This window comes from Pseudomonas sp. A014, assembly GCF_052378495.1.
GTDB lineage: Bacteria > Pseudomonadota > Gammaproteobacteria > Pseudomonadales > Pseudomonadaceae > Aquipseudomonas > Aquipseudomonas machongensis.
This window is the reverse complement of record NZ_CP199001.1, coordinates 5,698,635-5,753,634: the sequence shown is the minus strand read 5'-3', so window position 1 is coordinate 5,753,634 and position 55,000 is coordinate 5,698,635. Positions and strand designations below refer to the sequence as shown.

Below are 55,000 nucleotides of genomic sequence, written 5' to 3'. Positions count from 1 at the left end.
GGCCCATGTCGATCAGCGGCTCGACCGAGATCAGCAGCGCCACCAGCTCGACCGGCAGGCCCATGGCCGGCAGCACGATCAGCGCGGCGAAGGTCGCGCCGCCACCGACCCCGGCAACCCCCGCCGAGCTCAGGGTGACGATGGCCACCAGGGTTGCGATCCACAGCGGATCGAAGGTGTCGATGCCCACGGCCGGCGCCACCATGACCGCCAGCATTGCCGGATACAGGCCGGCGCAGCCGTTCTGGCCGATGGTTGCGCCGAACGATGCGCTGAAGCTGGCGATCGACTGCGGTACGCCCAGGCGGCGAGTCTGCGCCTCGATGTTCAGCGGAATGCTGGCGGCGCTGGAGCGGCTGGTGAAGGCAAAGGTCAGCACCGGCCAGACCTTGCGGAAGAAGCGCAGCGGGCTGACGCCAGTGATCGCCAGGATCACCCCGTGTACCACGAACATCAGCCCCAGGCCGATGTACGACACCACGACGAAGCTGCCCAGCTTGAGGATGTCATCGAGGTTCGAGCTGGCCACCACCTTGGTCATCAGCGCCAGGACGCCATAAGGCGTGAGCTTCATCACCAGGCGCACCAGGCGCATGACCCAGGCCTGCAGCACGTCGATCGCCGACAGCGCGCGCTCGCCCTTGTCCTTGTCGTCCTTGATCAGTTGCAGGGCTGCAAGGCCCACGAACACGGCGAAGATCACCACGCTGATGATCGAGGTCGGTTTGGCCCGGGCCAGGTCGCCCACCGGGTTGCTGGGGATGAACGACAGCAGCAGTTGCGGGATGTTGAGATCGGCGACCTTGCCTGCGTAGTCGCTGTTGATGGCTTGCAGGCGTGCGGTTTCCTGGACGCCTGCGACCAGGCCCTCGGCGCTGAGGCCGAACAGGTTGGTCAGGGCGATGCCGATCAGTGCGGCGATGGCTGTGGTCAGCAGCAGCGTGCCGATGCTCAGCACGCTGATTCGGCCAAGGGCCGAGGCATTGTGCAGGCGTGCCACCGCGCTGAGGATCGAGGCAAAGATCAGCGGCATGACGATCATCTGCAGCAAGCCGACATAGCCGTTGCCGACCAGGTCGAGCCAGGCGATGGTTGCCCTGAGCACCGGATGGCCAGCGCCGTACAGGCTGTGCAGCACCAGCCCGAACAGGACGCCCAGCACCAGGCCAAGCAGCACTTTTTTCGCCAGGCTCCAGTCGGTACGGCGGGTTTGCGCCAGGCCCAGCAGCAGGGCCAGGAACGCCAGCAGGTTGAGGGAAAGCGGCAGGTTCATCGAAGCTCCGTGAAGCAAAAATAGGGATCGCCTCTGTGAGCGATTGCGAACGGAAATGCTAACAGTCTGAAAAGAAACGAATTTATATCTAAAAGTAATTTAGATAGTCGCTAATGGAATAACGTGCTGTCGCAGTTGGCAATGAACATGCCGTTTCGGACTCTTTCGAGGTCGGTGCCAGACGTCTGCCTGTCATGCAGGCGGTCTAGGCTTCAGCGGCCATGTCTCTGGAGAACGCACATGATGTCTGCTCCGAAACTTCTCGCGGGCGGTCTCGCCCTGCTGCTCAGCGCCAGCACCTGGGCGGCAACCGAACTCAAGCACTGGCCCGCCGAGGCCGCGAAACAGCTCGACACGATGATCGCTGCCAATGCCCACAAGGGTAACTACGCGGTCTTCGACATGGACAACACCAGCTATCGCTACGACCTCGAGGAAGCGCTGCTGCCGTTCATGGAGAACAAAGGCCTGCTGACTCGCGACAAGCTCGACCCTTCGTTGAAGCTGATCCCGTTCAAGGATACCGCTGAGCACAAGGAGAGCCTGTTCAGCTATTACTATCGCCTGTGCGAAATCGATGACATGGTCTGCTATCCCTGGGTGGCGCAGGTGTTCTCCGGCTTCACGCTCAAGGAACTGAAGGTTCAGGTCGATGAGCTGATGGCCTCGAACAAGCCGGTCCCCAGCACCTACTTCGAAGGCGATCAGGTCAAGACCATCGAGGTGCAGCCGCCGAAGGTCTTCACCGGCCAGGCCGAGCTGTACAACAAGCTGATGGAGAACGGCATCGAGGTCTATGTGATCTCGGCCGCGTCCGAGGAGTTGGTGCGCATGGTCGCGTCCGATCCCAAGTACGGCTACAACGTCAAGCCGCAGAACGTGATCGGCGTCAGCCTGCTGCTCAAGGACCGCACCAGCGGCGAGCTGACCACGGCGCGCAAGCAGATCAGCGAAGGCCACTATGATGCCAAGGCCAACGAGGGCCTGGAGTTGACGCCCTACCTGTGGACCCCGGCCACCTGGATGGCCGGCAAGCAGGCGGCCATCCTGACCTACATAGATGAGTGGAAGCGGCCGGTGCTGGTAGGCGGCGATACGCCAACCAGCGACGGCTACATGCAGTTCCATGGGGTCGACGTGGGCAAGGGCGGTATCCACCTGTGGATAAATCGCAAGGCCAAGTACATGGAACAGCTGAACGGAATGATCGCCAAGCATGCGGCGGCGCAAGCGAAGGAAGGGCTGCCGGTGACGGCGGACAAGAACTGGGTGATCGTGACGCCGGAGCAGATTCAGTAAGCGTTGGAGCTTCTGTGCCGGCCTTTTCGCGGGTAAACCCGCTCCCACAGGGGTCTCATAGTCTTCAAGGCTGCGCTGTATCTGTGGGAGCGGCGGTTCGGCGCTCCGACTTGCCCGCGAAGAGGCCGATACTTTTCCACAGTCATAAAAAAACCGGCGCTCAAGGCGCCGGTTTTTCATTCATGCCCTGAAAGCCTCACAGCCCGTCGAGCATCGCCTTGTTACGCACAGCACCCTTGTCGGCGCTGGTCGCCAGCAGGGCGTAGGCCTTCAGTGCAGTGGTCACCTTGCGAGGGCGCACTTCGGCAGGTTTCCAGCCCTTCTTGTCCTGCTCGACACGGCGTGCAGCCAACTCTTCGTCGCTGACCAGCAGGTTGATCGAGCGGTTCGGAATGTCGATCAGCACTTTGTCACCGTCCTTGACCAGGCCGATGGCACCGCCCGAGGCCGCTTCCGGCGAAGCGTGGCCGATCGACAGGCCCGAAGTGCCGCCGGAGAAGCGGCCGTCGGTGAGCAGGGCGCAGGCCTTGCCCAGGCCCTTGGACTTCAGGTACGAGGTCGGATAGAGCATTTCTTGCATGCCTGGGCCGCCTTTCGGGCCTTCGTAGCGGATGATCACGATGTCGCCGGCCTTCACCTCGTCGGCGAGGATGCCGCGCACGGCGCTGTCCTGGCTTTCGAAGATCTTCGCGGTGCCTTCGAACACGTGGATCGACTCGTCGACGCCTGCGGTCTTGACCACGCAACCGTCCAAGGCGATGTTGCCGTACAGCACGGCCAGGCCGCCTTCCTGCGAGTAGGCGTGTTCGAAGCTGCGGATGCAGCCGTTCTCGCGGTCGTCGTCGAGGGTTTCCCAACGGGTCGACTGGCTGAACGCGGTCTGGGTCGGGATACCGGCCGGGCCTGCCTTGAAGAAGGTGTGCACGGCTTCGTCATCGGTCTGGGTGATGTCCCACTTGGCGATGGCTTCTTCCATGCTGCGGCTGTGCACGGTCGGCAGGTCGGTGTGCAGCAGGCCGCCACGAGCCAGCGAGCCGAGGATGCTGAAGATACCGCCGGCGCGGTGGACGTCCTCCATGTGGTACTTCTGGATGTTCGGCGCCACCTTGCACAGCTGCGGCACCTTGCGCGACAGGCGATCGATGTCGCGCAGGTCGAAGTCGACCTCCGCCTCCTGGGCGGCAGCCAGCAGGTGCAGGATGGTGTTGGTCGAACCGCCCATGGCGATGTCGAGCATCATGGCGTTCTCGAACGCCTTGAAGTTGGCGATGTTGCGCGGCAGTACCGACTCGTCGTTCTCGCCGTAGTAGCGCTTGCACAGCTCGACGATGGTGCGTCCGGCGGTAAGGAACAGCTGCTCGCGGTCGGCGTGGGTGGCCAGGGTGGAGCCGTTGCCCGGCAGGGCGAGACCCAGGGCTTCGGTCAGGCAGTTCATCGAGTTGGCGGTGAACATGCCGGAGCACGAACCGCAGGTCGGGCAGGCGCTGCGCTCGTACTCGGCGACCTTTTCGTCACTGGCGGTCGAGTCGGCGGCGATGACCATGGCGTCGACCAGGTCCAGGCCGTGGCTGGCCAGCTTGGTCTTGCCGGCTTCCATCGGGCCGCCGGAAACGAAGATCACTGGAATGTTCAGGCGCAGGGCAGCCATCAGCATGCCGGGGGTGATCTTGTCGCAGTTGGAGATGCAGACGATGGCGTCGGCGCAGTGGGCGTTGACCATGTACTCGACGGCGTCGGCGATGATCTCGCGGCTCGGCAGCGAGTACAGCATGCCGTCGTGGCCCATGGCGATGCCGTCGTCGACGGCGATGGTGTTGAATTCCTTGGCCACGCCACCGGCGCGCTCGATCTCGCGGGCGACCAGCTGGCCCAGGTCCTTCAGGTGCACGTGGCCCGGAACGAACTGGGTGAACGAGTTGGCGATGGCGATGATCGGTTTCTTGAAGTCTTCGTCCTTCATCCCGGTGGCGCGCCACAGTGCGCGGGCACCCGCCATGTTGCGGCCCTGGGTGGAAGTCTTGGAACGATAATCAGGCATGAAGCACTCCTGGCGGCTTAATCAGGTCTCTGGAAAGGGGAGTGAGCTTCTCTTGTCCTTTGCGCCGAAGGCCGGTTGCCGCTGGCACGGATGGGGCCGAAGACAGCGCGGGATCGCCGCGTGCTTGGCCAGAGCTCATAAACCCGCCTGGGGATGTCTGGCGATGAATAGGCCGATTCTACACCGCTGGCGCGACGAGGGAATGACGATGTGTCTGGACGGTGCTTTTCGTCATTTGGGCAGGGTGATGTAGGACATCTCCCAAATGCCCTCCTGGCGGTATTTTCTGGATCTCGCTGCACCTATCATCCCCGCGCCGCATGTGCGGCTTCACGAGCCAAGCCCTCAATGGACCTTCCCAGTTTCAGTTCATCGCGAACCTGCAATCTGGCACTGAGCGCACCGTCGCCAGGGCATCCGGAGGCTTGAGCCCGCGTGGCTGAGGTCTGCGGGCGCCTGCTTCGGCGCCTGGAGAACCTACCATGCAACAACCGACCGACACCCTCGCCGAATCCCTCGACCTGCGCCAGGCGGCCCAGGCCCGACGCGATCGACTCCTGCAGCACGCACTGTACGAAGACGGCAGCGCCGGTGCGCTGATGATCAGCGAGTACTCCAGCCTGGACAGCGGCCTGAGCGCGCGCCAGGCCATCGACATGCTGCGGCGCGAAGCCGCAGACGCCGAAACCATCTATCAATCCTATGTCCTCGATGCCCAGCGCAACCTGCTCGGCACGCTATCGCTGCGTGAACTGATCCTGGCGCCGCCCGACCAGCCGATCGAGGCCATCATGGTGCGCCAGGTGATCTGCGTGACCACGGCGACCCGTCAGGAAGAGGTTGCCCGGCTGATTGGCGATCACGACCTGCTGGCGGTACCGGTGCTCGATGAGCTGGGGCGGCTGGTGGGGATCGTCACCTGCGACGAAGCGCTGGATGTGATGGTGGAGGAGGCTACCGAAGACTTTCACAAGGGCGCATCGATCACCAATCACATCGGCAATCTCAAGGATGCAACCGTCAGCCTGATGTACCGCAAACGCGTGCTGTGGCTGGTGCTGCTGGTATTCGGCAACCTGTTTTCAGGTGCGGGAATCGCCGCGTTCGAGGACACCATTGCCGCCCATATCGCCCTGGTGTTCTTCCTGCCGTTGCTGGTAGACAGCGGCGGCAATGCCGGCGCCCAGTCGGCAACCCTGATGGTGCGCGGCCTGGCCACGGGCGAAGTGGTGCTGCGTGACTGGTTGCGCATGCTCACGCGCGAGTGCGGTGTTGCGCTTGCCCTGGGCGGGACCATGGCAGTGGCTGTCGCTTCGTTGGGGGTATTGCGCGGCGGCCCGGAAATCGCACTGATCGTGGCCAGCAGCATGTTGGTGATCGTGCTGATCGGCAGCCTCATCGGCATGAGCCTGCCATTCATGCTCAGTCGCCTGAAGCTTGACCCGGCGACGGCCAGCGGGCCGCTGGTGACCTCGATTGCCGATGCCGTGGGGGTGTTGATCTACTTTGGCATTGCGTCGATGGTGCTGGATATCTGAGGAGACGCTACGGGGCAGCAGCATTGCCGACTTCCCAGGGGCTTGCTGATTGCCGATACAAGTGTCAGCAATCATCGCAAGCCGTATGACTTGGGGCTGTAGACCAGCCCCGGCTGGGTGGGTCAGCTGTTGGGCAGCAACCGGCAGGTGATGCTCTTGATGTAGCGGGTCTCGGCGATCGCCGGGTGCACCGGGTGATCCGGCCCCTGGCCGCCGCGCTCGAGCAGTTGCAGGTTGCGGTCCAGGTGACGGGCGCTGGTCAGCAGGATGTTGTTCAGGTCGTCTTCAGGCAGGTGCATGGAGCACGAAGCGCTGACCAGGATGCCGTCCTTGTTCAGCATGCGCATGGCCTGCTCATTGAGACGACGGTAGGCAGCCTCGCCGTTCTTCAGGTCTTTCTTGCGCTTGATGAAGGCGGGTGGGTCGGCAATGATCACGTCGAAGCGCTCTTCCGCGGCCTTGAGCTCGCGCAGCGCCTCGAACACGTCGCCCTCGATGCAGGTCAGCTTCTCGGCGATGCCGTTGAGCGCGGCATTGCGCTCGACGCCATCCAGAGCGAAGCCCGAGGCATCGACGCAGAACACTTCGCTGGCGCCGAAGGCCCCGGCCTGCACGCCCCAGCCACCGATGTAGCTGAACAGGTCGAGCACGCGCTTGCCCTTGACGTAGGGCGCCAGGCGCGCACGGTTCATGCGGTGGTCGTAGAACCAGCCGGTCTTCTGGCCTTCACGCACCGGCGCTTCGAACTTCACGCCGTTCTCTTCCAGCGCGACCCAGTCGGGTACTTCGCCGTAGACAGTCTCGACATAGCGCTCCAGGCCTTCGGCGTCGCGCGCGGCGGAGTCATTCTTGAACAGGATGCCGCCGGGCTTGAGTACCTGCACCAGGGCTGCGATCACATCATCCTTGTGCGCTTCCATGGTGGCCGAGGCCAGTTGCACCACGAGAATGTCGAAGAAGCGGTCGACCACCAGGCCCGGCAGCAGGTCTGAGTCGCCGTAGACCAGGCGGTAGCAGGGCTTGTCGAACAGGCGTTCGCGCAGCGACAGGGCGACGTTCAGGCGGTGCACCAGCAGCGACTTGTCCAGCGGCAGCTTGGCGTCGCGCGACAGCAGGCGCGCGCAGATCAAATTGTTCGGGCTCACCGCCACCACGCCCAGTGGCTTGCCGTTGGCGGCCTCGAGGATCGCCTGTTGACCCGCCTTCAGGCCTTGCAGCGGAGTGGCGGCAACGTCGACCTCGTTGCTGTAGACCCACAGGTGGCCGGCGCGCAGGCGGCGGTCGGCATTGGCTTTGAGGCGAAGGCTGGGCAGGGACATGACGTCGCTCCGGAAAAAAGAGCGGGAGTATACCGCGTTGGCCCGGGGTTCGCTGGTGGGGTGGATGAAGTGTCGGCCCCCTCGCGGCTAAAGTTAACCGTCCAGGGAACGATCCAGTGGTTGGTGCCCTGCAGGAGTACAGGGTTAGAATCTCTCGTCATTTCCGAGTGTGTACCCATGTCCCAGGAACTTTCCGCCGAACAGATCCAGCAAGCCTTGCAAGGCATCACCATCCCGCCGCAGCCGCAGATCATGGTGGACCTGCAGTTCGAGCAATACATGCCCGACCCGGACCTGGAGACGATCGCCAAGCTGATAGCGCAGGATCCTGGCCTGGCCGGTGCGCTGCTCAAGCTGGTGAACTCCCCGCATTTCGGGTTGGCCAACAAAATCGGCTCGATCCAGCGCGCCGTGAACCTGTTGGGCAGCCGCTCGATCATCAACCTGATCAATGCCCAGTCGATCAAGGGCGAGATGAGCGACGAAACCATCGTTACCCTCAACCGCTTCTGGGACACTGCCCAGGACGTCGCGATGACCTGCCTGACCCTGGCCAAGCGCACCGGCATCCAGGCGGTGGACGAGGCCTACACCCTTGGCCTGTTCCATGACTGCGGCGTGCCGCTGATGCTCAAGCGCTTCCCCACGTACATGGAGGTGCTGGAAGACGCCTACGCCAAGGCCGGCGAAGAGGTACGGGTGGTCGATACCGAGAATCGTGCCTTCAACACCAACCACTCGGTGGTCGGCTACTTCACCGCCAAGTCGTGGCGCCTGCCGGAGCACATCAGCGCGGCCATCGCCAACCACCACAACGCCCTGGCGGTGTTCCGCGACGAGTCTTCGCGCAACACCCAGACCCAGCTCAAGAATCTGCTGGCGGTGCTGAAAATGGCCGAACACATCTGTGCGTCGTACCGCGTGCTGGGCAACCAGAGCGTCGACCACGAGTGGAATGTCGTCGGGCCGCTGGTGCTGGACTACATCGGGCTGTCGGAGTACGACTTCGAGAGCCTCAAGCAGAATATCCGTGAAATGAGTGGCCACTGATCCATGCCTGAGTTGCCAGAAGTCGAGACCACGCGGCGCGGGATCGCGCCATACCTGGAAGGCCAGCGGGTCAGCCGCGTGGTGGTGCGTGACCGGCGCCTGCGCTGGCCGATCCCCGAGGATCTGGATGTGCGCCTGTCGGGGCAGCGCATCGTCAGCGTCGAGCGGCGGGCCAAGTACCTGCTGATCAACGCCGAGGTTGGCACCTTGATCAGCCACCTGGGGATGTCTGGCAACCTGCGGCTGGTCGAGCTCGGCCTGCCGGCGGCCAAGCATGAGCATGTGGACATCGAGCTGGAGTCGGGGCTGATGCTGCGCTACACCGACCCGCGTCGGTTCGGCGCCATGCTCTGGAGCCAGGATCCGCTTGGTCACGAGCTGCTGGTGCGCCTGGGGCCGGAGCCGTTGACCGACCTGTTCGACGGCGAGCGGTTGTTCCAGCTGTCACGCGGGCGGTCGATGGCGGTCAAGCCGTTCATCATGGACAACGCCGTGGTGGTGGGGGTGGGCAACATCTACGCCACCGAGGCGCTGTTCGCTGCGGGCATCGATCCACGCCGCGAAGCGGGCGGGATCAGCCGGGCACGTTATCTGAAGCTGGCGACCGAGATCAAGCGCGTGCTGGCGGCGGCCATCGAGCGTGGCGGCACCACGTTGCGCGACTTTATCGGCGGCGACGGTCAGCCGGGGTACTTCCAGCAGGAGTTGTTCGCCTATGGACGTGGTGGCGAGGCTTGCAAGGTGTGCGGGACGGAGCTGCGGGACGTGAAGCTGGGGCAGCGCGCAAGCGTGTTCTGCCCGCGCTGTCAGCGCTGATATTCGTGAACACCCATTTGCCGCCAGCTTTGCTGGTCACTCCAGCACTGCGGCCTCACCGACACCACGCGGGTCGCTGGCTGCCTCGAGCGTCCCGGCCCGTTTGTCCCAGTACAACACCTGCTGGTTCCCATAGCTGCGCTGCACGTCCTTGAGCGCATACCCGCGTGAAAGCAGCGCGGCCTTCTGCTCATCGTCGAAGGTGTTGGGCTCGTGCTCGATCACATCTGGCAGGTACTGATGGTGATAGCGCGGGATCGCTGGCCATTCGCTCACCGGCCGCCCTTCGAGAAAGCCAAGCATCGATAGCAGCACCATGCTCGGGATCCGGCTACCGCCGGGCGTGCCGAAGCTGGCGAACTGTGACGGGCTTTCGATGAAGCTCGGGCTCATGCTCGACAGCGGACGCTTGCCCGCGGCCACCGCATTGGCCTGGCTGCCGGCCAGGCCGTAGCTGTTGCTGCCAGTGGGGTCGGCGGCGAAATCGTCCATCTCGTTGTTCAGCACCACGCCGCTGCCGGGTACGGTAAAGGCTGCGCCGAAGGGCAGGTTGACCGACAGTGTGGCCGATACGGCATTGCCCGCAGCGTCGATCACGCTGAAGTGGGTGGTGTGATCGCCCTCGCGCCAGGCGGGTGCGGGGGGCAGGGCACTGCTCGGCGTGGCATCGTGCACGTCGATGCTGTCGGCAAGCCCGCTCAGGTACTGGCGCGCCAGTAGGCGGTTGATGGGGTTTGTGACGTAGTCCGGGTCGCCGAGCAAGCCGCGATCGCGGTAGGCGCGGCGCAGGACTTCTACCACGTAGTGAGTGCGTTGCACGGGCTCTGCGCCCTGCCACGGCAGGCGCTGGAGCATCGCCAGGCTCTGGGCCAAGGCCACGCCGCCGGCAGACGGCGGTGGGCTGCTGATCAGTTCGCGCTGGCCTGCCAGTGGATAGCGCAGTGGCTGGCGCCAGGCCGTGCGGTAGCCTGCGAGATCGTCGAGGGTCCAGACTCCGCCAGCGCGGCGCACACCCTCGACGAGCTTGCGGCCAACCGCCCCGCGGTAGAAGCCGTCCCGCCCCTGATCCGCCATCGCCTGCAGCGTTGCGGCCAGTTCCGGCTGGCGGATCAGGGTGCCCAGGGCAGGGACCTGGTTCTCGCGCAGGAACAGCCGGGCGCTTTCCGGGTCGTCACGCAGCGCGTTCAGGCGCATGGTCGCGCGATCGCGGTAGATGCGGTCGACGGCAAAGCCTTGGTTGGCGAGGCGGATGGCTGGCGCGAGGCTGTCCCTGAGCGGCAATTTGCCGTGGGTTGCAGCGAGATCTGCCAGGGCCTGGGGCAGACCTGGGATGGCGGCTGCCAGCGCACCGTTGATCGAAAGCCCCTGCCGGACCTTGCCGTCTTCCAGGTACATGTCCGGGGTGGCGGCGCCCGGCGCGCGCTCGCGGGCATCCAGGAAGCGGTAGTGCGCAGTATCGGACTGTTCGCGCAGCAGGAAGAAACCGCCGCCGCCCAACCCCGATCCATAGGGCTCGACCACCGCCAGCGTGGCGCTGATGGCGATAGCGGCATCGAAGGCGTTGCCGCCCTGTTCCAGAACTTGTCGCGCCGCTGCCGTGGCCTCGGCATGGGGGCTGGCTATGGCAGCGCGCCCGGGCCCGTCCGCCAGGGCGGCGGTAGCCAGCAGCGCCAGTGCGGCGCCGAGCCATGCGCGGCGAATCGCGGCGACGAACGGCATCAGGCCTTGCCGGTGATCCGGCGGTACTTGGCCATCAGCTCGTCTTCTGTTTCCGGATGGGCTTCATCCAGCGGGATGCAGTCGACCGGGCAAACTTGCTGGCACTGGGGTTCGTCATAATGGCCCACGCACTGGGTGCAGAGGTTCGGGTCGATCACGTAGATCTCTTCGCCTTGCGAGATGGCGGCGTTCGGGCACTCGGGTTCGCAGACGTCGCAGTTGATGCAATCGTCGGTGATGATCAGGGACATTGGGACTCCGGCCGGGGCTCGGCGCCCGGGCATGTATCAAAGCAATGGGCACAATTGTGCCGCATTAACGCCCGCAGTGCACGCGGGCGCGAGGCTTTGTCGCGCAAGTGCCGGTTGGCGACGTGGCGTACAAAGCCAAACTCAGGCCGCTGCGATCACTTCTTGAAGCGAACGGTCAGGGCATCGGCCACCGCGGGGTGGACGAACTTGGTGATATCCCCGCCCAGCGCCGCAATTTCGCGGACCAGCGTCGAGGAAATGAACGAGTAGCGCTCCGACGGCGTGAGGAACAGGCTCTCGACGTCCGGCGCGAGTTGGCGGTTCATGTTCGCCAGCTGGAACTCGTACTCGAAGTCGGACACCGCGCGCAGGCCCCGCAGGAACACATTGGCGCCCTGCTCCTTGGCGAAGTGTGCCAGCAGAGAGGAGAAGCCGATGACTTCGACATTGGGCAGGTGCTTGGTGACCTCGCGGGCCAGCTCGACCCGTTGCTCCAACGGGAACAGGGGGTTCTTCTTGGGGCTGGCCGCCACGGCGATGATCACGTGATCGAACAACCGCGAGGCGCGCTCGACCAGGTCGCCATGGCCTTTGGTAATGGGGTCGAAAGTACCCGGGTACAACACTCGGTTCATCGCGTCATCCTGGCTGGAGTGCGTTGGGGAGTCGGATGGTAGCGCAGCGACTGCTGCCCGGCCAAGTCATGCGACCGGATGATGGCACTATAGACAGTGCGGCTATTGGCTGTCATGCACCCTCTGCGCTCAGCGGATGAACAGCTTGTATACCAGGCGCTGCAGGGCTTTTCCGTAAGGCGGGTAGATCAGCCGGGCGGCGTTGATGCGCTGTTTGGCCAGTACCGCCCTGGCCTTGCTGAAGGTCTGGAAACCTTCGCGACCATGGTAATGACCCATGCCAGAGGGGCCGATGCCGCCGAAAGGCAAGTCCTCCTGGGCGACGTGCAGCAGGGTGTCATTCAGGCATACGCCGCCGGAGTGGGTGTGCTGCAGCACACGCGCCTGTTGGCTGCGGTCGTAACCGAAGTAGTACAGCGCCAGCGGGCGTGGGCGCTGATTGATGTAGGCCAGCGCCTCATCCAGCTCGTCATAGGCAACCAGCGGCAGCACTGGGCCGAAGATCTCGTCCTGCATCACCTGCATGTCGTCGTTTACATCGAGCAGTAGATGTGGGGGCAGCCTGCGGCCCTGGCGCGGCTCGTCGGGGTACAGGTCGAGCACTTGGGCGCCTTTGTCATGGGCGTCGGCGAGCAGGCGTTCGAGGCGCTGCAACTGGCGCGAATTGATGATCGCGCTGTAGTCGGAGTTGTCTGCGATGCGTGGGAAGAGGCGCTGCACCGCCCGTCGGTAGGCCTGGGCGAAGTCGTCCAGGCGTTGACGCGGGACCAGCACGTAATCGGGAGCCACGCAGGTCTGTCCGGCATTGAGGGTCTTGCCGAAGGCAATACGCTCGGCGGCACTGGCCAGTGGCACGTCGTGGGAGACGATGGCGGGCGACTTGCCGCCCAGCTCGAGCGTGACCGGCGTCAGGTTGTGCGCTGCCGCGAGCATGACCTGGCGGCCGATGCTGGTGGCGCCGGTAAACAGCAGGTGATCGAACGGCAGACGGGCAAAGGCCTGGCCTACCTCGACCTCGCCCAGCACGACACTCACCAGGTCGGCGGGGAATACCTGCTCGAGTAACTGCTTTAGGGCTTCGCCAGCGCGCGGCGTGGCTTCGCTGAGCTTGAGCATGACCCGGTTGCCCGCTGCCAGGGCACCGGTCAACGGGCCGATAGCCAGAAACAGCGGGTAGTTCCACGGCACGATGATGCCCACCACCCCCAATGGTTGCGCCAGCACTCGCGCGCTGGCCGGCTGGAAGGCCAGGCCGACGCTGCGCCGGGCAGGTTTCATCCAGCGCCGAACATGGCGCTCGGCATGGCGCAGGCCCTGCACTGACGGCAGCAGCTCGGCCAGCAGGGTTTCATCGGCGCTGCGTCCGCTGAAGTCGGCATCGATGGCCTCGATCAGCACCTTTTGGTGTGCAACCAGGGCCTCACGCAGGCTCTTCAGCCACTGCATACGCTGCGCGGCGGGCGGCATGGGGTTGGCTGCGAAGGCCTGACGTTGTTCGGCGAACAACCGCTCGAGAACAAGGTCGGATGGCTCAAGAGGCATGGCTGTGGACGAACGCATGGCAGCTCCGCGCAGAGGGGCGAGTTGTCGAGCTTATACTCTAATCGGCCTTGATCTGTGAACGTCCGCGGGGTGCACCGCCCGTGGAATAAACCGTAAGATGGCTCGTCATCCGAAGCCCGCAGACCTGGATACCCGCATGGCCCCGCGCATGAAGACCCGTGAGCGCATCGTGCAAAGCAGCCTCGAACTGTTCAACCAGCAGGGCGAGCGCAGCGTCAGCACCAATCACATTGCCGCGTTCATGGAAATCTCTCCCGGCAACCTGTACTACCACTTCCCCAACAAGCAAGCGATTATCGCGTTGCTGTTCAGCCAGTACGAAGAGCTGGTGGACAGCTTCCTGCGCCCGCCCCAAGGCCGTGCAGCCACGGTCGAGGACAAACGCTTCTACCTCAAGGCACTGCTTGCAGCGATGTGGAACTACCGCTTCCTGCACCGCGATCTCGAGCATCTGCTGGAGAGCGATCCTGAGCTGGCCGCACGTTACCGGCGCTTCTCCCAGCGCTGCCTGCAGCAGGGCCAGGCGATCTATCGTGGCTTCGTCGAAGCGGGCATCCTGGACATGCTGCCGACCCAGATCGAGTCGCTGACCATCAATGCCTGGATCGTGCTCACCTCCTGGGTGCGTTTTCTCAGCACCACCCGCGAGCATTCCGCGCACCTGGGTGAAGAAGCCTTCAAGCGTGGGGTCTATCAGGTGTTGGTGTTGGAGCTAGGGTTCGTCACCGCTGGCTCCCGCGCTGCGGTGGATGCGCTATGCGATGAATTTCATGTTCCGTTCAACCAGGCCCTGGAACACTGATCCGGGCCTTTCGTGCCATCGATAGGAGATTGTCATGCCCCTTGCGCAACTGATCACCCCGCAGCAGCTGGCCGAGCGTCTGGACTCGCCGGGGCTGGTGATCCTCGACTGTCGCTTTGCCCTGGAAGACGTGGATTACGGCCAGCGCAGCTATGCCGAGGGGCATATCGCCGGTGCGCATTTCGCGGACCTGGAGCGCGATCTGAGCGGGCCTGTGGTCAAGGGGCAGACTGGGCGTCATCCATTGCCTGAGCCGCGCCGTCTGGTCGAGCGCTTGCGCGAGTGGGCCCTGGACAATGACAGCCAGGTGGTGTTGTACGACGACGGTCCCGGTGCCTTCGCTGCCCGCGCCTGGTGGTTGCTGGCCTGGCTGGGCAAGCGCAACGCGGTGTTCATCCTCGACGGCGGCCTCAAGGCTTGGCACGCGGCGCATCTGCCGCTGAGCCTGGATCCGCCGGTGCAGCGCGAGGGCAACTTCACGGGCGAGGCCGATGCGAAGCTGCTGATCGATGCCGAGCACCTGAACAAGCGTCTGGGCAGCGCCGACCTGACGTTGATCGATGCCCGCGCCTTGCCGCGTTTTCGCGGCGAAGTCGAGCCGATCGATCCTGTCGCTGGGCATATTCCTGGTGCGCAGTGTGCAGCGTTCACTGACAACCTGGGTGCGGATGGGCGTTTCCTGCCAGCCGAGCAGCTGAAACAGCGCTTCGCCGAGAAGCTGGCAGGGCGTGAGCCGGAGCAGCTGGTCGCCTATTGCGGATCCGGTGTGACGGCTTGCCATAACCTGTTTGCCCTGGCGCTGGCAGGATACCCGTTGGGGCGCCTGTATGCCGGGTCCTGGAGCGAGTGGATCAACGATTCCAGGCACGGTGTCGCCACTGGCGATTGAGGCAGCGAAGCGCTAGCGGCCCTCCAGCAGCCACTGCGGAATCCGGCGCTCAAGGTAGTAGCCCGGATTGCGCAGGCTGCCCTCTACAAAGCCCACATGTCCGCCGCGGCGGTGCAACTCGAAGTGCGTCTGCGGCGCCAGCTCCTGCGGTGCTGGCAGGCTGTGGTCGAACACGAACGGATCGTCCTGCGCGTGGATGATCAGTGTCGGTGTACGGTTTTCCCCCAGGTAATAGCGGCTCGAGGCGTGGCGGTAGTAGTCGTGGGCATCGCTGAAGCCATTGAGCGGTGCGGTTACTCGGCCATCGAAATCCCAGAAGGTCCTCAGGTTGCGTAGCGGCCCGAGGCGCTCCAGTGCAGCCAACCCTTCGTTGTGGCCCAAAGCCTGGAAGTGCTTCTGCTTGCTTTGCACGTAAGCCAGCATCTCGCGCATGAAGTGCGCCTGGTAGACCTTGCTGAAGCCTATGCCGATGCGATCGGCGCACTGATCCAGACGAAACGGCACCGACACTGCCACCGCTGCTTCAAGCTGGCTGGCCGAACCGCTTTCGCCCAGGTACTTCAACAGCACGTTGCCGCCCAACGAGTAGCCCACGGCATACAGCGGCGCCAGCGGTCGTTGCGCGCGCAGATGGCGGATGGTTTCGGCAAGATCTTCACTGGCGCCGGAGTGGTAGCTGCGAGCAAGCAGGTTCGGCTCGCCGGAGCAGCCCCGCCAGTTCAGCGCGACGCTGGCCCAGCCACGCGCCTGCAGCGCTTGCTGCAGGCCTTTTACGTAAGGGGAGTCGGAGGAGCCGGTCAGGCCGTGCAAGACCAGCACCAGCGGCGTGTCAGCTTGATGCGGGCCGTGCCAGTCCATGTCGAGGAAGTCGCCGTCGGCCAGCCACAGGCGCTCGCGGCTGCGCTCAAGTCTTGGAAGCCTGCGCCAGAGTGGGCCCCACAGTGTCTGCAGGTGAGGGTTTGACAGGCCGGTGGCTGGGCTGAAGGTTGCGGTGAGACTGGACATGCTCGGCGGCTCTTGGTGTGCCTGCCTAGAGTGCCACGAAACACCGCACCTGTGGTCGTGTTATCAGTCGGCTATTGGCAGTGCAGGCAGGGGCTGCTGAGCCACCTTGGGTCCGACGCAGGTCACGACACAACGGTTGCTGTCGAAGACCTGCCGAGCGACCGTCTGGATTTGTGTTGCCGTGGTTTGCGCGAGTTGTTCCTGGTAGCGCTGGAAATGATCCGCCGGCAATCCGGATGCGTTGATCTGTGCCAGCAGGTCTGCAAGCTCTTGGTCGTCGGCGAGGGTGCGCAACAGGTCACCGCACAGTTGGCTGCGTGCCAGCTTCATCTCGAACTCGCTTGGGCCTTGCTCGATGAAGCAGCGCAGCACGAGTTTGACGAGATCGATGGATGCTTGCAGATAGTGGGGCTTGATATCCCATTCGACGAGCAGCACCAGGGCGCCACGGTAGTCGTCGAAGTAACTGCGAATGGCGTAAGTGAGGGATCGCCGTTCGCGCAGTTCGGATACCAGGCGCGACTCGAAGCTGGCGCCCAGAATCTGGTTGGCCATGGTCAGCGCAGGAAACTGCTCATCGCCGGGCTGGATTTCTACCGCAAACGCCAGGCTGACCTTTACGTTGTCGGTGTCTGGGTTATTGCTTGGCTGTTCGATGTGCAAAGTCCTGGCCTGGTTGTATGGCCGGGCTTTTTCCAGGGCGGGAAGCGCAAGCTGGGTAATCGGCAGGGCCTGGCAAAGGTCGTTGACCAGTGTTTCGGCGTCCTCTCGAGACAGGTCCCCGGCCAAGGTGATTTCCAGGTTTGCGGCGCAGTAGGCTCGTTGGTGAAAGTCCACTATCTGCTGTCGGCTGATCGTCATGACACTGCTCGTAGTGCCATGACTGTCCCGCGTGTAAGGGTGGCTGTCATAAACGTTACGAAGCCTTTCCACCTTGAGCCGGTGTTCAGGTTTGGCTTCGCGACGGCGTAGATAGTTGATTAAGCGAGTGCGTATGCCTTCTAGCGCCGTGGCCTCGAAGCTCGGACGCGCACTCATGGCAACCAGCAACGCCACGGCTTCCTTGTAAAGGCCGTTGGTGAATGGGCTGCGCAGACGCAAGATGGCGTCGTCGTGCGTCACGTTGTGTTCGAGTGTGGCACCAAGCGACTTGAGTTGACTGGCTAGCTGCACGGCATCCAGTTGGTCACAACCCTGGTTGAGCATATACAGCGTCATTGCGGCCAAGCCGGGCGTGTCGCCGTCATGATAGGCCCCAGCCTTGAAGCGTAGTTGCAGGTCGACTGCAGGAGCACCTTGTACCGGAACGAAACACACCTTGCTGCCCAGCTCGGTATGCCACTGCTGTATTTCCTGAACTGGGGTGTCCAGGGCAGCCTCTGAAAGGCCTTGTGCCGAGGTCAGGCCGGACAGGTCCAGCGCAGCGCTACCAGTGGGCAAGTCGACGCAAGTCAGTACGGGAGTCTCTATTACCGTTGCCTCGGGCGCGCACATATGAGTGACGGTAAGGCGTTCACGGGTGAGGTAGGTCTTGATCGCGAGCTGGATGTCCTGCTCGGTGAGCGATGCCAGGGTCTGAAATTCATCATGCAGCTGCGTGGGGTCCAGGCCGCCGATCACTCTCCAACTGAGCGCATCTGCCTGGCCGGTGAGGTTGGCCTGGGCTTCTGCGTGCTGCGCCAGCAGGTGCAGCTTGGCATCTTCGATCTGCTGCGCGGTGAAGGGGGTCAACTGGAGGCTTTTGATGATGTCCAAAACCGCCTTTTCGGCGCTCGCTGGTGTGTTGCCGGGTGCGACATAGCCAGAGAACGTCAGCAGAGTATCGCCGCGCACCTGGTATTCATAGGACGGGCCGACGCCTATCAGGACCTGCCGTTTGCGCACCAGTTTGTCATGCAGGAGAGACGCCGCACCTCTGCCCAGCAATTCCGCGACAATTCTCAAAGCGTGCACGCTACGGGGCGACTCTGCCGTTGCCAGGCTTGGCACATTGAAGGACATCAGCAGGCCGTCGCGCAGGTTGGGCAGTGTCAGTGCCTGTTGGCGGTACGCCAATTGCTCAGGATGGCGAGGCGTCTGGGTCGGTTGCAGGGGGATGGCCTCGCATCCTGCGAAGTGCCGCTGCACCCATTCTTCGAGACGAGCCAGTTCGATGTCGCCAACGACTACCAGGGTGGCGTTGTTGGGGGCGTAATAATTCCTGTACCACGTGCGAATCGTGATAAGGCTCATGTCTTCGAGGTCTTGCGGGTCGCCGTAGTTGGGAGTGGCGTAGGGGCTGGTTTGGTGAGCAAGCTGTTTATGGCTTTCGAGGGCCTGTTGTACCGGCTGATTGTCGATTTTCAGTCGACGCTCATCGCGTACTGCGGTCTTGGCCTTTTCAAAGGCTTCGCCACCAAGGCGAGCATTGATCATGGCGTCGGCCATGATCTCCAGGCCTACCTCCAGGCGCGAGGCGGGCAGGGTCATCCTGTAGACCGTTGCATCGTTGAATGTAGAGGCGCCGCCGGTGCCGCCCAGCCAATTGATTATCCGAAGGTACTGGCCGGCTGCGAGTTTGCCGCTGCCCTCGAACACCATGTGCTCGATCACATGGGACAGATTGCTATGGCTTGGCGGTTCGTGGCTGGAACCCACGTGATAATGAAGCTGTGCACAAACAAGCGGGCTACGTTGATCACGCTGGAGGTAGACCTTCAGGCCATTCTCCAGGCGAAAGTGCTGTAGCGGCGTGCTTGGCGGGGTGATCAGGTTGGTGGGTTTGACAGTGGATGCTGGCATCGTCGAGCTGCTCCGGCGGGGTTTGAGAGCGGAGCAGCTTCAATCAGAGGGCTTGTTGACAGGTGCTATTTATATCTTGGCACTCATGGTTTCAGCCACGTTGCCACAGGGCATAGTTCACCTGACCCGTTTTCTTTTCCCGGTGCAGGCGCCAGTTGCTGGGCATCGGCAAGCTGGAGGGCGAGGCTTCGCTCTCGGTATAGATCCAGGCCTGTTCTCGCAGCCACTGATGCTCTTCCAGCAGGTTGCAGACGTCTGCCAGCAGGTCCTTGTGGAAGGGCGGGTCGAGGAACACCACATCGAACTGCTGCTTGGCCGGGCCGCCGAGATAGCGCAGGGCGTCGGTCTGCAGGATCTGCCCACGGGGGCAGCGCAGCAATTCGAGGTTGTGCTTGAGGTTGGCGATGGCTGCAGGGTTGCTGTCCAGTGCCACCGCATCGTCGGCGCCGCGCGAAAGGGCTTCGAGCACCAGTGCGCCGCTGCCGGTGAAGGCGTCCAGCACGCGGGCCCCTTCGATATGGGGGGCCAGCCAGTTGAACAGGGTCTCACGCACGCGGTCGGGTGTCGGGCGCAGGCCTTCGCCCTCGGGCACCGTCAGGCGGCGGCTGCGCCACTCGCCGGCGATGATGCGCAGATGCCCAGCTCCCTTGCTTTGGGGCTGGGCGGGGTTGGAGGGTCTTGCCATCAGTGCTCCGGTACGCCGAGCGGTTGCTCGGATGGTTTGTCTGTGGGCGGTGGCAGCGGCTTTTGCGGCACGCTCGGGCCTGCGGTGACGATCACCAGCTTGTCCACCGCCAAGTGCTTGTTCATCGCCGCCTTGACCTGCTCGACGGTCAGCGCCTGGGATTGTTGCATGAAGTCTTCGAGCCAGGTCAGCGGCAGGTTGTAGAAGCCGATGGCGCCCAGTTGGCCAACGATGCTCGCGTTGCTGGCATTGGAGAGCGGGAAGCTGCCGGCCAGCTCACGTTTGGCATCGTCCAGCTCTTGCTGGGTCGGGCCGTTCTTCAGGTAGTCGGTGAGGATGTCCTGGACCAGCTTGAGCGTGCCTTCGCTGAGTTCGGCGCGCGTCTGCAGGTTGATCATGAACGGGCCGCGCACCTGCATCGGGCTGAATACCGAGTACACACCGTAGGTGAGGCCGCGTTTTTCACGCACTTCGCTCATCAGGCGCGTGCCGAAGGCGCCGCCGCCGAGGATCTGGTTGCCCAGCGACAGTGCTGGCCAGTCAGGGTCCTGGCGAGTGATGCCCAGTTCGGCGAGCATCAGGTGGGTCTGCTTTGACGGGAAATCGATATGAGTCGCGCCCGGCTTGGGCTCTGCTGGTTCGCCAGGGCTGGCCAGTGCCGGACCCTTGGGCAGGGTGGCGGAGAGCTGCGCCGCGATGGTTTCGGCTTCACTGCGGCTGAGGTCGCCGACCAGGGCGATCACGGCATTGCCGGCAGCGTAGGCCTTGGCGTGGAAGTCGCGCAGTTGTGCCTGGCTGATACCCGGGATGCTTTCGGCGCTGCCGTCGCTGGGGTGGGCGTAGGGATGGCTGCCGTAGAGGTTGGCGAACAGCGCCTTGCCGGCCAGCTTGCCAGGGTTCTGCTTCTCGTACTCGAAGCCGGCCAGCAGCTGGTTCTTGATGCGCTTGAGGGCATCTTCGGGGAAGGTCGGCTTGCCGACCACGTCGGCGAACAGTTTCAGCGCCGGGTCGCGTTTGTCCGGGGCGCTCAGGCTGCGTAACGAGGCGATGGCCATGTCGCGGTATGAGCCGTTGCCAAAGTCGGCACCGAGCCCCTCGAAGCCTTGGGCGATCGCGGTGACGTCCTTGCCGGCCACACCCTCGTTGAGCATGGCGTTGGTCAGGGTGGCCAGCCCGGAGACGTTGCCGTCCTGGCTGCTGCCTGCGGCGAAGGTCACGCGCAGGTCGAACATCGGCAGCTCGCGGGCTTCGACGAACAGGACCCGCGCGCCTTCGGCGGTGGTCCAGTTCTGGATGTTCAGCTGGCGTCGGCTGGGGGATTTGCCGTCGAGCTCTGCCAACGACTGCAGCGTGTTGGCCGGGCGGGCGGCGTTGCTGTCGGCCTGGCCGGCGGCATTATCCGATTGCGCCGGGCGGGCCAGCAGCAGGGCCAGCGCCACGATCGCAGCCAGGATGCCGAGGCCGAACAGGGTATAGCGGGGGGCGCTGCGATCACTCATGAGCGGACTCCTCGGGCAGAACATGGGCAACGCTCAGGCGTTCGCGGGTGAAATAGGTGCGCGCGGCGTCCTGGATGTCCTGTGGAGTGACGCGCTTGAGGTCGTCCAGCTCGCTGTCGATCAGCTTCCATGAGAGGCCCACGGTTTCCAACTGACCGATGGTGGTGGCCTGGCTGCTGATCGAGTCGCGGTCGTAGACCAGGCCGGCGATGACCTGGGCACGCACGCGCTCCAGTTCTTCTGCAGTAGGTGGCGTGTTCTTGAGCTCGTCCAGCAACTGCCAGACGCCCTTCTCGACGTCGGCGAGGGTTTTCTGCTTCTGCACGTTGGGGGTGGCGGAGATCAGGAACAGGCTGTCACCCCGGGTGAAGGCGTTGTAGCTACTCGAGGCACCGGCCACCAGCTCCTGGCCGCGCTCGAGGCGTGCCGGCATGCGCGCACTGTAGCCGCCGTCGAGCAGCGCCGAGATCAAGCGCAGGGCCTGGGCGCTGCGTGGGTCCTTGGCAGTGGCCAGGCCTGGGACGTTGAAGCCGTAGATCAGGCTGGGCAGTTGGGTGCGTACGTGAAGAGTGAGCTGGCGCTGGCCGGGTTCGGCCAGTTCCAGTGGCAGTTTGGCGGGAGGAATGGCGCGTTTGGGGATGGCGGCGAAGTACTTGTCCGCCAGGCCCTTGACCTCATCGACGGTGACATCGCCCACCACCACCAGCGTGGCGTTATTCGGTGCGTACCAGGATTCGTACCAGTGGCGCAGTTCCTCGACCTTCATCCGCTCGAGGTCGGCCATCCAGCCGATGGTCGGTGTGTGGTAGCCGCTGGCCGGGTAGGCCATGGCGCGGAACAGTTCGAAAGCCTTGGCGTTGGGCTGGTCGTCGGTACGCAGGCGGCGCTCTTCCTTGATGACTTCGATTTCACGACTGAACTCGTCGGCCGGCAGGCGCAGGCTGGCCAGGCGGTCGGCCTCGAGTTCCAGGGCTACCGGCAGTCGGTCGCGGGCCAGCACCTGGTAATAAGCGGTGTAGTCATCGCTGGTGAAGGCGTTTTCCTCGGCGCCGAGGTCGCGCAGGATGCGCGAGGCTTCGCCCGGACCGACCTTGGCGCTGCCCTTGAACATCATGTGCTCAAGCGCATGCGATAGACCGGTCTGGCCTGGCGTCTCGTAGCTGGAGCCGACCTTGTACCAGATCTGCGATACCACCACTGGCGCGCGATGGTCTTCGCGCACTACGACCTTCAGGCCGTTGTCGAGGATGAATTCGTGGGTCGGTTGCGTATCGGCGGCCAGGGCCGCAAGCGGCAGGCAGAGCGTGCCGAGCAACAGGCCAGCGGCGCGGCGGGCTAGAGCATTCATACGATGGATAACCTGTACGACGGCCCGCGGGGTTTAGCGTAGGCGGGCCAGGAGGTGCTAGGATACTGATCCGGTTGCCTGGCGACCATGCCTGTCGCCGTTCTGGCCCACAGGACACTACGACAAAACGTTGCGCATGAACCAGCCGGCTTCAAGAGAGTCTGTTCTGCGTATAGAGAATTCCCGATGCCCAATGATGGTGCATCGCTACCCTGAGATAGCCGTCTTCCATGTTTGGTTCCAACGACGACAAGAAAGCGCCGGCCGAGGCCGGTGAAAAGAAAGGCCTGTTCGGCTGGTTTCGCAAGAAGCCGCAGCAACCTGTCGCCGAACAGCCGCAAGCCCCCGAGCAGCCCGTTAACGAGCCGGTAGCGCCAGCCACGCCCGTCGAGCAGGCCGTTGTCACTCCGCTCGAGCCGGTTGCCGCCGATGCGCCGGTTGTGCCAGATGAAGTGCCGCCGTCGGTAGAGGCTTCCCAGGCCATACCTGCGCAGCCCATCGAGGTCGAAATCCCGGCTCCGGTGGCTGAGGCTCCGGTGGCTGCGCCGGTCAGCAATCTGGTACTGCCTGTCGCCGAGGAACCCGTGGCGCTGGTCCCTGACCTGGAACCGAGCGAACCACCAGCCATTCCCGAGCGCCCTGTCGCGAGCCCTGAGCCTGTGGCAGCGGTTGTCGTCGAGCCGGAGCCGGTGGTTATCACGCCAGTGGCCGAGGCGCCTGCGCCTGCACGGGTGGAGCCCCAGCCTGAGCCTGCCCTTGTCGAGCCAGAACCCGTGGTTGCCGTGGTTGCCGCTGCCGAGCAGTCCAAGCCCGGCTTCTTCGCCCGCCTCAAGCAGGGCCTGTCCAAGACCAGTGCCAGCATTGGCGAAGGCATGGCCAGCCTGTTCCTGGGCAAGAAGGTCATCGACGACGACCTGCTCGACGAGATCGAGACGCGCCTGCTCACTGCCGACGTAGGCGTCGAGGCCACTTCGCTGATCGTCCAGAATCTCACACAGAAGGTCGCCCGCAAGCAGTTGGCAGACGCCGATGCACTGTACAAGTCGCTGCAGGAAGAGCTGGCCGCGCTGCTGCGTCCGGTCGAGCAGCCTCTGAAGATCGAATCCCAGAGCAAGCCCTATGTGATCCTTGTCGTCGGCGTGAACGGCGCAGGCAAGACCACTACCATCGGCAAGCTGGCCAAGAAGCTGCAACTCGAAGGCAAGAAGGTCATGCTCGCTGCCGGCGATACGTTCCGTGCGGCTGCGGTAGAGCAGTTGCAGGTCTGGGGCGAGCGCAACCAGATCCCGGTGATCGCCCAGCACACCGGCGCCGATTCGGCCTCGGTGATCTTCGATGCCGTGCAGGCCGCCAAGGCCCGTGGCGCCGACGTGCTGATCGCCGACACCGCCGGACGTCTGCACACCAAGGACAACCTGATGGAAGAGCTGAAGAAGGTCCGTCGGGTCATCGGCAAGCTCGACGCTGACGCGCCGCACGAGGTCCTGCTGGTGCTGGACGCGGGCACCGGACAGAACGCCATCAGCCAGGCCAAGTACTTCAACCAGAGCGTCGAGCTGACCGGCCTGGCCCTGACCAAGCTGGACGGCACTGCCAAGGGCGGTGTGATCTTCGCCCTGGCCAAGCAGTTCAGCCTGCCGATCCGCTTCATCGGGGTCGGTGAGGGTATCGACGATCTGCGCACCTTCGAGGCCGAACCCTTCGTCAAAGCCCTGTTTGCCGAGCGTGAGCATCCATGATCCGATTCGAGCAGGTCGCCAAGCGCTACCCCAATGGCCATGTCGGCCTGCATGAGCTGAGTTTCCGGGCACGCCGGGGCGAATTCCTGTTCGTCACCGGCCACTCCGGCGCGGGCAAGAGCACCTTGCTGCGCCTGCTGCTGGCGATGGAGCGCCCGACCAGCGGCAAGCTGCTGTTGGCCGGCCAGGACCTGGGTCAGATCAGCAATGCGCAGATCCCGTTCCTGCGCCGCCAGATCGGCGTGGTGTTCCAGAACCACCAACTGCTGTTCGATCGCACCGTGTTCAACAACATCGCGTTGCCGCTGCAGATCCTCGGGCTGTCCAAGGCGGAGATCGCCAAGCGCGTGGATTCGGCGCTGGAGCGCGTATCGCTGTCGGACAAGGGCGAGCTGTTCCCCGCTGACCTGTCGACCGGGCAGCAGCAGCGCGTGGGCATCGCCCGTGCCATCGTCCACCAGCCGGCGCTGCTGCTGGCGGACGAACCCACCGGTAACCTCGACCCGCGGCTGGCCGCAGAGATCATGGGCGTGTTCGAAGATATCAACCGCCTGGGCACCACGGTGCTGATCGCCAGCCACGACCTGGCGCTGATCGCGCGCATGCGTCACCGCATGCTGACGCTTCAGCGCGGACGACTGATCGGCGATGGGGAGGCCGGACAATGAGCACTACGCGTACGCCAAAGGTTTCCGAGCGCGTTGCGCCCAAGGCCGCCGACCCGAAGCCGGAAAAACAGCGTGGTGGCCATGATGACGATGGTCCGGATTTCCGCACCCTGTTGAACGCCTGGCTGGAAAGCCATCGCGCCAGCCTCGCCGACAGCCTTCGCCGCCTGGGCAAGCAGCCAATCGGCAGCTTCTTCACCTGTCTGGTGATGGCAGTGGCACTGAGCATGCCCATGGGCCTGTCGCTGCTGCTGAAGAACGTCGAGAAGCTTGGGGGTTCCTGGCAGCGCGCAGCGCAGATTTCGCTTTATCTCAAGCTCGATGCGGGTAGCAAGGAAGGAGAAGCGCTGCGCGATGAGATCAAGGGCATGCCCGGCGTGGCCGAGGCGACCTACGTCAGCCGCGAGCAGGCGCTGCAGGAGTTCCAGCAGCAATCCGGCCTGGGCGAGGCCTTGCGCGAGTTGCCCGACAACCCGCTGCCCGGCGTGGTGGTGGTGACCCCGACCGAAGTCGACAAGCCGGCGCTCGAAGCCTTGCGTCAGCGCCTGTCGGAGTTGCCGCGGGTCGAAGTGGCTCAGTTGGACCTGGTCTGGGTCGAGCGCCTGGCGGCGATCCTCAAGTTGGGTGACCGTTTCGTCTTCGGCCTGGCGGTCATGCTGATTTCCGCACTGCTTTTGGTAATTGGTAACACAATTCGGCTGCACATCGAGAACCGCCGTGTCGAGATCGAAGTGATCAAGCTGGTCGGCGGTACCGACAGCTACGTGCGGCGTCCCTTCCTCTACATGGGAGCCTTGTACGGCCTGGGTGCGGGCGTGTTGGCATGGGGCATCCTGGCGTTTGGCCTGAACTGGCTGAACGACGCGGTTGTCGGGCTTTCCGGGCTGTACAACAGTGACTTCGCCCTGGGCGGGGTACCGGGGTCCGATGGTCTGTCACTCTTGATTGGTGCGGTGCTCTTGGGGTATATCGGTGCTTGGATTGCGGTCGCTCGCCACCTGAACGAGCTTGCACCGCGATAATGCTTTCTTGCCAGCATTGACTTTTTTCATCCAGGAACTTCTTTCATGGTTCCGGGTCAATGATGGCAGTGCCCACAAGGCACGAGTCCAGTGAGTCGGAGGTACTTGAATGACCACTTCGTTGCAACCTGCCTATGCCCTGGTGCCCGGTGCGAACCTGGAAGCCTACGTGCACACGGTCAACAGCATTCCGCTGCTGACGGTCGAGCAGGAGCGTGAACTGGCCGAGCGTCTCTATTATGAGCAGGATCTTGAGGCCGCTCGGCAAATGGTGATGGCCCACCTGCGTTTCGTCGTACATATCGCCCGCAGCTATGCCGGCTACGGGTTGGCCCAGGCTGACCTGATCCAGGAAGGCAACGTCGGCCTGATGAAGGCGGTCAAGCGCTTCAACCCCGAGATGGGCGTGCGCCTGGTGTCCTTCGCCGTGCACTGGATCAAGGCAGAGATCCACGAGTTCATCCTGCGTAACTGGCGCATCGTCAAGGTCGCCACCACCAAGGCGCAGCGCAAGCTGTTCTTCAATCTGCGCAGCCAGAAGAAGCGTCTGGCCTGGCTGAATAACGATGAAGTGCACCGTGTCGCCGAAAGCCTGGGCGTCGAGCCTCGGGAAGTGCGCGAGATGGAAAGCCGCCTGAGCGGTCAGGACATGGCCTTCGATCCGGCAGCCGATGCGGACGACGACAGCGCCTTCCAGTCGCCTGCGCACTACCTTGAGGATCACCGCTACGATCCTGCCCTGCAGCTCGAAGATGCCGATTGGAACGACAACTCCAACAGCAACCTGCACGAGGCACTCAGTGGCCTGGACGAGCGCAGCCGCGACATTCTCTATCAGCGCTGGCTGGCCGAGGAAAAGGCCACGCTGCACGAGCTGGCAGAGAAGTACAGTGTATCGGCCGAGCGGATTCGTCAGCTCGAGAAGAACGCGATGAGCAAGGTCAAGGCACTGATCACGATCTGATCGGCGCCCTGACTGAAAAGCCGCCTGTCCCTCGCGGGGCAGGCGGCTTTTTGTTGTTCGCATGGGGCGGCAAGCGGATCAAGGCTTGCGTGCGCTCTCCAACTGCATCAGGTAACTGGTTCCCCCGAGCTGGCTCATCTGTCGTCGAATCCATCCCGCCCGGCTGGCGACATAGGTGCTCGGGCGGCTGGCGCTCCACTTGATCGGGCTGGGCAGCACTGCAGCGAGCTGGCTGGCCTGTTGGCGAGTGAGACGGCTGGCATCGACGCCGAAGTGATAGCGCGCCGCTGCCTGGGCGCCGAATACGCCTGGCCCCCATTCGGCGCTGTTGAGGTAGACCTCGAGGATCCGCTCCTTCGACCAGAACAGCTCCATCAGGCCAGTGAACCAGGCTTCGAGACCTTTGCGAAACCAGCTGCGCCCCGACCACAGGAACAGGTTCTTCGCCACTTGCTGGGAGAGCGTGCTGGCGCCGCGGATACTGCCGCCGCGCTCGTTATGTGCCAGTGCGGCCTGGATCGCGGGAATGTCGAAACCCCAGTGGTTGGCGAAGTGCTGGTCCTCGCCCGCGATAACGGCCACCTTGAGCTCGTCGGAGATCTCGTCCCAAGGCGTCCAGTCGCGCTGCAGGTCGATCGGCTCGCCACTGAACCAGGACTGCACCTTGCGTTCGACCATCAACGCAGTGCCTGGTGGTGGCACCCAGCGCAGCACGAGCACCAGCACGATGCTGCCGGCGGCGAACCAGAGCAGTGCGCGGGCGAGACGGCGGATCAGGGATGACAGCATGTCGATAGCTTGGCCGGACCGATGGAACCGGCCATTATACAGACCCCTCTCGAGGAGTCGTCCCATGCTTCGCAGCTTCCTGATGCTCGCCGCGTTCTTTGGCTTTACGGGGGTGGCCCTGGGTGCCTTTGCCGCACACGGCCTGAAGAACCGTCTTACCGCCGATTACCTGGCGATCTTCCACACCGGCGTCACTTATCAACTGGTCCATGCCCTGGCGATCCTGGCGGTCGCGCTGCTTTCGGTGCACTTGCCGGGGCGTCTGGTCGGCTGGGCGGGCGGGCTGTTCGCAGTCGGTATCCTGCTGTTCTCCGGCAGCCTTTACGTGCTGACCCTCACCGGGTTGGGCAAGCTTGGCATCATCACCCCCATCGGCGGCCTGTGCTTCCTCGCCGGCTGGCTGTGCCTGGGGCTGGCAGCCTGGCGCCTGGGCTGACCAAGCGGTCGGGAATCGCGACTAATGGCGTGTGTCGCCCTTGGGTTGCAAGGCTGATCGGGGCTAGAATGCGGGCCCCAATGAACGATGGTGGCCGTGCGCATGCGCATTCAACTGAACGGTGAACCTTACGAACTGCCTGCGGGCGAGAGCGTCGCGGCCCTGCTGGGTCGGCTGGAGCTGGTCGGGCGTCGTGTGGCGGTGGAGCTGAACCTGGACATCGTGCCGCGCAGCCAGCACGAAAGCACCCTGTTGAACGAGGGTGACCAGGTCGAAGTGGTCCACGCCATCGGTGGCGGCTGACGCTTCTGCCGTGCCCCACCCGCAAGTCCCGCAACCTTTCCAGAGGAACAACGATGAGCAACGTTCGTAGCGACAAGCCCTTCACCCTGGCCGGACGCACTTTCCAGTCGCGCCTGCTGGTCGGCACCGGCAAGTACCGTGACATGGAAGAAACCCGCCTGGCCATCGAAGCCTCGGGTGCCGAAATTGTCACCGTCGCCGTGCGCCGCACCAACCTCGGCCAGAACCCGGGCGAGCCGAACCTGCTCGATGTGCTGCCGCCGGACCGCTTTACCATTTTGCCGAACACCGCCGGTTGCTATGACGCCGTCGAAGCCGTGCGCACCTGCCGCCTGGCCCGCGAGCTGCTCGATGGCCACAACCTGGTGAAGCTGGAAGTGCTGGCCGACCAGAAGACTCTGTTCCCCAACGTGATCGAAACCCTCAAGGCTGCCGAAGTGCTGGTCAAGGACGGTTTCGACGTGATGGTCTACACCAGCGACGATCCGATCATCGCCCGTCAACTGGCCGAAGCCGGCTGTATCGCCGTGATGCCCCTGGCGGGCCTGATTGGTACCGGGCTCGGGATCTGCAACCCCTACAACCTGCAGATCATTCTCGAAGAGTCCAAGGTGCCGGTACTGGTCGACGCCGGTGTAGGTACTGCCTCCGACGCGACCATCGCCATGGAAATGGGTTGCGAAGCCGTGCTGATGAACTCCGCTATCGCGCACGCCCAGCAGCCGGTGCTGATGGCCGAAGCGATGAAGCACGCCATCGTCGCCGGTCGCATGGCCTATCTGGCCGGGCGTATGCCGAAAAAACTCTATGCCAGCGCCTCGTCGCCGCTGGATGGTCTGATCAAGTAAGAGCCCCTGATGACTGAATCGCAAGAAACGCCGATCACCGCTGAAGGCGAAGAGCGCCCGCACCGCCGCATCAAGAGCTTCGTGATGCGCGCAGGCCGCATGACCGAAGGCCAGCAACGTGGCCTTGATCAGGGTGGCCCGCTGTTTATCCTGCCCCTGGCCGACAGCCCGGTGGATTATGACCAGGTGTTCGGCCGCTCGGCGCCGCGCACCCTGGAGATCGGCTTCGGCATGGGGCACTCCCTGCTGGAGATGGCCGCTGCTTCGCCTGAGCTGGACTTCATTGGCGTGGAAGTGCACCGCCCGGGTGTTGGCGCGCTGCTCAACGGCGTGCTGACCCAAGGTCTGAAGAACCTGCGGGTGTACGACTGCGACGCCATCGAGGTGCTCAACCGCTGCGTGGCCGACAACAGCCTCGATCGCCTGATGCTGTTCTTCCCCGATCCTTGGCACAAGGCGCGCCATCACAAGCGCCGCATCGTCCAGCCCGAGTTCGCCGAGTTGGTACGGCGCAAACTCAAGGTCGGCGGTGTGTTCCACATGGCCACCGACTGGGAGCCCTATGCCGAGCACATGCTGGACGTGATGAAGGTCGCGCCGGGCTACCGCAACCAGGCGGCTGACGGCGCTTATGTGCCGCGGCCTGAAGAGCGGCCGATCACCAAGTTCGAGCGTCGCGGCGAGCGGCTCGGGCATGGCGTCTGGGATTTGAAGTTCGAGAAGCTGGACTGATCGAAAAAACGCCCTGAGAAGGGCGTTTTTCATTTGGCTGGCCTGTAAGCGTGGGGTTAACCGCGACGATCCGCCACCACGCCGATGAGCACCAGCACCACCAGCAGCACCGGCGCCAGCGCATAGTTGTTGAATTGCGCCAGCGCCTTCACCACCCAGGGCGTGGCATAGATCAGCGCCGCGCCGCTGCCGATCATCACCAGCAGCGCCATGAAAGGCACGCGCAGGGCGCCAGCGAGGCCACCCAGGCGCTGATCGACCCAGCCTTTGAGGTCGGTGCCGAACAACACCAGCAAGCACCCCACGAGCGCCAGCGAAATTTCTGACAGGTTGCTGCGGCTCCAGCGGGAAACGGTCGAGAGCAGGTCGAGTACCAGGTCCATGGGTCATCCTTAATTCAAGAAGTACTGCAGCAGGTCGTTGAGGAACAACTGGCCCCGCGGTGTCGCCGCCAGTCGATCGGGTTCGACCTGCAGTAGGCCCTTTTGTTCGGCAGCACGGCGTGCTTCTGCCAACTGTGCCAGCGGCAGGCCGGTGCGTCGGGTGAAGAGTTCGGCCTCCACGCCATCGGTCAGGCGCAGGGCATTCATCAGGAATTCGAACGGCAGCTCATCGGCGGGCAGCAGCTTCTCGCCGGCTTTGAAGGGCTTCGCCGGGTTGAGGTAGTCCTTGGGCAGGCGGGTCTTCCAGGTGCGCAGGATACGCCCGTCCGGGAACGACAGCTTGCCATGCGCCCCCGCGCCGATGCCGATGAAGTCGCCAAAGCGCCAGTAGTTGAGATTATGCCGTGCTGCGCGTCCTGGCTGAGCGTAGGCCGAAACTTCGTACTGGTGGTAGCCATGTTCGGCCATCAACGCTTGGCCGGCCTCCTGGATGTCCCAGAGGATGTCGTCCTCGGGCAGTTCGGGCGGCTGGTTCCAGAATACGGTGTTCGGTTCCAGGGTGAGCTGGTACCACGACAAGTGCGTAGGCGCGAGTGCGATGGCCTGGCGCAGGTCACCCAGCGCCTCGTCCAGCGACTGGTCCGGCAGGCCGTGCATCAGGTCCAGGTTGAAGTTGTCGAAACCTGCTGCGCGGGCCATGTCTGCAGCGCGCACGGCCTCGTCGCCGTTGTGGATGCGCCCGAGCTTTTCGAGCTTGCTCGGCTGGAAGCTTTGCACACCGATGGATAGACGGTTGATGCCGGTCTGGCGGTAGGCCTTGAACTTGTCCTGCTCGAAGGTACCGGGGTTGGCTTCGAGGGTGATCTCGATGTCCGGGGCGAACGGGATCCGTTGCTCGATGCCTTGCAGCAGGCGCCCCAGCGAGGCGGCACTGAACAGGCTTGGCGTGCCGCCGCCGAAGAAGATCGTGCTGATCGGGCGGCCCTGCACCGCGGGCAGCTCCTGGTCCAGGTCGGCGAGCAGGGCGTCGATGTAGTCGTCTTCGAGCAGCGTCGGGCCGGCCTGGTGCGAGTTGAAGTCGCAATAGGGGCACTTGCGCACGCACCAGGGGATGTGGATGTACAGCGACAGCGGCGGGCGCTCTGGAAGGATCAGGCCCGCCGGCTGCAGGGACGGCTGTTCGGTCATGCCAGGCCCAGACGCTGACGCAGCAGGGCCATGGCGCGGGCGCGATGGCTGAGCTGGTTCTTCTCGAGCGGTGCGAGGTCGGCGCTGGAGCAGTTGCGCTCCGGTACCCAGAACAGTGGGTCGTAGCCGAAGCCATGGTCGCCGCTGGCCTCGAACAGGATGCGACCGTGCCACAGGCCTTCGCAGAGAATCGGCAGAGGGTCGTCGGCATGGCGCACCAGGGCCAGGACGCAGACGAACTGCGCGCCGCGCTGCTCCTCGGGCACGTCCTTCAGGGCATCGAGCAGCTTGGCGTTGTTCGCCGCATCACCCTTGCCGTCGGCATAGCGAGCCGAGTAGATGCCCGGTGCGCCGCCCAGGAAGTCCACCGCCAGCCCCGAGTCGTCCGCCAGTGCCGGCAGACCGGAAAGGCGCGCGGCGTTGCGGGCCTTGAGAATGGCGTTCTCGACGAACGACAGGCCGGTCTCCTCCGGCTCGACCTGGCTGAATTCGCCGATCGAGCGCAGTTGCACGGAGCCGCCAAGCATGGCCTGGAGCTCTTTCAGTTTGCCGGCATTGTGGCTGGCCAATACGAGTTGCTGGAAATTCATCATTCGCCTGGGAACACTTCCTGGTTGAAGCTGAGTGTGTGGCTGAGGCCGCCGGTTTCGATGTTGAGGTCGAAGGTCAGGGTTTCAGCCTGTGCGATCTTGAACTGGGCGATGTAGTACACCGCACCTTGGTCGGTGATCTGCCTGAACGACAGCGGGCTGCTGCGGCCGGTGAGGTCCTTGACCGTGCCGCTGACCACCGCCGTGCCAGGCTTGCCGGCCTTGAGCACAGCGATGTTGAGCACGCCCTGATTCTTGCTGCGGACAAGGCCGGTGGCTGCGGCGATGTCCGGCTGCAGCATGCTCGAGGTGAAGGCGCTGTAGTGCACCGTGACGTCGCCGAAGTCCTGCTTGCGCTCGGGACGGGCGGCGTCGGCAGCCAGCACTGGCCAGGCCAGGCACAGGCTGATCAGCAAGAGAGCGAGACGACGCATGGTGCCATTCCTCCGATAGGTGGATCAGACCGCGACCTGGTGCTCCTGCAGCCCAGGACTACTGACCCGATAGATGCCGATCTCTCCCAGAAGATTAGGCCAAAGCCGACCGCCCCACCCGTTGCGGTGACGGTTGTCGACGGCCAGGCGATCGAGCACCTTGGCATTGCGCTCGTGGCACAGGTTCTCGAAGTCTTCGAAGGTGCAGAAGTGGATGTTCGGGGTGTTGTACCAGGTGTAGGGCATGAAGTCCGACACCGGCATGCGTCCTTTGGTGGCCAGGTACCAACGGCAGCGCCAGTGGCCGAAATTGGGGAAGGTGATGATGCACTGGCGGCCTACCCGCAGCATCTCGTCGAGAATGCGGTCGGGATATTCCACGGCCTGCAGGGCCTGGGTCATGACCACCACGTCGAAGCTGTTGCTGGCAAAGTTGCCCAGGCCCTTGTCCAGGTCTTGCTCGATGACGTTGACGCCCTTGTTTACGCACTCGGCGATGTTGTCGGCGTCGATCTCCAGGCCATAGCCGGTGACGTTCTTGCGATCACGCAGCGAGGCCAGCAGTTCGCCATTGCCGCAGCCCAGGTCGAGTACCCGGCTGCCGGCGGGGATCCAGTCGTGGATGATTTCCAGGTCGGCTCTCATGCGGTCCTCAGAGGGTGATGCGGTTCATGTAGTTCGCGAAACCCTGCATGTAGCGCGGGGTCGGGATGAGGAAGGCGTCGTGGCCGTAGGGCGAGTCGATGTCCAGGTAGCAGACGTTCTTGCGCGCAGCCATCAGGGCATCGACGATCTCTCGCGAGCGTGCTGGCGAGAAGCGCCAGTCGGTGGTGAACGACATGATGCAGTAATGCGCGGTGACATGCGCCAGCGTGGCGGCCAGGTCGCCATCGTGGGCGGCGGCCGGGTCGAAGTAGTCCAGCGCCTTGGTCATCAGCAGGTAGGTGTTGGCATCGAAGCGCCCCGAAAACTCCTCGCCCTGGTAGCGCAGGTAGCTCTCGACCTGGAACTCGACGCTGTGGAAGTCGTAGTTGAGCTTGTCGCTCTTGAGCTCACGGCCGAATTTCTCGCCCATCGAGTCGTCGGACAGGTAGGTGATGTGCCCGACCATGCGCGCCAGCATCAGCCCGCGCTTGGGGATCACGCCCTGGTCCTGGAACGAACCGCCGTGGAACTCGGGGTCTGTGAGGATGGCCTGGCGTGCCACTTCGTTGAAGGCGATGTTCTGTGCCGACAGCTTGGGCGCCGAGGCGATGTCCACGCAGTGGCGCACGCGATCGGGGTAGGTGATGGTCCACTGCAGCGCCTGCATGCCGCCCAGGCTACCGCCGACGATGGCGGCCCAGGTCTGGATGCCGAGGCGATCGGCCAGGCGGGCCTGGCTGTGTACCCAGTCTTCCACGGTCAGGACCGGGAAGTCCGCGCCATAGGGCTTGCCGGTAGCCGGGTTGAGGCTGCTCGGGCCGGTGCTGCCATTGCAGCCGCCGAGGTTGTTCAGGCTGACCACGAAGAAGCGGTTGGTGTCGATCGGCTTGCCCGGGCCGATGCAACTGTCCCACCAGCCCGGCTTGCGGTCGGTGGCAGCGTGGTAGCCGGCGGCGTGGTGGTGACCGGACAGTGCGTGGCAGATCAGCACGGCATTGCTGGCGCTGGCGTTGAGCTGGCCATAGGTTTCGTAGATGAGTTCGTACGAGGCCAGCGCGCGGCCACAGGCCAGGGCCAGCGGTTCATCGAACCGGGCGATCTGGGGGGTTACCAGACCGACGGAATCTTCGGGAAAGACAGTGGACATCGACCCTGCTCACGCTTGACGGAAGCGTAAGTCTAAAGAGCGCTACCCCCAGCGGCAAGCAAAGGCTGCCGCTGGATGACGCGGTGGTTCAGATCATCCGCCACAGCTGTTCCGGCATGCCGGCATAGGCAGCCAGTTGTGGCATCAGGAACGACTGGATCACCTGGATGGCGATGAAGGCGAAGATCGGCGAAATGTCCATGCCGCCGAGGTTGGGCACCAGGCGGCGGAACGGCGCCAGCACTGGCTCGCTGATCTGGTAGGCCAGTTCGGCGGCGGGGTTGTGGCTGTTCGGCGCGACCCACGAGACGATCACCATGACGATCATCGCGACCCAGAAAATCTTCAGGAACAGCGAGGTGATGCCGAGAATCGCCCACATCAGCAGGTGCAGGATGTCGCCGAAGGTGCCGTAGGTGACCATCAGCACGAAGGCCATCAGCAGCGCCTGGATCACGATCGCCAGCAGCAGCGAAGAGGTGTCCAGGCCAGCGATGCTGGGAATGACCCGGCGGATTGGCTTGAGCAGCGGTTGGGTGGCGCGCACGGCGAACTGGCTCAGCGGGTTGTAGAAGTCGGCCTTGACCAGTTGCAGCACGAAGCGCAGCAGGACGATCACCAGGTACAGGCTGACCAGGGTTTGCACCACGAAGATCGCGGCGTCGGACAGTGCATTCATCGACAGCTCCTTATTTGCCCAATTGTTCGGCCAGCTCGGCGGAGCGCGTGGCCGCAGCCTGCAGCGCCTGCTCGACGATGGCCTCGAAACCGTTGGCCTGGAACGACTTGATCGCCGCTTCGGTCGTGCCGGCCGGCGAGGTGACGCGGCGGCGCAGTTCGGCGGCATCGACATCGCTGGCAACCGCCATGTGCGCGGCGCCCAGGGCAGTCTGCAGGGTCAGTTGCGAGGCGGTTTCACGCGGCAGGCCGAACTTCTCGCCAGCAGCGGTCATGGCCTCGATCAGCAGGAAGAAATACGCCGGGCCGCTGCCGGAGACCGCGGTCACGGCGTCCAGCTGCTGCTCCTGTTCCAGCCACAGGGCGGTGCCGACCGCAGTCAGCAGTTGCTCTGCCTGCTGGCGTTGTTCGCCGGAGACCTGAGCGGTGGCGTACAAGCCGCTGGCACCTTGGCGCAGCAGCGATGGCGTGTTGGGCATGCAGCGCACCACCGGGATTTCGCCCAGCCAGCTCTGCAGGCTCTGGCAGGTGATGCCGGCAGCGATGGAGACCACCAGTTGGCCCGGCGCCAGGGTTGGTTTCAGGGTCTCGCACACGGCTTTCATGACCTGTGGCTTGACCGCCAGCACGATCACGTCCACGCCATCGATGGCCTGGGCGTTGCTTTCGAAGGTTTCGATGCCGTGCTCGGCCTTGATCCGGGCGCGGGTCTCGGCACCCGGGTCGCTGGCGCGGATCTGCGCGGCGTCCAGGCCCTGGGCGCGCAGGCCGCCGATCAGGCTGGCGGCCATGTTGCCGGCGCCGATGAAGGCAATACGAGTCTTGCTCATGTCAGGTCCTTGAAGGAGAGAGTGAGTAAAGCATGGAATCAGGGCTGGCCGTAGTCGCGGGCGCCGAACAGGGCGGTGCCGATACGGACCCAGGTCGCACCCTGGGCGATGGCCGCTTCCAGGTCGTGGCTCATGCCCATGGACAGCGTGTCCAGGCCAAGGCCCAGGTTTTCCTGTAACTGGCGCAGGCGGGCGAAGGCGGCCTCCTGGGTAGCGCGGTCGTCGCTGGGCTCGGGAATCGCCATAAGCCCGCGCAGACGCAGGTTGGGCAGTTCGGCCACGGCCTGGGCCAGTGCCGGCAGATCGGCCGGGGTGCAGCCGGATTTGCTGTCTTCGCCGCTGACGTTCACCTGCAGGCAGACGTTCAGCGCTGGCAGGCCGCTGGGGCGCTGCTCGCTCAGGCGTTGGGCGATTTTCAGGCGATCCACGCTGTGTACCCAGTCGAAGTGTTCGGCAATGGCCTTGGTCTTGTTCGATTGGATGGGGCCGATGAAGTGCCAGATCAAGGGCAGGTCGCGCAATTCATCTTGCTTGGCCAGGGCTTCCTGCAGGTAGTTCTCGCCGACGTCGCGTACGCCAGCGGCGTGGATTTCGCGAATGGCGGTGGCGGGCTTGGTCTTGCTCACGGCCAGCAGGTGTACGCTGGCGGTGTCGCGTCCAGCGGCTCGGGCCGCGTTGTCGATGCGTTCGCTGATAGCGCGAAGGTTGTCTGCTAGGGTGGACATGGATCGATGCCGGCAGCTCAGTGGTGTGCGGCATTCTACCTGCTTGATGGCCTTTGGGGAGTCTCATGGATGTGACCGACCTGTTAGCCCGAGCCGTGGCGGCGGGGGCTTCGGACCTGCACCTGGCTGCGGGCGAGGCGCCGCTGTGGCGCCTGGATGGCGAATTGCAGCGCCTGGCGTTGCCTGCCTTGCAAAGCGAAATGATCGAGAAAGGCTTGGCGCCCTGGCTCGATGCTGATCAGCGGCGCCTGTGGCTGGCGGCTGAGGAAATCGATCTGGCCCTTGATCTGCCTGGGCTTGGCCGTTTTCGTCTGAACCTGTACCGGCAGTATCGGGGGTTGGCCGCAAGCCTGCGGCTGATACCTGCACAGATGCCAACGGTCGAAGAACTCGACCTCATGGAAGTGTATCGAGTCATTGCCCAGTGCCGTGATGGCCTGGTGCTGGTGGGTGGTCCGACCGGCAGTGGCAAGTCCAGCACACTGGCTGCGTTGATCGCGCAGCTTGATCGTGAGCGCTCAAACCACATCCTCACATTGGAAGATCCGGTCGAATTCGTGCACCGCGCCGAGCGCTGCCTGATCACTCAGCGCGAGATCGGCCGCCACAGTCGCGATTTTGCCCAGGGGTTGCGCAGTGCCCTGCGCCAGGATCCGGATGTGATCATGATCGGGGAATTGCGTGACCTGGAGACCATTCGTCTGGCGCTGCGAGCGGCGCAGACCGGGCATCTGGTGCTGGCCACGGTGCATACGCGAACAGCGGCGAGCAGCATCGATCGCCTGGTGGACGTGTTCGCCGCCGAAGAGAAGCCGCTGGTGCGCGCCATGTTGGCCGAGTCGTTGCGTCTGGTGGTGGCGCAGGTGCTGATGCGTCGAGTAGGCGGTGGTCGTGTGGCGGCGCGGGAGGTATTGGTGGCGACGCCAGCGGTGCGCAACCTGATTCGCGAAGGGCGGTTGGCGCAGTTGCAGTCGGTGATGCAGACCGGCACGGCGCAGGGGATGGTGACGATGGAAGGGGCGATGCAGGCGTTGATGAAGCGGGGAGTGATCGACGGGACTGGGTGAAACTGCTGGCCTCTTCTTGGGTTTGCCCGCGAAGAAGCCAGAGAGAGAAACCTACCTCAACGCTTGGCCAGCCGCAGCGCCTCCTGCTCCTTGGGCAGCACGCGCTTGGCAACCACATAATGCTTCTGCCAGTACGGCTTCTCGAGGCTGTCGATGCTCACCCGCTTGCCGGTGCGCGGCGCGTGGATGAAGCGGTCGTTGCCCAGGTAGATGGCAACGTGATTGACCCGACGACTCTTGATGTTGAAGAAGATCAGGTCGCCGGGCTTGAGGTCATCCCGCGCCACTTTCACGCCATGCCCTTGGGCCATGGCGTTCGAGGTGCGTGGCAGATCGACGTCGGCGACATCGTTGAAGGCGTACTTGACCAGGCCGCTGCAGTCGAAGCCCTTGCCAGGCGTGCTACCGCCCCAGCGGTAGGGGGTGCCGAGCACGTTGACGGCACGGCTGAGTACTTCGCTGCTCTGCTTGGGCGACATCGCCGCCACTTTCAGCGCGTGGTTCTTCGCGGCATTGGCCGGACGCGCACGCAGGCTGACCTGCTTGGCGGGGGTGCGTTTCACGGAAACATCGGCGTTGGAGGTGTAGCCAGTGAATCCGTTGGGGAGTCGTTGCTCACGGTTGGTGGCGTGGGCGGCCAGGGGTAACAATAGGCAGAGGGTCAGCCATGTCTTGAAGAAAGGCGGCATAGTTGAAGCTCTTTATGGATGTTTATAGATGTTGGCGCGCAACTTTATAACAGCTTTTTGATCAAAATCTGATCCGTTGGTCGTGTGGCTGGGTACCATACGTCGGGGCAAAACGAAAAAGTCACATTTTTCGTTAGAAAATTTTCGGCTATCCCACGAGGGTTTTGAATGAATACGTATCAACAGGGTGCGCCGCTTCATGACACGCACAGCAAGGTCATCGGGTACCTGCTGTGGATCTTCGGCTTCACCGGCTCGCACCGTTTCTACTACGGCAAACCGATCACCGGGACGATCTGGTTCTGCACGCTGGGCTTGCTGGGTATCGGCTGGCTGATCGACCTGTTCCTGATCCCGTCCATGGACCGCGAGGCTGACCTGCGGTTCCAGCCAGGGCCGGTGAACTACAGCGTGGCGTGGGTGCTGCTGACGTTCCTGGGTATTTTCGGCATTCACAGGCTTTACCAGGGCAAGTGGATCAGCGCACTGATCTACCTGTTTACCGGCGGCCTGTTCCTGATTGGCGTGCTGTATGACTTCTGGACCCTCAACACCCAGGTTTCCGAGGTCAATGGCAAGCAGCGCTGACTCCCTCAGAAAAAAGGCCTTGTCGCAGTGCGGCAAGGCCTTTTTCGTTACTGGCGGGTCTGTCGCTGCTGCAGCAGCAGGTTGCTGAAACCTGCTCCAGCCAGCTGCTTCTGTGCCACGGTCAGTTGTTCACGGTTGCTGAACGGACCGACCAGTACGCGGTACCAGGTTTCTTCCTTCACCGTCCCCGATTCCACCTTGACCACCTGGCCGAGCAGGATGATCTGCGCACGTACCTTGTCGGCATCGGCTTCCTTGCGGAACGAACCGGCCTGGAGGAAGAACTGCGTGGTCGCTGCAGGCTTGATCACTGGTGGAGCCGGTGGCGGCGTCTGCCCCGACAGCGCAGCCTGGGCTCGGGCCGTGTCGATCTTCGCGGCTTCGGCAGGAGTGACCGGCGTGACCGGCTGGGCCGGCACGGGCGGCGTCTTCTCCGGCACCGCTTCAGGCGGCACGATCACTTCCGACTCTGGCAGCAGGGTGTAGAAATCGTACTTGGGCTTGATCGGCTGCGGCGTGGTCGGCGTGCTGCCTTTGGCCGCCTCGGCGACCTTGGCGGGCTTCTGCTGTTCAGGCTTGGCACGCTTGATGTCGTCGCCGCCGGGCTCGAGCTTCATCAGGAATACGATGAATGCGCCTACGGTCAGGCCGACCGCCAGCCAAACCCAACCCGGGATCGGCTGTTTGGCGGGTGGCTGGTGACGGCTGGCGCCGCGCTTGGGCGCGGGTTTTTTCTTGGCAGCCAACTTACATGCGCTCCAGGGTTTCCAGGCCGAGCAGCTCCAGGCCCTGCTTGAGAGTACGGCCGGTCAGCGCGGCGAGACGCAGGCGGCTCTGCTGCTGTTCGACGGTTTCGGCGGTGAGGATCGGGCAGTTCTCGTAGAAGCTGGAGAACAGGCCGGCCAGGTCGTAGAGGTAGCTGCACAGCACGTGTGGGGTGCCTTTTTCGGCGACGTTGTTCAGCGTTTCGCCGAACTGTGCCAGGCGAGCCGCCAGGTCCTGCTCGTGGGCAGCCTGCAGCACGATGTCGCCCTCGACTTCGTCGAAGCCCTTGCCCAGCTTGCGGAACACGCCGGCCACGCGGGTATAGGCGTAAAGCAGGTAGGGCGCGGTGTTGCCTTCGAAGTTGAGCATCAGTTCGAAGTTGAAGCTGTAGTCGCTGGTACGGTGCTTGGACAGGTCGGCGTACTTCACCGCGCCGATCCCGACCACTTCACCGATGTGGCGCAGTTCGTCCTCGGCCAGGCTCGGGTTCTTTTCCTTGACCAGCGCGTAGGCGCGCTCCTTGGCTTCGCTCAGCAGGTCGATCAGCTTCACGGTGCCGCCGTCGCGGGTCTTGAACGGACGGCCATCGGCGCCGTTCATGGTGCCGAAGCCCATGTGCTCCATTTTCATCGGGTGCCCGACGAAGCCGGCGCGGCGAGCCACTTCGAAAACCTGGTTGAAGTGCAGCGCCTGACGCTGGTCGACGAAGTACAAGGCGCGATCGGCCTTGAGCACATTGCTGCGGTAGCGCACCGCAGCCAGGTCGGTGGTGGCGTAGAGATAGCCGCCGTCGGCCTTTTGCACGATCACCGGCAGTGGCTCGCCTTCGGTGTTCTTGAACTCTTCCAGGAACACGCACTGCGCACCCTGGCTTTCGACCAGCAGACCCTTGGCCTTGAGGTCGGCGACCACGTTGGCGAGGTCGGCGTTGTAGGCACTTTCGCCCATCACGTCGGCCATGGTCAGCTTGACGTTGAGCAGTTCGTAGGTCTTCTGGCAGTGCGACAGCGAGATATCCTTGAAGCGCGTCCACAGCGCCATGCACTCGGGGTCGCCGGCTTGCAGCTTGACCACCAGGCCACGGGCGCGGTTGGCGAAGTCTTCCGATTCGTCGAAGCGCTTCTTCGCCGCGCGGTAGAAGTTTTCCAGGTCCGACAGCTCGTCGCTGGTGATGGGGTTTTCTTCCAGGTAGGCCAGCAGCATGCCGAACTGGGTGCCCCAGTCGCCCACGTGGTTCTGGCGGATCACCTCGTCGCCGAGGAATTCCAGCACGCGCGCGACGCTGTCGCCGATGATGGTCGAGCGCAGGTGGCCGACATGCATCTCCTTGGCCAGGTTTGGCGCCGACATGTCGATGACCACTTTTTCCGCTGCGCCGGCCTTGCGCACGCCCAGGTGGGCATCTGCAAGTGCCGCCTCCAGGCGGTTGGCCAGGGCGTCGGTGTTCTGGAAGAAGTTGAGGAAGCCGGGGCCGGCGATCTCGACCTTGCTGATGTCGGCGCTGGCAGGCAGGGCGGCGATCAGCTTGTCGGCCAGGTCGCGCGGCTTCATGCCTGCCGGCTTGGCCAGCATCATGGCGATGTTGCTGGCGAAGTCGCCGTGGGTCTTGTCGCGGGCGTTTTCCACCTGGATCGCCGGCGTCAGGCCTTCAGGCAACACACCTTCGTTGACGAGTTGGGTGAGGGCTTGCTGGATCAGCTGGCGAATGGTGTCTTTCATCGGGTTCTCTTTTCGACCGCAAGCGCGGTGCAGCGCTTCGATGCGCAGGTGGAAAAACGGAACATTATCCGTGGCCGGGGCTTGATTGCCAACCTTTACGGCTCGCGCAGGATTGCGCTGGCTTTCATGGATTCAGTAGAGATCGACCGGGTCCACATCCAGCGACCAGCGCACCTGCCGTCCCGACGGCATCTGTTCCAACACTAGCAACCAGCTACTGATCAGTCGATGCAGCGGCGCCCGGGCATTGGCCTGGATCAACAGCTGCGCGCGGAAGCGGCCGGCACGGCGCTCCATGGGGGCAGGTACCGGGCCGAGCAGCTCGATGCCGCTCAAGCCCTGCTCTGCCAGCACACCCTCGGCGGCGGCGCAGGCCTCGTCGAGAAAGGCTTCCGCCTGCCCTGGCTTGTGCGCTTCGGCGCGCAGCAGGGCCAGGTGCGAGAAGGGCGGCAGACCGGCGGCGCGCCGCTCGCTCAGGGCTTGCTCGGCGAAGGCGAAATAGCCTTGCTCGGTCAGTTGCACCAGCAGTGGATGCTCGGCCAGGTGGGTCTGCACGATCACCTTTCCAGGCTCCTCGGCCCGCCCGGCGCGGCCTGCGACCTGGACGATCAGCTGCGCCATTCGCTCGCTGGCGCGGAAATCACCCGAGAACAGTCCGCCATCGGCATCGAGAATGGCCACGAGGGTTACCCGCGGGAAGTGATGCCCCTTGGCCAGCATCTGGGTGCCGACCAGAATGCTCGGCTGGCCGCGCTGGATGGTGGTGAACAGGTGGTGCATGGCGTCCTTGCGCGACGTGCTGTCGCGGTCCACGCGCAGGACGGGGTAATCGGGGAACAGGGTCTTCAGGCGCTCTTGGGCGCGCTCGGTTCCGGCGCCGACCGGGCGCAGGTCGACGTGGGCGCACTGCGGGCATTGCAGGGGCAGGCGTTCGTCGTAACCACAGTGGTGACAGCGCAGTACGCCTGAGCGCTGATGCACGGTCATGCGTGCATCGCAGCGTGGACACTCCGACAGCCAGCCGCAGTCGTGACACAGCAGCGTCGGGGCGAAGCCGCGGCGGTTGAGGAACACCAGCACTTGCTGACCGGCTGCCAGGGTCTGGCCGATCGCCTGCTGCAGTGGGCCACTGATGCCGCTGTCCAGCGGCAGGCTGCGTACATCCAGGCGCATGAAGCGCGGCGGGCGGGCGCCGCCGGCGCGCTGGTTCATGCGCAGCAGGCCGTAGCGCCCGCTGTGGGCGTTGTGCAGGCTTTCCAGCGAAGGTGTCGCCGAGCCCAGCAGGATCGGGATGTTCTCCTGGTGCGCGCGGACCACGGCCAGGTCGCGGGCGTGATAGCGCAGCCCTTCCTGTTGTTTGTAGGAGCCGTCGTGTTCTTCGTCGATGATGATCAGGCCCGGGTTCTTCATGGGCGTGAACAGTGCCGAACGTGTGCCGATGATGATGTCGGCCTCGCCATCGCGGGCAGCGAGCCAGGCATCCAGGCGCTCGCGGTCGTTGACGGCCGAGTGCAGCAGGGCGATGCGGGCATTGAAGCGCTGCTCGAAGCGCGCCAGGGTCTGCGGGCCGAGGTTGATCTCGGGGATCAGGATCAGTGCCTGCTTGCCGGCCTCCAGGGTTTCGCGAATCAGCTGCAGGTAGACCTCGGTCTTGCCGCTGCCGGTGACACCGGCCAGCAGGAAGGCGTGGAAGCTGCCGAAGCCTGCGCGCACGGCCTGGAAGGCAGCGCTCTGCTCCTCGTTGAGCGGCAGTTCCGGCTGGGCCAGCCAGCGGTCATGGCGTGGCGCCGGCAGGTGCCGGCGCACCTCGACCTGCACCAGTTCCTTGGCCAGCAGCAGGTCGAGGCTATCTTTGTTCAGCCCGAGTTTGGCCAGCACGCTGTGGGCTACGCCATGAGGGTGCTGGGCGAGGGTCTGCAAGGCCTCTTTCTGGCGCGGTGCCCGGGCGATACGTGGGTCGTCCAGGCGCGCGCCGGGGGTCGCATGCCAGAAACGCTCCTGGCGCACTTCGGCTGCTTCGCCCTGACGCAGCAACACCGGCAATGCCCAGCTCAGGGTGTCGCCCAGGCTGTGCTGATAGTAGTGGGCGGTCCACAGGCACAGCTTGAACAGTGCCGGAGGCAGCGGCGAGACCGGGTCGAGCAGCATGCTCGCTGGCTTGAGCTTGTCGGCGGGGACTTCGCTCTGCTCGCAGACCTCCACCAGCACGCCGATCATCTCGCGACGGCCGAACGGTACGCGGATGCGCATGCCGGGTGTCAGTTGCTGGCGTGCCATGGCGGCCGGGGCCCGGTAGTCGAACAAGCGACGCAGGGGCGAGGGCAGGGCAAGGCGCAGGATGACGTCGGACACGCGGCAGGTCTTCGTAGCTGGTCGGGAATCGCACGAGCCTAGCAGACGACGGCCGGTGCAAGCGACAACTTGCGCTGGCCTGGCGGTCTGGTATTATTCGCCGCCTAATTACGTGCGGTATTCAACAATTGGTGTTGGGTGGCGGCACGCAGCTCGAGGAAGTGACCATGAAAGCCGATATTCATCCGAACTACGAAGCAGTTGCTGTCACCTGCAGCTGCGGCAACAAATTCGAAACCCGTTCGACCCTGGGCAACACCCTGGCGATCGACGTTTGCAACCTCTGCCACCCGTTCTACACCGGTAAGCAGAAAGTCCTGGACACCGGTGGTCGCGTACAGAAGTTCGCCGATCGCTTCGGTATGTTCGGTACCAAGAAGTAATCATGCGCACGGCGAGCCCTTCGGGTTTCGCATTGCTGCAAAAGAAGGCGCCCCTCGTGGGCGCCTTTTTTGTGGGCGCAATCTGGCATGTTCCCGCGCAGGCCTTCTGCCCGGTGCCCGAGGCCGTGCAGCCAGTGACGGTGCGTCAGGTCGTCGATGGCGATACCGTGCGTCTGGGGGATGGCCGCAGCGTGCGGCTGATTGGTATCAATGCGCCCGAGATCGGGCGCAAAGGTCGCACCAGCGAGCCCTATGCCGAGGCGGCCAGGCGGCGGCTGGAGGCACTGGTGCAGGCCAGTGATGGCCGGGTGGGGCTGGTGCCGGGTGTGGAACCCAGGGACAAGTACGGGCGCACCTTGGCGCACATCTATGGCCGCAATGGCGACAATCTTGAGGCACGGTTGCTCAGTGAAGGCTTGGCCTATCGCGTTGCGGTGGCACCCAACGTGCGTCTGGTTGGTTGCCAGCAACAGGCCGAACAGGCCGCACGCACAGGTAGGCTCGGGCTCTGGCGGCAGTCGCCGGTCATCGCAGCGGGGCGCCTGAGGCAATCCGGGTTCGCTGTGATCGGCGGCAGGGTGAGCGCGATCGATCGCAATCGAGGAGGCGTCTGGCTGGAGCTTGACGAGGCTGTGGTGCTGCAGGTTCCCGCTCGTCTGCAACGCGCCTTCCCCGACGGTTTCTTCGATAATCTCAAGGGGCGTCAGGTCGAGGCGCGCGGCTGGGTGCTGGACCGTTCCCGCAAGGGCGGGCTCAAGCCTGGGCAGCGACGCTGGCTGTTGCCGCTGAGCGATCCGAGCATGTTGGAGCAGGTTTCGGTGAAAAAATAGTTGTAGACATTATTGGTTTGGATTGTACACACTCAAGGCCGTAAGCCCCGCGGGTTGTAGCGTAAAGTCGTAGGCCAAGGGCCTTGACACATGTGACCGGGCAGTCTTGTCGCCTCCCGGCTCTTTGCGTATCCTCGGCGGTCCGTCAGAACAGTAAACAAGCGGAATGCCCACCATGTCAGACTTGAAAACCGCCGCTCTCGAATATCACGCTCAACCTCGCCCGGGGAAACTGAGCGTCGAACTCTCCAAGCCAACCGCCACCGCCCGTGACCTTGCCCTGGCCTACAGCCCAGGCGTCGCCGAGCCGGTACGCGAAATTGGCCGTGATCCAGAGCTGGCCTACAAATACACCGGCAAGGGTAACCTGGTCGCTGTGATCTCCGACGGTACCGCCATCCTCGGCCTGGGTGACCTCGGCCCGCTGGCCTCCAAGCCAGTCATGGAAGGCAAGGGTGTTCTGTTCAAGCGTTTCGCCGGTATCGACGTGTTCGACATCGAAGTCGAGTCGGAAAGCCCACAGGCCTTCATCGACACCGTTCGCCGCATCTCCATCACCTTCGGTGGCATCAACCTCGAAGACATCAAGGCACCTGAGTGCTTCGAGATCGAGCGTACCCTGATCGAACAGTGCGACATTCCGGTATTCCACGATGACCAGCACGGCACCGCCATCGTGACGGCCGCCGGCATGATCAACGCCCTGGAAATCGCAGGCAAGAAGCTCGAAGACGCCAAGATCGTCTGCCTGGGTGCCGGCGCTGCCGCCATCTCCTGCATGAAGCTGTTGGTCAGCATGGGCGCCAAGGTCGAGAACATCTATATGATCGACCGCAGCGGCGTCATCCACGCTGGCCGCGACGACCTGAACCAGTACAAGGCGCAGTTCGCTCACGCCACCGACAAGCGCACCCTGGCTGATGCGCTGGAAGGCGCTGACGTGTTCGTTGGCCTGTCCGGCCCGAACCTGCTGAGCCCGGAAGGCCTGAAGTCGATGGCTGCCAACCCGATCGTGTTCGCCTGCTCGAACCCGGATCCGGAAATCGCTCCAGAGCTGGCCCACGCCACCCGCAGCGATGTGATCATGGCCACCGGTCGTTCCGACTACCCGAACCAGGTCAACAACGTTCTGGGCTTCCCCTTCATCTTCCGTGGTGCCCTGGACGTTCGCGCCAAGCGCATCAACGAAGAGATGAAGATTGCCGCCGCTATCGCCCTGAAAGACCTGGCCAAGCTGCCGGTTCCGAAGGAAGTGTGCGAGGCCTACGGTGTTGAAGGTCTGGAGTTCGGCCGTGAGTACATCATTCCGAAGCCGCTGGACGCTCGCCTGATCACCGTCGTTTCCGATGCCGTGGCCAAGGCCGCCATCGAATCCGGTGTGGCGACCCTGCCGTATCCGAAGCACTACCCGCTCAAGAGCGTGGATGACGTGTTCAACGGCTGATCCCGTTGTAGCGACATGAAAAAGCCCCGGCTCGCAAGAGTCGGGGCTTTTTGTTGGCCGCTGTTCTACAGATGACCGCTCCACCTGTAGAAGCGACACAAGGCCGCTGCTACAGGTTCAGATCGCTACTCAGAACAGATCCATCGGCGCCGCCTCATCGGCCGGCAGCGGGCTGCCTGGTGCTGAGCCGTTGCCCAGCTCATCTACCGATGGTGGTGAATCCTCGGCCTTGAACAGCTCGAAGTAGGCGTTCGGCGTGCTTGGTGTCGCCGCGCGACCGCTGACCGGATCCACGCGCAGGCTGAGGATACCCTCCGGCTCTGCCGGTGCGTGTTCAGGCTTGCCCTTGAGTGCCGGGCCCATGAAGTCCATCCAGATCGGCAGTGCAACGGTGCCGCCATATTCTCGGCGACCAAGTGTTTCAGGCTGGTCGAAACCGACCCAGACCGTGGTCACGTAGTCGGCGTTGTAGCCGGAGAACCAGGCATCCTTGGATTCGTTGGTGGTACCGGTCTTGCCCGCGATGTCGCTGCGGCCCAGGGCCAGGGCGCGACGGCCAGTGCCACGCTTGATCACGTCCTGCAGCATGCTGGTCAGGATGTAGGTGGTACGGCCATCGACGATGCGCTCGGCAATGGCCGGCGTCTGCGGCGGCGGGGCGATCTGGCCCAGTGCCGAAGGTGCGGTGCCCGGCTGCGGGAGCGTGGTGATCGGCTCTTCGGGCGCGGCGATTCCGGCCTGGTCCTGATTGCCCTGGGGAACGCGCGCCGGGTTGGCGGTGAACAGTGTTTCGCCGTTGCGGCTTTCGACGCGCTCGATCAGGTAGGGGTTGATCTTGTACCCGCCGTTGGCAAAGGTGCTCCAGCCGGTGGCGATTTCCATCGGGGTGAGCGTTGCGGTACCCAGTGCCAGCGACAGGTTGCGCGGCAGGTCCTGCTTGTTGAAGCCGAACTTGGCAATGTAGTCGATGGTGCGGTCGACCCCCATCGCCTGGAGCAGGCGGATCGAGACCAGGTTGCGCGACTTGTACAGCGCCTCGCGCATGCGGATCGGGCCGAGGAAGGTGTTGGTGTCGTTTTTCGGACGCCAGACCTTGTCGAGGTATTCGTCGACGAACACGATCGGTGCGTCGTTGACCAGGCTGGCGGCGGTGTAGCCGTTGTCCAGTGCGGCGCTATAGACGAAGGGCTTGAAGCTGGAGCCTGGCTGGCGCTTGGCCTGCATGGCGCGGTTGTAGTTGCTCTGCTCGAACGAGAAGCCACCGACCAGGGCGCGGATTGCACCGCTGTTCGGGTCAAGCGTGACCAGTGCGCTCTGGGCGCCCGGCACCTGGCTGAACTTGAGCTTGCCGTCGTCCAGGCGTTGCAGGCGCACCAGGTCGCCGATCTGCGCGACATCGGCCGGCGACTGAGGCGCGCGCCCCTGGGCATTGCTGTTGATGAACGGGCGGGCCCACTTCATGGTGTCCCAGGTCACGTCTTCGTCCTGGCCGCCGCGGGTCATGACTTTCAGGCCGGTCTTGTCCACCTGGGTGACGATGGCCGGTTCCAGGCCGCCGAGGGTGCGTTGCTTGCCCAGTTCCTGCTGCCAGGCGGTGCGGGTCTTGCCCGGGAAGCGCGCTTCGGGGCCACGGTAGCCATGGCGCTCGTCGTACTGGGAGAGGCCGTTGAGGACTGCCTTGTTGGCGATTTCCTGCGTGTCGCTGGGCACGGTCGTGGTGACCCGGAAACCTTCGGTATAGGCATCGCTGCCGTAGCGGCCGACCATCTCGGCGCGGGCCATTTCGGCGACGAATGGCGCATTCACCTCAGGTGTCGGTACGTGATAGCTGGCGTTCAGCGGCTCGGCGAGGGCGGCCTGGTAGCTTGCCTCATCGATCTTGCCGAGCTTGTACATGCGGCCGAGGATCCAGTCGCGGCGCTCCTTGGCGCGCACCGGGTTGGCCAGCGGATTGAAGCGCGAAGGGGCTTTGGGCAGGCCGGCGATCATCGCCATCTGCGCCAGGCTGACATCACGGATCGACTTGCCGTAGTACACCTGCGCGGCGGCATCGATGCCGTAGGCGCGGTTGCCCAGGTAGATCTTGTTGACGTACAGCTCGAGGATCTCGTCCTTGGTCAGCTCACGTTCGATCTGCAGCGCCAGGAGGATCTCGTTGGTCTTGCGCGAGAAGCTGCGCTCGCTGGTGAGGAAGAAGTTCTTCGCCACCTGCATGGTGATGGTGCTGCCGCCGGTCTGGATATGACCAGACTTCACAAGTTGGGTCGCAGCGCGCATCAGGCTGCTCGGGTCGACCCCGTAGTGATTGAGGAAATTGTCGTCTTCGGCTGACAGAAGCGCCTGGATGAACTGTGGGGGAATTTCCGCAAAACGGATTGGCGAGCGGCGCATTTCGCCAAACTCGGCAATCAGTTTGCCGTCGCTGCTGTACACCCTCAGGGGGATCTGCAACTGGATGCTTCTGAGCGAGTCGACCGAAGGCAGGCTGGGACTAAGATACAGAAACGCACCACTCAGACCGAGCACGAGCGCGCAGATGACGGCGACGAAAGACCACCAGAAGAACTTCAGCAGACGTATCAAGGCTTTTGGGTGTCCAGGTTGAGAAGTGGAGTGCACGCAGGCCCGGCGGACGGGAAAAAACGCTGGGCATTATAAGCATTTTCGCCCCGCCGGGTCATCGGTCGGTCGGGGCAATGGGCGCAATCGCCCCGGATGGCAAGGGTTTGCCACGGTCATGATAAGGAGCAGCGATGCTTGGACGCTTTGGCAGGGATGCCGGTTCAGTATTGGGGGTGGAAATTGCCTCCGATTCCGTGAGGATTCTTGAGTTGCAGCGGCGACGAGGGCGCCATGAGGTGGCTGCCTGGGTGGTCGAGCCAATCCGGGGGGCTTTGCGGGGTGGTGGCGATACCGAGGTGCAGGCCATGGCCCTGCGTCAGGCGTGGCGCCGTTGTGGCAGCCGGTCTCGACGGGTTGCGTTGGCGGTGCCGGGCTCGCAGGTGATCTGCAAGGTGGGCCAGTTGCCCGCCGCACTGGCGGAGCCTGAACGAGAAGCGCACCTGCTTGCCGATGCCGAGCGCCTTTTCCCTTTCCCGATTGACGATCTGGCCCTGGACTTTCAGGTGCTGGGCATTTCCCAGCAGGCACCCCACATGCTCGATGTGCTGGTCGGGGCCGCTCGCCAGAGCGTTCTGGCGCCGCTGTTGCAACCGTTCGAGGCGGCAGGCCTGGAGGTGGTTGTCGTCGAGGTGGACAGTCTGGCGCTGCGTCGCTTGCAGGCCACCGACAGCTGCCGGCCGCTGCTGCAGGTCGAAGCCGACAGCCTGACCCTGCATGTCTGGCCCGATGGACCCCTGCCTTGGCGAAAGGCGCAGAGGGTCGAGCCTGGCGTGGGTCCGACCGAGTTTCTGGCGCATCTCGAGAGCTTGCTGGAGGGGGATCCTCCGTTCGAGCTGAGCGCAGGGTTGATGGTCGGCGGCGGGGCGGCGACGGACGCTTGCGTGCGGTCGCTGGCGCGGCATTTCGGATTCCCCTGTGAGCGGGTTTGTCCGCAGCGGGTCCATGCGGCTTCGCTGCCAGACCGCTGCGGCGCCATGGTCCTGCCCCTCGGCCTCGCCCTGGGAGTTACGCAATGAGCCTGCGCCTGAACCTGCTGCCATGGCGTGAGCGCCAGCGTCTGGTGGAGCTGCGCAACTTCAGACTGGTGTTTCTGGGCAGTCTGTTCGCAGCGTTTGTCGTGGTCATGCTGGTTGATCGGTTCGCCCATCTGCGCCTGAAGCAGCAAGCCGCTGCCGGTTTGCAGCGTCAGCAACAGCTCCGGTTGCTGGATGGGCAAGTAGCACGCCTCGAGCAACTGCGTGAGGCGCGCGCGGGCCTGGGTAGGCAGGTCGATGCGCTCGGTGCGCTGCGCTCCTCGCAGCAAGGAGTACCGCAGTTGTTGATCGAGATCGAACTGGCGATTCCGCATGGGATGCAACTGACCCGCCTGGACGTGCAGGGCGACCGGCTGCAGATCAATGGCCTAGCGGTTTCTCCTGCGGTGCTGGCCCAGTTCATGCGCGACCTGCAGCGCTCGCCGATACTCCTGGACCTTGAACTCAAGCACGTCTTGGCGCGGGCCGGTGGCGATGCGTTCTCACTCGTGGCCCGGGTGGTGGCCTCCTGAACATGCGTATCGCTGAGATGCTCGTCTGGCACGAGATGGCGGGGCGCTCGCGTATGTACAGGGGCGCGGTTGTAGTCATTGGTGTGTCGCTGGTGCTTGCCTGCGGCTATCAGTTCCGTCTGCAGGAGGTGCGCGCAGCCTATCGTCAAGGCGTGGCGAGCGAAGTCGAGCAGCGGAAGGCGTTGCAGGCGCGGGAGCAACAGGTTCTGGCGCTGGATGACGCCGAGGTGGCGCTGGCGAGCGAGGCGAAGCGGCTGCGGGATGCGCGTTGGCGATTGTCGGGCGGCGAGGGCATGAGCGATCTGCTCGACCAGTTGGCCGTGTCGGGGCGCACCTACGGCCTGGTCTTCGAGCGCCTCGACGTGGAGGAAGAAGTCGAGGGGCCGGGTTACCGCCAGGTGTCCTTGCAGATGCAGGTGAGTGGGCGCTATGCCGCCCTGCGACCCTGGCTGGACGAGTGGCTGGGCCAGTTGCGCCTGCTGCGGGTGACCCGTTTGCAGTTGGAGCCTGCAACAGAACGGCCGGGGTTGCTGCAGCTTCATGTGTGGGTGCAGGCATTTCATGCCGGCGAGGCGCTGCCAATGCCGGCTTCGCTGGCCGATGAGCCCGCTCGGCCCATCGGTCGGACGCCCGCGCTGGACCCATTTGCAGCCTGGTCGTCGCGTCGGCATACGGAGGGGTTGGCGGGGGTGCCACTGGAGCAGTTGGAGATGGTGGGCAGCCTGTCCCGCGCGGGGCAATCCCAGGCGCTGGTGCGCTGGGCCGGGCGTGTTTACCGGGTTGCCAAGGGGGAGCGCCTGGGGCGTGAAGAGGGTGAAGTCATAAAGGTCGACCAGGATCAGGTCGAGATCAGGGAGCGGCTGTTCAACGGTGGCGAGTGGCAAGAGCGCTCAAGCTACCTGACGTTGAGCCGACCCGCAGGCGCAAGGAGCGAACGTGAAAAGACTGCTGATCGGCGTCGTGGCGATGCTGCTGACGCTACGGACAATGGCGGAGCCCCTGTACAAAGGTGAGCCGCTTTCGCTGAATTTCCAGGACGTCGAGGTTCGTGCAGTGCTGCAGGTGCTCGCCGATTATACCGGCATCAACCTGGTGGCCAGTGACACGGTTCAGGGCAATATCACCCTGCGGCTGCACGAAGTGCCCTGGGATCAGGCATTGGAGCTGGTGTTGCGCAGCCGCGGGCTGGCCAAGCGTGAGGAGGGCAATGTGCTGTTGGTCGCCCCCGCCGCAGAGCTCGCCGAGCAGTCGCGCGAGGCGCGCGTCGACCAGGCGCTCGAGGCGCAGTTGCAGCCGCTGCATCGGGAGTTGCTGCCGATTCATCATGCCGATGCGTCCGACCTGGCGAAACTATTGTTGGAGAGCCTCGCGGATGACGAACCTGCGGCAGGGCGCGGCAGTTTGAGCGTGGATTCGCGGACCAACACCCTGATCGCCACCCAGTCGGCCGCGCGCCTGGCTGAGTTGCGGCAACTGGTTGCGGATCTGGATGTGCCGGTGCGCCAGGTGATGATCGAGGCCCGGATCGTCGAGGCCAACGTCGATTACGAGAATGTGCTCGGCATTCGCTGGGGTGCAAAGCTGGGCGGTATGCCAGCGCGGTCAGGCAGTGAGCTGTTTGTCGATCTTGGCGCGCAGGGGGCGACCTCTGGCGTGGGCGTAGGGGTGGTGCGCGGCGATGTGCTGCTTGATCTGGAGCTCAGTGCCATGGAGAAAAGCGGCAATGGCGAGGTCATCTCCCAGCCCAAGGTGGTCACTGCCGACAAGGAAACCGCGCGTATTCTCAAGGGCACCGAAGTGCCGTACCAGCAGTCGAGCAAGAGCGGCGCCACCTCGGTGGCTTTCCGCGAGGCATCGCTGTCACTGGAGGTCACGCCGCAGATCACCCCGGATGGCAAGGTCATCATGGCGGTGCGGGTGACCAAGGACGAGCCAGACTACGTCAATGCCCTCAACGACGTGCCACCGATCCGCAAGAACGAGGTCAATGCCAAGGTGCGCGTGGCCGATGGCGAGACGATTGTGATTGGTGGCGTGTACTCGACGTCGCATAACAATGGAGTGGACAAGGTGCCATTTCTTGGCGATCTGCCGTATGTTGGACGGCTGTTTCGACGCGATGTATTACAAGAGAAAAAATCTGAGCTGCTGGTCTTCCTGACTCCGCGTATCATGAGTGACCGGGCGATTGCTGTGAGTCGTTGATTCTGTGCGAAATTTGATACTTGTAGGGCCCATGGGCGCCGGTAAGAGCACCATCGGGCGCCTTTTGGCCAAAGAGCTGCGCCTGCTGTTCAAGGATTCCGACAAGGAAATCGAGCTGCGAACCGGCGCCAACATCCCGTGGATCTTCGACAAGGAAGGCGAGCCGGGCTTCCGTGATCGTGAGCAGGCGATGATTGCCGAACTCTGCGAGCTCGACGGCGTGGTTGTCGCAACAGGTGGCGGCGCAGTGATGCGCGAGGCCAATCGCCTGGCGTTGCACAGGGGCGGGCGTGTCATCTACCTGCATGCCTCGGTGGAACAGCAGGTCGGCCGTACTGCACGTGATCGCAACCGTCCACTGCTGCGGACCGCCAACCCGGAAGCCACGCTGCGTGCGTTGCTGGAAACGCGCGACCCGCTCTATCGCGAAATCGCCGACCTCGTGGTGGAAACCGACGAACGGCCGCCGCGCATGGTAGTGCTCGATATTCTCGAGCGTTTGCAGCAGTTGCCGCCCCGCTGAGCCGGGACTATCCTCGGCGACCAACGCCGGGGCGACGTTGAACGTTACCGCGCTGGCCGCTCAGGCAAGGCCGCGCCAAAGCACATTGTGGGGATACATGCAGACATTGAAGGTCGATCTGGGCGAACGTAGCTATCCGATCTACATTGGCGAGGGCCTGCTGGACCAGCCCGAGCTGCTGGCGCCGCACATTGCCGGGCGGCAGGTCGCCATCGTCTCCAACGAAACCGTCGCGCCCCTGTATCTCGAGCGGTTGAGCAAGACACTCGGCGCCTGGTCGGTGCTGCCGGTGGTGCTGCCTGACGGCGAAGCCCACAAGAACTGGGAAACCCTCCAGCTGATTTTCGATGCCCTGCTCACGGCCCGCCATGATCGGCGCACCACTGTGGTCGCGCTGGGCGGCGGGGTGATCGGCGACATGGCCGGCTTTGCCGCGGCCTGCTACCAGCGCGGCGTCGACTTCATCCAGGTGCCGACCACGCTGCTGTCCCAGGTGGATTCGTCCGTTGGTGGCAAGACCGGCATCAATCACCCACTGGGCAAGAATATGGTCGGTGCCTTCTATCAGCCCAACGCGGTGCTGATCGACACCACCAGCCTGCGCACCCTGCCAGCCCGCGAGTTGTCGGCGGGCCTCGCCGAAGTGATCAAGTACGGCCTGATCTGCGACGAGCCATTCCTCGGCTGGCTGGAAGACAACATGGCAGCCCTGCGCGAGCTCGATTCCGTGGCTCTGACCGAAGCCATCCGCCGCTCCTGCGCGGCGAAGGCGGCCGTGGTCGGTGCCGACGAGCGCGAGTCTGGCGTGCGCGCCACCCTGAACCTCGGCCACACCTTCGGTCATGCCATCGAAACCCACATGGGTTACGGGGTATGGTTGCATGGCGAGGCCGTCGCTGCCGGGACCGTCATGGCCCTGGAGATGTCCATGCGTCTGGGCTGGATCGACCAGTCGGCGCGTGATCGCGGAATTCGCCTGCTGCAGGATGCAGGCTTGCCGGTGGTGCCTCCACAGGAAATGACCCCGGCGCATTTCATGGAACATATGGCGGTCGACAAGAAGGTGCTCGACGGACGCCTGCGCCTGGTGCTGTTGCGCCAGATGGGCGAGGCCGTGATCACCGACGACTATCCGAAAGAGATTCTTCAGGCCACGCTTGCAGCGGATTACCGCGCGATCGTGGCGCAGCTTTGAGGTTGTGACAGCGCAATGACCAGTTTGCATGCCGATGAGGCGTTCCTCGATCACTACCAGTTGAGTCACGATCCGTTCGCACCTCGGGTGCCCGGATTCAAGTTCTTCCCTGCCCAGCGCAAGCCGGTGCTGGGCCAACTGCATCACCTGGCGCGTTACAGCCACCTGATGCTGGTGGTAACCGGCCCGCTTGGCAGCGGCAAGACCCTGCTGCGCCAGGCCCTGGTGGCCAGCACCAACAAGCAGTCGGTGCAGAGCGTGGTCGTTTCCGCGCGCGGCGCAAGCGATGCTGCCAGCGTGCTGGGCCAAGTAGCCCAGGCGTTGAACGTCGCCCAGCCGGAAGTGCAGGCAATCCTTTCCCAGGTCGTCCAGCTGGCGTTGACCGGGCAGGAAGTCTATCTGCTGGTGGACGATGCGGAACAACTCGACGAGTCGGCACTC

53 protein-coding genes (2 of these 53 only partly in view) are annotated in these 55,000 nt (G+C 63.9%); 26 read left to right on the top strand and 27 right to left on the bottom strand.

From position 1 onward, the window contains the following. Positions 1-1,273 carry the 5' portion of an L-cystine transporter gene (locus ACTYOL_RS26530; protein WP_153773265.1) on the bottom strand. Its footprint begins 119 nt before the window's first position, so 1,273 of the gene's 1,392 nt are visible here — the first part of the coding sequence; it begins with the start codon at positions 1,271-1,273; the stop codon falls past the left edge of the window. Positions 1,274-1,516: 243 nt separating this feature from the next. Between ACTYOL_RS26530 and ACTYOL_RS26525 the strand changes: the two genes are divergently transcribed. Further along, positions 1,517-2,572: a haloacid dehalogenase-like hydrolase gene (locus tag ACTYOL_RS26525; RefSeq protein WP_444758181.1), complete on the top strand. Its 1,056-nt coding sequence runs from the start codon at positions 1,517-1,519 to the stop codon at positions 2,570-2,572. 196 nt (positions 2,573-2,768) lie between these two features. Here the strand turns inward: ACTYOL_RS26525 and ilvD are convergent, their stop codons facing one another. Then, the gene (ilvD, locus tag ACTYOL_RS26520) at positions 2,769-4,610 is read right to left on the bottom strand and encodes a dihydroxy-acid dehydratase (protein WP_054891146.1); all 1,842 of its coding nucleotides are present in this window, start codon (positions 4,608-4,610) and stop codon (positions 2,769-2,771) included. A 482-nt stretch (positions 4,611-5,092) separates the two neighbouring features. Between ilvD and mgtE the strand changes: the two genes are divergently transcribed. Beyond that, positions 5,093-6,148, top strand: a complete 1,056-nt coding sequence (gene mgtE / locus ACTYOL_RS26515) for a magnesium transporter (RefSeq protein ID WP_200602935.1) — start codon at positions 5,093-5,095, stop codon at positions 6,146-6,148. Positions 6,149-6,270: 122 nt separating this feature from the next. Here mgtE and ACTYOL_RS26510 read toward each other — a convergent pair whose 3' ends face one another. Further along, positions 6,271-7,467, bottom strand: coding sequence for a class I SAM-dependent rRNA methyltransferase (locus ACTYOL_RS26510; protein WP_112899435.1), 1,197 nt, complete (start codon positions 7,465-7,467; stop codon positions 6,271-6,273). Positions 7,468-7,698: 231 nt separating this feature from the next. Between ACTYOL_RS26510 and ACTYOL_RS26505 the strand changes: the two genes are divergently transcribed. Continuing rightward, positions 7,699-8,517, top strand: a complete 819-nt coding sequence (locus tag ACTYOL_RS26505; RefSeq protein WP_172964843.1) for an HDOD domain-containing protein — start codon at positions 7,699-7,701, stop codon at positions 8,515-8,517. A 3-nt stretch (positions 8,518-8,520) separates the two neighbouring features. Further along, on the top strand, positions 8,521-9,333 hold the full coding sequence (gene mutM, locus ACTYOL_RS26500; protein ID WP_444757332.1) for a bifunctional DNA-formamidopyrimidine glycosylase/DNA-(apurinic or apyrimidinic site) lyase: 813 nt from the start codon (positions 8,521-8,523) through the stop codon (positions 9,331-9,333). Between the two features lie 36 nt (positions 9,334-9,369). Here the strand turns inward: mutM and ggt are convergent, their stop codons facing one another. The 4 genes from ggt to ACTYOL_RS26480 form a co-directional block, all read right to left on the bottom strand. Next, positions 9,370-11,052 (bottom strand): gamma-glutamyltransferase, encoded by a 1,683-nt coding sequence (gene ggt, locus ACTYOL_RS26495; protein ID WP_444757331.1) that lies wholly within the window; start codon positions 11,050-11,052, stop codon positions 9,370-9,372. Then, positions 11,052-11,303: a YfhL family 4Fe-4S dicluster ferredoxin gene (locus ACTYOL_RS26490; RefSeq protein WP_011531711.1), complete on the bottom strand. Its 252-nt coding sequence runs from the start codon at positions 11,301-11,303 to the stop codon at positions 11,052-11,054. Before ACTYOL_RS26490 ends, ggt begins: the two co-directional genes overlap by 1 nt. Before the next feature lie 155 nt (positions 11,304-11,458). Continuing rightward, positions 11,459-11,938, bottom strand: a complete 480-nt coding sequence (gene coaD / locus ACTYOL_RS26485; RefSeq protein WP_197890467.1) for a pantetheine-phosphate adenylyltransferase — start codon at positions 11,936-11,938, stop codon at positions 11,459-11,461. A gap of 129 nt (positions 11,939-12,067) precedes the next feature. Then, positions 12,068-13,498: a coniferyl aldehyde dehydrogenase gene (locus tag ACTYOL_RS26480; protein ID WP_153773271.1), complete on the bottom strand. Its 1,431-nt coding sequence runs from the start codon at positions 13,496-13,498 to the stop codon at positions 12,068-12,070. Positions 13,499-13,637: 139 nt separating this feature from the next. Between ACTYOL_RS26480 and ACTYOL_RS26475 the strand changes: the two genes are divergently transcribed. Together ACTYOL_RS26475 and ACTYOL_RS26470 are read left to right on the top strand one after the other, a co-directional pair. Then, positions 13,638-14,303 (top strand): TetR/AcrR family transcriptional regulator, encoded by a 666-nt coding sequence (locus tag ACTYOL_RS26475; protein WP_200602948.1) that lies wholly within the window; start codon positions 13,638-13,640, stop codon positions 14,301-14,303. A 34-nt stretch (positions 14,304-14,337) separates the two neighbouring features. Beyond that, positions 14,338-15,192: a sulfurtransferase gene (locus tag ACTYOL_RS26470; RefSeq protein ID WP_444757330.1), complete on the top strand. Its 855-nt coding sequence runs from the start codon at positions 14,338-14,340 to the stop codon at positions 15,190-15,192. A gap of 12 nt (positions 15,193-15,204) precedes the next feature. Here the strand turns inward: ACTYOL_RS26470 and ACTYOL_RS26465 are convergent, their stop codons facing one another. The 5 genes from ACTYOL_RS26465 to ACTYOL_RS26445 all read right to left on the bottom strand — a co-directional run bounded on the left by ACTYOL_RS26465 (position 15,205) and on the right by ACTYOL_RS26445 (position 22,510). Beyond that, positions 15,205-16,197: a hydrolase gene (locus tag ACTYOL_RS26465; RefSeq protein WP_153773272.1), complete on the bottom strand. Its 993-nt coding sequence runs from the start codon at positions 16,195-16,197 to the stop codon at positions 15,205-15,207. 63 nt (positions 16,198-16,260) lie between these two features. Beyond that, positions 16,261-18,978 (bottom strand): M16 family metallopeptidase, encoded by a 2,718-nt coding sequence (locus ACTYOL_RS26460; RefSeq protein WP_153773273.1) that lies wholly within the window; start codon positions 18,976-18,978, stop codon positions 16,261-16,263. A 91-nt stretch (positions 18,979-19,069) separates the two neighbouring features. After that, on the bottom strand, positions 19,070-19,663 hold the full coding sequence (gene rsmD, locus ACTYOL_RS26455) for a 16S rRNA (guanine(966)-N(2))-methyltransferase RsmD (protein ID WP_444757329.1): 594 nt from the start codon (positions 19,661-19,663) through the stop codon (positions 19,070-19,072). After that, a complete protein-coding gene (locus ACTYOL_RS26450; RefSeq protein WP_153773275.1) occupies positions 19,663-21,162 on the bottom strand; it encodes a M16 family metallopeptidase in 1,500 nt (499 codons plus the stop codon). Before ACTYOL_RS26450 ends, rsmD begins: the two co-directional genes overlap by 1 nt. Then, complete coding sequence (locus ACTYOL_RS26445) at positions 21,155-22,510, bottom strand: M16 family metallopeptidase (protein ID WP_153773276.1); 1,356 nt, start codon at positions 22,508-22,510, stop codon at positions 21,155-21,157. Before ACTYOL_RS26445 ends, ACTYOL_RS26450 begins: the two co-directional genes overlap by 8 nt. Positions 22,511-22,740: 230 nt before the next feature. Between ACTYOL_RS26445 and ftsY the strand changes: the two genes are divergently transcribed. From ftsY to rpoH, 4 genes are all read left to right on the top strand, one after another. Then, positions 22,741-24,249 carry a signal recognition particle-docking protein FtsY gene (ftsY, locus tag ACTYOL_RS26440; protein ID WP_444757328.1) on the top strand — a complete coding sequence of 503 codons (1,509 nt, stop codon included), beginning with the start codon at positions 22,741-22,743 and terminating at the stop codon, positions 24,247-24,249. After that, complete coding sequence (gene ftsE, locus ACTYOL_RS26435) at positions 24,246-24,917, top strand: cell division ATP-binding protein FtsE (protein ID WP_011531723.1); 672 nt, start codon at positions 24,246-24,248, stop codon at positions 24,915-24,917. Before ftsY ends, ftsE begins: the two co-directional genes overlap by 4 nt. After that, positions 24,914-25,939, top strand: a complete 1,026-nt coding sequence (ftsX, locus tag ACTYOL_RS26430) for a permease-like cell division protein FtsX (protein WP_063541629.1) — start codon at positions 24,914-24,916, stop codon at positions 25,937-25,939. Before ftsE ends, ftsX begins: the two co-directional genes overlap by 4 nt. Positions 25,940-26,048: 109 nt before the next feature. Next, positions 26,049-26,903 carry an RNA polymerase sigma factor RpoH gene (gene rpoH / locus ACTYOL_RS26425; protein ID WP_112899427.1) on the top strand — a complete coding sequence of 285 codons (855 nt, stop codon included), beginning with the start codon at positions 26,049-26,051 and terminating at the stop codon, positions 26,901-26,903. 78 nt (positions 26,904-26,981) lie between these two features. On the opposite strand, the gene mtgA is transcribed toward rpoH, so the two are convergent. Further along, positions 26,982-27,692: a monofunctional biosynthetic peptidoglycan transglycosylase gene (gene mtgA, locus ACTYOL_RS26420; RefSeq protein WP_065863965.1), complete on the bottom strand. Its 711-nt coding sequence runs from the start codon at positions 27,690-27,692 to the stop codon at positions 26,982-26,984. A 64-nt stretch (positions 27,693-27,756) separates the two neighbouring features. Here mtgA and ACTYOL_RS26415 point away from each other — a divergent pair, with 64 nt between their 5' ends. The 4 genes from ACTYOL_RS26415 (at position 27,757) to trmB (ending at position 30,011) form a co-directional block, all read left to right on the top strand. After that, a complete protein-coding gene (locus ACTYOL_RS26415) occupies positions 27,757-28,128 on the top strand; it encodes a DUF423 domain-containing protein (RefSeq protein WP_054891165.1) in 372 nt (123 codons plus the stop codon). Positions 28,129-28,230: 102 nt separating this feature from the next. Further along, positions 28,231-28,431: a sulfur carrier protein ThiS gene (gene thiS, locus ACTYOL_RS26410; RefSeq protein ID WP_054891258.1), complete on the top strand. Its 201-nt coding sequence runs from the start codon at positions 28,231-28,233 to the stop codon at positions 28,429-28,431. A gap of 53 nt (positions 28,432-28,484) precedes the next feature. Next, entirely contained in the window at positions 28,485-29,279 is a 795-nt protein-coding gene (locus ACTYOL_RS26405) for a thiazole synthase (RefSeq protein WP_444757327.1), read from the top strand. Positions 29,280-29,288: 9 nt separating this feature from the next. Continuing rightward, a complete protein-coding gene (gene trmB / locus ACTYOL_RS26400) occupies positions 29,289-30,011 on the top strand; it encodes a tRNA (guanosine(46)-N7)-methyltransferase TrmB (protein WP_054891167.1) in 723 nt (240 codons plus the stop codon). Positions 30,012-30,067: 56 nt separating this feature from the next. Here trmB and ACTYOL_RS26395 read toward each other — a convergent pair whose 3' ends face one another. The 9 genes from ACTYOL_RS26395 to ACTYOL_RS26355 form a co-directional block, all read right to left on the bottom strand. Continuing rightward, positions 30,068-30,394, bottom strand: a complete 327-nt coding sequence (locus ACTYOL_RS26395) for a DUF3392 family protein (protein ID WP_054891168.1) — start codon at positions 30,392-30,394, stop codon at positions 30,068-30,070. A 9-nt stretch (positions 30,395-30,403) separates the two neighbouring features. Further along, the gene (gene hemW, locus ACTYOL_RS26390; protein WP_444757326.1) at positions 30,404-31,582 is read right to left on the bottom strand and encodes a radical SAM family heme chaperone HemW; all 1,179 of its coding nucleotides are present in this window, start codon (positions 31,580-31,582) and stop codon (positions 30,404-30,406) included. Next, the gene (rdgB, locus tag ACTYOL_RS26385; RefSeq protein ID WP_054891170.1) at positions 31,579-32,175 is read right to left on the bottom strand and encodes an RdgB/HAM1 family non-canonical purine NTP pyrophosphatase; all 597 of its coding nucleotides are present in this window, start codon (positions 32,173-32,175) and stop codon (positions 31,579-31,581) included. Before rdgB ends, hemW begins: the two co-directional genes overlap by 4 nt. Continuing rightward, positions 32,172-32,606, bottom strand: coding sequence for a DUF4426 domain-containing protein (locus ACTYOL_RS26380; RefSeq protein WP_063541623.1), 435 nt, complete (start codon positions 32,604-32,606; stop codon positions 32,172-32,174). Before ACTYOL_RS26380 ends, rdgB begins: the two co-directional genes overlap by 4 nt. A gap of 24 nt (positions 32,607-32,630) precedes the next feature. Continuing rightward, complete coding sequence (metW, locus tag ACTYOL_RS26375; RefSeq protein ID WP_063541621.1) at positions 32,631-33,251, bottom strand: methionine biosynthesis protein MetW; 621 nt, start codon at positions 33,249-33,251, stop codon at positions 32,631-32,633. A 7-nt stretch (positions 33,252-33,258) separates the two neighbouring features. Then, complete coding sequence (metX, locus tag ACTYOL_RS26370; RefSeq protein WP_054891173.1) at positions 33,259-34,398, bottom strand: homoserine O-succinyltransferase MetX; 1,140 nt, start codon at positions 34,396-34,398, stop codon at positions 33,259-33,261. Positions 34,399-34,486: 88 nt separating this feature from the next. After that, a complete protein-coding gene (locus ACTYOL_RS26365) occupies positions 34,487-35,077 on the bottom strand; it encodes a YggT family protein (RefSeq protein WP_054891174.1) in 591 nt (196 codons plus the stop codon). 10 nt (positions 35,078-35,087) lie between these two features. Then, a complete protein-coding gene (gene proC / locus ACTYOL_RS26360; RefSeq protein ID WP_444757325.1) occupies positions 35,088-35,906 on the bottom strand; it encodes a pyrroline-5-carboxylate reductase in 819 nt (272 codons plus the stop codon). 38 nt (positions 35,907-35,944) lie between these two features. Then, positions 35,945-36,631: a YggS family pyridoxal phosphate-dependent enzyme gene (locus ACTYOL_RS26355; protein ID WP_063541619.1), complete on the bottom strand. Its 687-nt coding sequence runs from the start codon at positions 36,629-36,631 to the stop codon at positions 35,945-35,947. A gap of 65 nt (positions 36,632-36,696) precedes the next feature. Between ACTYOL_RS26355 and ACTYOL_RS26350 the strand changes: the two genes are divergently transcribed. Then, the gene (locus ACTYOL_RS26350) at positions 36,697-37,698 is read left to right on the top strand and encodes a type IV pilus twitching motility protein PilT (RefSeq protein WP_444757324.1); all 1,002 of its coding nucleotides are present in this window, start codon (positions 36,697-36,699) and stop codon (positions 37,696-37,698) included. Positions 37,699-37,754: 56 nt separating this feature from the next. Here the strand turns inward: ACTYOL_RS26350 and ACTYOL_RS26345 are convergent, their stop codons facing one another. Beyond that, positions 37,755-38,387, bottom strand: a complete 633-nt coding sequence (locus ACTYOL_RS26345) for a C40 family peptidase (protein ID WP_054891178.1) — start codon at positions 38,385-38,387, stop codon at positions 37,755-37,757. Between the two features lie 168 nt (positions 38,388-38,555). Between ACTYOL_RS26345 and ACTYOL_RS26340 the strand changes: the two genes are divergently transcribed. After that, complete coding sequence (locus ACTYOL_RS26340; protein ID WP_065863958.1) at positions 38,556-38,975, top strand: NINE protein; 420 nt, start codon at positions 38,556-38,558, stop codon at positions 38,973-38,975. Positions 38,976-39,022: 47 nt separating this feature from the next. Here ACTYOL_RS26340 and ACTYOL_RS26335 read toward each other — a convergent pair whose 3' ends face one another. The 3 genes from ACTYOL_RS26335 to ACTYOL_RS26325 all read right to left on the bottom strand — a co-directional run bounded on the left by ACTYOL_RS26335 (position 39,023) and on the right by ACTYOL_RS26325 (position 43,811). Next, positions 39,023-39,721 (bottom strand): SPOR domain-containing protein, encoded by a 699-nt coding sequence (locus ACTYOL_RS26335; protein ID WP_054891179.1) that lies wholly within the window; start codon positions 39,719-39,721, stop codon positions 39,023-39,025. Position 39,722: 1 nt separating this feature from the next. Beyond that, complete coding sequence (argS, locus tag ACTYOL_RS26330; RefSeq protein ID WP_054891180.1) at positions 39,723-41,459, bottom strand: arginine--tRNA ligase; 1,737 nt, start codon at positions 41,457-41,459, stop codon at positions 39,723-39,725. Positions 41,460-41,591: 132 nt separating this feature from the next. After that, complete coding sequence (locus tag ACTYOL_RS26325) at positions 41,592-43,811, bottom strand: primosomal protein N' (RefSeq protein ID WP_444757323.1); 2,220 nt, start codon at positions 43,809-43,811, stop codon at positions 41,592-41,594. 167 nt (positions 43,812-43,978) lie between these two features. On the opposite strand from ACTYOL_RS26325, the gene rpmE reads away from it, so the two are divergent. The 3 genes from rpmE (at position 43,979) to ACTYOL_RS26310 (ending at position 46,468) form a co-directional block, all read left to right on the top strand. Further along, positions 43,979-44,194: a 50S ribosomal protein L31 gene (rpmE, locus tag ACTYOL_RS26320; protein ID WP_054891182.1), complete on the top strand. Its 216-nt coding sequence runs from the start codon at positions 43,979-43,981 to the stop codon at positions 44,192-44,194. Between the two features lie 2 nt (positions 44,195-44,196). Then, entirely contained in the window at positions 44,197-45,024 is an 828-nt protein-coding gene (locus ACTYOL_RS26315) for a thermonuclease family protein (RefSeq protein WP_153773283.1), read from the top strand. Positions 45,025-45,199: 175 nt separating this feature from the next. After that, positions 45,200-46,468, top strand: a complete 1,269-nt coding sequence (locus ACTYOL_RS26310) for a malic enzyme-like NAD(P)-binding protein (protein WP_054891184.1) — start codon at positions 45,200-45,202, stop codon at positions 46,466-46,468. Positions 46,469-46,597: 129 nt separating this feature from the next. On the opposite strand, the gene ACTYOL_RS26305 is transcribed toward ACTYOL_RS26310, so the two are convergent. Beyond that, on the bottom strand, positions 46,598-49,048 hold the full coding sequence (locus ACTYOL_RS26305) for a penicillin-binding protein 1A (protein ID WP_420029854.1): 2,451 nt from the start codon (positions 49,046-49,048) through the stop codon (positions 46,598-46,600). Positions 49,049-49,221: 173 nt separating this feature from the next. Between ACTYOL_RS26305 and pilM the strand changes: the two genes are divergently transcribed. From pilM to ACTYOL_RS26270, 7 genes are all read left to right on the top strand, one after another. Next, positions 49,222-50,106, top strand: coding sequence for a type IV pilus biogenesis protein PilM (gene pilM / locus ACTYOL_RS26300; protein WP_444757322.1), 885 nt, complete (start codon positions 49,222-49,224; stop codon positions 50,104-50,106). Continuing rightward, positions 50,103-50,636 (top strand): PilN domain-containing protein, encoded by a 534-nt coding sequence (locus ACTYOL_RS26295; protein ID WP_197890440.1) that lies wholly within the window; start codon positions 50,103-50,105, stop codon positions 50,634-50,636. The genes pilM and ACTYOL_RS26295 overlap by 4 nt, the downstream gene beginning before the upstream one ends. Before the next feature lie 2 nt (positions 50,637-50,638). Further along, on the top strand, positions 50,639-51,649 hold the full coding sequence (locus ACTYOL_RS26290; RefSeq protein ID WP_444757321.1) for a pilus assembly protein PilP: 1,011 nt from the start codon (positions 50,639-50,641) through the stop codon (positions 51,647-51,649). Continuing rightward, a complete protein-coding gene (locus tag ACTYOL_RS26285) occupies positions 51,603-52,841 on the top strand; it encodes a type IV pilus secretin PilQ (RefSeq protein ID WP_444758180.1) in 1,239 nt (412 codons plus the stop codon). The genes ACTYOL_RS26290 and ACTYOL_RS26285 overlap by 47 nt, the downstream gene beginning before the upstream one ends. Before the next feature lie 4 nt (positions 52,842-52,845). Then, positions 52,846-53,364 carry a shikimate kinase AroK gene (gene aroK, locus ACTYOL_RS26280; protein ID WP_197890436.1) on the top strand — a complete coding sequence of 173 codons (519 nt, stop codon included), beginning with the start codon at positions 52,846-52,848 and terminating at the stop codon, positions 53,362-53,364. Positions 53,365-53,461: 97 nt separating this feature from the next. Next, positions 53,462-54,559 carry a 3-dehydroquinate synthase gene (gene aroB, locus ACTYOL_RS26275; protein WP_197890434.1) on the top strand — a complete coding sequence of 366 codons (1,098 nt, stop codon included), beginning with the start codon at positions 53,462-53,464 and terminating at the stop codon, positions 54,557-54,559. Between the two features lie 15 nt (positions 54,560-54,574). After that, positions 54,575-55,000 carry the beginning of an AAA family ATPase gene (locus tag ACTYOL_RS26270; protein WP_065863946.1) on the top strand. The gene runs 1,173 nt beyond the window's last position, so the window shows 426 of its 1,599 coding nt (coding positions 1-426); the start codon lies at positions 54,575-54,577; its stop codon lies off the right edge, out of view.

What these genes read in the sequence shown, in the direction of transcription:
- ACTYOL_RS26395 (WP_054891168.1), bottom strand. Translation starts at nt 30,394, where the DNA reads ATGGACCTGGTACTCGACCTGCTCTCGACCGTTTCCCGCTGGAGCCGC.
- ACTYOL_RS26355 (WP_063541619.1), bottom strand. Translation starts at nt 36,631, where the DNA reads ATGTCCACCCTAGCAGACAACCTTCGCGCTATCAGCGAACGCATCGAC.
- ACTYOL_RS26460 (WP_153773273.1), bottom strand. Translation starts at nt 18,978, where the DNA reads ATGCCAGCATCCACTGTCAAACCCACCAACCTGATCACCCCGCCAAGC.
- ACTYOL_RS26525 (WP_444758181.1), top strand. Translation starts at nt 1,517, where the DNA reads ATGTCTGCTCCGAAACTTCTCGCGGGCGGTCTCGCCCTGCTGCTCAGC.
- ACTYOL_RS26405 (WP_444757327.1), top strand. Translation starts at nt 28,485, where the DNA reads ATGAGCAACGTTCGTAGCGACAAGCCCTTCACCCTGGCCGGACGCACT.
- coaD (WP_197890467.1), bottom strand. Translation starts at nt 11,938, where the DNA reads ATGAACCGAGTGTTGTACCCGGGTACTTTCGACCCCATTACCAAAGGC.
- mtgA (WP_065863965.1), bottom strand. Translation starts at nt 27,692, where the DNA reads ATGCTGTCATCCCTGATCCGCCGTCTCGCCCGCGCACTGCTCTGGTTC.
- rdgB (WP_054891170.1), bottom strand. Translation starts at nt 32,175, where the DNA reads ATGATGAATTTCCAGCAACTCGTATTGGCCAGCCACAATGCCGGCAAA.
- ACTYOL_RS26345 (WP_054891178.1), bottom strand. Translation starts at nt 38,387, where the DNA reads ATGCCGCCTTTCTTCAAGACATGGCTGACCCTCTGCCTATTGTTACCC.
- ACTYOL_RS26450 (WP_153773275.1), bottom strand. Translation starts at nt 21,162, where the DNA reads ATGAGTGATCGCAGCGCCCCCCGCTATACCCTGTTCGGCCTCGGCATC.
- argS (WP_054891180.1), bottom strand. Translation starts at nt 41,459, where the DNA reads ATGAAAGACACCATTCGCCAGCTGATCCAGCAAGCCCTCACCCAACTC.
- rpoH (WP_112899427.1), top strand. Translation starts at nt 26,049, where the DNA reads ATGACCACTTCGTTGCAACCTGCCTATGCCCTGGTGCCCGGTGCGAAC.
- aroB (WP_197890434.1), top strand. Translation starts at nt 53,462, where the DNA reads ATGCAGACATTGAAGGTCGATCTGGGCGAACGTAGCTATCCGATCTAC.
- ftsE (WP_011531723.1), top strand. Translation starts at nt 24,246, where the DNA reads ATGATCCGATTCGAGCAGGTCGCCAAGCGCTACCCCAATGGCCATGTC.
- ACTYOL_RS26285 (WP_444758180.1), top strand. Translation starts at nt 51,603, where the DNA reads ATGCTGCTGACGCTACGGACAATGGCGGAGCCCCTGTACAAAGGTGAG.
- ACTYOL_RS26415 (WP_054891165.1), top strand. Translation starts at nt 27,757, where the DNA reads ATGCTTCGCAGCTTCCTGATGCTCGCCGCGTTCTTTGGCTTTACGGGG.
- hemW (WP_444757326.1), bottom strand. Translation starts at nt 31,582, where the DNA reads ATGACCGAACAGCCGTCCCTGCAGCCGGCGGGCCTGATCCTTCCAGAG.
- ACTYOL_RS26365 (WP_054891174.1), bottom strand. Translation starts at nt 35,077, where the DNA reads ATGAATGCACTGTCCGACGCCGCGATCTTCGTGGTGCAAACCCTGGTC.
- rpmE (WP_054891182.1), top strand. Translation starts at nt 43,979, where the DNA reads ATGAAAGCCGATATTCATCCGAACTACGAAGCAGTTGCTGTCACCTGC.
- ACTYOL_RS26295 (WP_197890440.1), top strand. Translation starts at nt 50,103, where the DNA reads ATGAGCCTGCGCCTGAACCTGCTGCCATGGCGTGAGCGCCAGCGTCTG.
- mgtE (WP_200602935.1), top strand. Translation starts at nt 5,093, where the DNA reads ATGCAACAACCGACCGACACCCTCGCCGAATCCCTCGACCTGCGCCAG.
- ACTYOL_RS26315 (WP_153773283.1), top strand. Translation starts at nt 44,197, where the DNA reads ATGCGCACGGCGAGCCCTTCGGGTTTCGCATTGCTGCAAAAGAAGGCG.
- ACTYOL_RS26475 (WP_200602948.1), top strand. Translation starts at nt 13,638, where the DNA reads ATGGCCCCGCGCATGAAGACCCGTGAGCGCATCGTGCAAAGCAGCCTC.
- ACTYOL_RS26465 (WP_153773272.1), bottom strand. Translation starts at nt 16,197, where the DNA reads ATGTCCAGTCTCACCGCAACCTTCAGCCCAGCCACCGGCCTGTCAAAC.
- ACTYOL_RS26310 (WP_054891184.1), top strand. Translation starts at nt 45,200, where the DNA reads ATGTCAGACTTGAAAACCGCCGCTCTCGAATATCACGCTCAACCTCGC.
- ACTYOL_RS26490 (WP_011531711.1), bottom strand. Translation starts at nt 11,303, where the DNA reads ATGTCCCTGATCATCACCGACGATTGCATCAACTGCGACGTCTGCGAA.
- pilM (WP_444757322.1), top strand. Translation starts at nt 49,222, where the DNA reads ATGCTTGGACGCTTTGGCAGGGATGCCGGTTCAGTATTGGGGGTGGAA.
- ftsX (WP_063541629.1), top strand. Translation starts at nt 24,914, where the DNA reads ATGAGCACTACGCGTACGCCAAAGGTTTCCGAGCGCGTTGCGCCCAAG.
- ilvD (WP_054891146.1), bottom strand. Translation starts at nt 4,610, where the DNA reads ATGCCTGATTATCGTTCCAAGACTTCCACCCAGGGCCGCAACATGGCG.
- trmB (WP_054891167.1), top strand. Translation starts at nt 29,289, where the DNA reads ATGACTGAATCGCAAGAAACGCCGATCACCGCTGAAGGCGAAGAGCGC.
- ACTYOL_RS26480 (WP_153773271.1), bottom strand. Translation starts at nt 13,498, where the DNA reads ATGCGTTCGTCCACAGCCATGCCTCTTGAGCCATCCGACCTTGTTCTC.
- ACTYOL_RS26380 (WP_063541623.1), bottom strand. Translation starts at nt 32,606, where the DNA reads ATGCGTCGTCTCGCTCTCTTGCTGATCAGCCTGTGCCTGGCCTGGCCA.
- rsmD (WP_444757329.1), bottom strand. Translation starts at nt 19,663, where the DNA reads ATGGCAAGACCCTCCAACCCCGCCCAGCCCCAAAGCAAGGGAGCTGGG.
- ACTYOL_RS26445 (WP_153773276.1), bottom strand. Translation starts at nt 22,510, where the DNA reads ATGAATGCTCTAGCCCGCCGCGCCGCTGGCCTGTTGCTCGGCACGCTC.
- thiS (WP_054891258.1), top strand. Translation starts at nt 28,231, where the DNA reads ATGCGCATTCAACTGAACGGTGAACCTTACGAACTGCCTGCGGGCGAG.
- proC (WP_444757325.1), bottom strand. Translation starts at nt 35,906, where the DNA reads ATGAGCAAGACTCGTATTGCCTTCATCGGCGCCGGCAACATGGCCGCC.
- ftsY (WP_444757328.1), top strand. Translation starts at nt 22,741, where the DNA reads ATGTTTGGTTCCAACGACGACAAGAAAGCGCCGGCCGAGGCCGGTGAA.
- ACTYOL_RS26340 (WP_065863958.1), top strand. Translation starts at nt 38,556, where the DNA reads ATGAATACGTATCAACAGGGTGCGCCGCTTCATGACACGCACAGCAAG.
- ACTYOL_RS26350 (WP_444757324.1), top strand. Translation starts at nt 36,697, where the DNA reads ATGGATGTGACCGACCTGTTAGCCCGAGCCGTGGCGGCGGGGGCTTCG.
- ACTYOL_RS26510 (WP_112899435.1), bottom strand. Translation starts at nt 7,467, where the DNA reads ATGTCCCTGCCCAGCCTTCGCCTCAAAGCCAATGCCGACCGCCGCCTG.
- ggt (WP_444757331.1), bottom strand. Translation starts at nt 11,052, where the DNA reads ATGCCGTTCGTCGCCGCGATTCGCCGCGCATGGCTCGGCGCCGCACTG.
- metX (WP_054891173.1), bottom strand. Translation starts at nt 34,398, where the DNA reads ATGTCCACTGTCTTTCCCGAAGATTCCGTCGGTCTGGTAACCCCCCAG.
- ACTYOL_RS26290 (WP_444757321.1), top strand. Translation starts at nt 50,639, where the DNA reads ATGCGTATCGCTGAGATGCTCGTCTGGCACGAGATGGCGGGGCGCTCG.
- ACTYOL_RS26470 (WP_444757330.1), top strand. Translation starts at nt 14,338, where the DNA reads ATGCCCCTTGCGCAACTGATCACCCCGCAGCAGCTGGCCGAGCGTCTG.
- metW (WP_063541621.1), bottom strand. Translation starts at nt 33,251, where the DNA reads ATGAGAGCCGACCTGGAAATCATCCACGACTGGATCCCCGCCGGCAGC.
- mutM (WP_444757332.1), top strand. Translation starts at nt 8,521, where the DNA reads ATGCCTGAGTTGCCAGAAGTCGAGACCACGCGGCGCGGGATCGCGCCA.